General features: G+C 67.1%; 53 protein-coding genes, 1 tRNA gene and 1 pseudogene (1 of these 55 running past the window's edge). 18 read left to right on the top strand and 37 right to left on the bottom strand.

Features of this window, described 5'->3' with window-relative positions:
• Window positions 1-518, top strand: partial view of a tryptophan synthase subunit alpha gene (gene trpA / locus B2J86_RS06120; RefSeq protein WP_173024969.1) — the 3' portion only. 292 nt of this gene lie to the left of the window's left edge; only the last 518 of its 810 coding nucleotides appear in the window; its start codon lies off the left edge, out of view; the stop codon is at window positions 516-518.
• Between the two features lie 54 nt (window positions 519-572).
• Window positions 573-1,445: an acetyl-CoA carboxylase, carboxyltransferase subunit beta gene (gene accD, locus B2J86_RS06115; RefSeq protein ID WP_169633309.1), complete on the top strand. Its 873-nt coding sequence runs from the start codon at window positions 573-575 to the stop codon at window positions 1,443-1,445.
• Between the two features lie 117 nt (window positions 1,446-1,562).
• Here the strand turns inward: accD and B2J86_RS06110 are convergent, their stop codons facing one another.
• A complete protein-coding gene (locus B2J86_RS06110) occupies window positions 1,563-2,114 on the bottom strand; it encodes a YggT family protein (protein ID WP_169169043.1) in 552 nt (183 codons plus the stop codon).
• A 168-nt stretch (window positions 2,115-2,282) separates the two neighbouring features.
• Between B2J86_RS06110 and B2J86_RS06105 the strand changes: the two genes are divergently transcribed.
• The 4 genes from B2J86_RS06105 to B2J86_RS06090 all read left to right on the top strand — a co-directional run bounded on the left by B2J86_RS06105 (window position 2,283) and on the right by B2J86_RS06090 (window position 6,259).
• Window positions 2,283-2,921, top strand: a complete 639-nt coding sequence (locus B2J86_RS06105; RefSeq protein ID WP_169169042.1) for an LON peptidase substrate-binding domain-containing protein — start codon at window positions 2,283-2,285, stop codon at window positions 2,919-2,921.
• Between the two features lie 94 nt (window positions 2,922-3,015).
• Window positions 3,016-4,560 carry a lysine--tRNA ligase gene (gene lysS / locus B2J86_RS06100; RefSeq protein WP_173024968.1) on the top strand — a complete coding sequence of 515 codons (1,545 nt, stop codon included), beginning with the start codon at window positions 3,016-3,018 and terminating at the stop codon, window positions 4,558-4,560.
• Window positions 4,561-4,571: 11 nt separating this feature from the next.
• On the top strand, window positions 4,572-5,603 hold the full coding sequence (locus B2J86_RS06095; RefSeq protein WP_169633306.1) for a diguanylate cyclase domain-containing protein: 1,032 nt from the start codon (window positions 4,572-4,574) through the stop codon (window positions 5,601-5,603).
• A 59-nt stretch (window positions 5,604-5,662) separates the two neighbouring features.
• Window positions 5,663-6,259, top strand: coding sequence for a mechanosensitive ion channel family protein (locus B2J86_RS06090; RefSeq protein ID WP_173024967.1), 597 nt, complete (start codon window positions 5,663-5,665; stop codon window positions 6,257-6,259).
• A gap of 118 nt (window positions 6,260-6,377) precedes the next feature.
• On the opposite strand, the gene B2J86_RS06085 is transcribed toward B2J86_RS06090, so the two are convergent.
• A complete protein-coding gene (locus B2J86_RS06085; protein ID WP_173024966.1) occupies window positions 6,378-8,213 on the bottom strand; it encodes an asparagine synthase-related protein in 1,836 nt (611 codons plus the stop codon).
• A gap of 228 nt (window positions 8,214-8,441) precedes the next feature.
• Between B2J86_RS06085 and B2J86_RS18365 the strand changes: the two are divergent.
• Window positions 8,442-8,970: pseudogene (locus B2J86_RS18365) on the top strand (hypothetical protein).
• A 7-nt stretch (window positions 8,971-8,977) separates the two neighbouring features.
• On the opposite strand, the gene nagZ reads toward B2J86_RS18365, so the two are convergent.
• The 22 genes from nagZ to B2J86_RS05970 form a co-directional block, all read right to left on the bottom strand.
• Window positions 8,978-10,060, bottom strand: coding sequence for a beta-N-acetylhexosaminidase (gene nagZ, locus B2J86_RS06075; protein WP_173024965.1), 1,083 nt, complete (start codon window positions 10,058-10,060; stop codon window positions 8,978-8,980).
• A 55-nt stretch (window positions 10,061-10,115) separates the two neighbouring features.
• Entirely contained in the window at window positions 10,116-10,514 is a 399-nt protein-coding gene (gene acpS, locus B2J86_RS06070; RefSeq protein ID WP_169169036.1) for a holo-ACP synthase, read from the bottom strand.
• Between the two features lie 57 nt (window positions 10,515-10,571).
• Window positions 10,572-11,348 carry a pyridoxine 5'-phosphate synthase gene (locus tag B2J86_RS06065; protein WP_173024964.1) on the bottom strand — a complete coding sequence of 259 codons (777 nt, stop codon included), beginning with the start codon at window positions 11,346-11,348 and terminating at the stop codon, window positions 10,572-10,574.
• Window positions 11,345-12,118, bottom strand: a complete 774-nt coding sequence (gene recO, locus B2J86_RS06060; RefSeq protein WP_169169034.1) for a DNA repair protein RecO — start codon at window positions 12,116-12,118, stop codon at window positions 11,345-11,347. Before recO ends, B2J86_RS06065 begins: the two co-directional genes overlap by 4 nt.
• Window positions 12,119-12,221: 103 nt before the next feature.
• On the bottom strand, window positions 12,222-13,259 hold the full coding sequence (gene era / locus B2J86_RS06055) for a GTPase Era (protein ID WP_169169033.1): 1,038 nt from the start codon (window positions 13,257-13,259) through the stop codon (window positions 12,222-12,224).
• The gene (gene rnc / locus B2J86_RS06050) at window positions 13,256-13,939 is read right to left on the bottom strand and encodes a ribonuclease III (protein ID WP_169633299.1); all 684 of its coding nucleotides are present in this window, start codon (window positions 13,937-13,939) and stop codon (window positions 13,256-13,258) included. The genes era and rnc overlap by 4 nt, the downstream gene beginning before the upstream one ends.
• Window positions 13,940-14,302, bottom strand: a complete 363-nt coding sequence (locus B2J86_RS06045; protein WP_169169031.1) for a DUF4845 domain-containing protein — start codon at window positions 14,300-14,302, stop codon at window positions 13,940-13,942.
• A 40-nt stretch (window positions 14,303-14,342) separates the two neighbouring features.
• On the bottom strand, window positions 14,343-15,317 hold the full coding sequence (gene lepB, locus B2J86_RS06040; RefSeq protein WP_169169030.1) for a signal peptidase I: 975 nt from the start codon (window positions 15,315-15,317) through the stop codon (window positions 14,343-14,345).
• Window positions 15,317-17,125: a translation elongation factor 4 gene (lepA, locus tag B2J86_RS06035; protein WP_169169029.1), complete on the bottom strand. Its 1,809-nt coding sequence runs from the start codon at window positions 17,123-17,125 to the stop codon at window positions 15,317-15,319. The genes lepB and lepA overlap by 1 nt, the downstream gene beginning before the upstream one ends.
• 363 nt (window positions 17,126-17,488) lie before the next feature.
• Window positions 17,489-18,964, bottom strand: coding sequence for a DegQ family serine endoprotease (locus B2J86_RS06030; RefSeq protein WP_169169028.1), 1,476 nt, complete (start codon window positions 18,962-18,964; stop codon window positions 17,489-17,491).
• Window positions 18,965-19,065: 101 nt separating this feature from the next.
• Window positions 19,066-20,049 carry a MucB/RseB C-terminal domain-containing protein gene (locus tag B2J86_RS06025; RefSeq protein WP_371736200.1) on the bottom strand — a complete coding sequence of 328 codons (984 nt, stop codon included), beginning with the start codon at window positions 20,047-20,049 and terminating at the stop codon, window positions 19,066-19,068.
• 125 nt (window positions 20,050-20,174) lie between these two features.
• Complete coding sequence (locus B2J86_RS06020; protein WP_173024963.1) at window positions 20,175-20,789, bottom strand: sigma-E factor negative regulatory protein; 615 nt, start codon at window positions 20,787-20,789, stop codon at window positions 20,175-20,177.
• A 27-nt stretch (window positions 20,790-20,816) separates the two neighbouring features.
• A complete protein-coding gene (rpoE, locus tag B2J86_RS06015; protein WP_169169026.1) occupies window positions 20,817-21,452 on the bottom strand; it encodes an RNA polymerase sigma factor RpoE in 636 nt (211 codons plus the stop codon).
• 13 nt (window positions 21,453-21,465) lie between these two features.
• A complete protein-coding gene (locus B2J86_RS06010; protein WP_169169025.1) occupies window positions 21,466-21,969 on the bottom strand; it encodes a hypothetical protein in 504 nt (167 codons plus the stop codon).
• Between the two features lie 92 nt (window positions 21,970-22,061).
• A complete protein-coding gene (gene fabF / locus B2J86_RS06005; protein WP_169169024.1) occupies window positions 22,062-23,306 on the bottom strand; it encodes a beta-ketoacyl-ACP synthase II in 1,245 nt (414 codons plus the stop codon).
• A gap of 46 nt (window positions 23,307-23,352) precedes the next feature.
• Entirely contained in the window at window positions 23,353-23,592 is a 240-nt protein-coding gene (gene acpP, locus B2J86_RS06000; RefSeq protein WP_027995239.1) for an acyl carrier protein, read from the bottom strand.
• A gap of 103 nt (window positions 23,593-23,695) precedes the next feature.
• On the bottom strand, window positions 23,696-24,442 hold the full coding sequence (gene fabG, locus B2J86_RS05995; protein WP_169633296.1) for a 3-oxoacyl-ACP reductase FabG: 747 nt from the start codon (window positions 24,440-24,442) through the stop codon (window positions 23,696-23,698).
• Window positions 24,439-25,389 carry an ACP S-malonyltransferase gene (gene fabD / locus B2J86_RS05990; RefSeq protein WP_169633294.1) on the bottom strand — a complete coding sequence of 317 codons (951 nt, stop codon included), beginning with the start codon at window positions 25,387-25,389 and terminating at the stop codon, window positions 24,439-24,441. Before fabD ends, fabG begins: the two co-directional genes overlap by 4 nt.
• 60 nt (window positions 25,390-25,449) lie before the next feature.
• Window positions 25,450-26,427, bottom strand: a complete 978-nt coding sequence (locus tag B2J86_RS05985; protein WP_173024962.1) for a beta-ketoacyl-ACP synthase III — start codon at window positions 26,425-26,427, stop codon at window positions 25,450-25,452.
• Entirely contained in the window at window positions 26,427-27,479 is a 1,053-nt protein-coding gene (gene plsX / locus B2J86_RS05980) for a phosphate acyltransferase PlsX (RefSeq protein ID WP_169169020.1), read from the bottom strand. Before plsX ends, B2J86_RS05985 begins: the two co-directional genes overlap by 1 nt.
• Before the next feature lie 116 nt (window positions 27,480-27,595).
• On the bottom strand, window positions 27,596-27,778 hold the full coding sequence (gene rpmF, locus B2J86_RS05975) for a 50S ribosomal protein L32 (protein ID WP_169169019.1): 183 nt from the start codon (window positions 27,776-27,778) through the stop codon (window positions 27,596-27,598).
• A 103-nt stretch (window positions 27,779-27,881) separates the two neighbouring features.
• On the bottom strand, window positions 27,882-28,433 hold the full coding sequence (locus B2J86_RS05970; RefSeq protein ID WP_173024961.1) for a DUF177 domain-containing protein: 552 nt from the start codon (window positions 28,431-28,433) through the stop codon (window positions 27,882-27,884).
• A 25-nt stretch (window positions 28,434-28,458) separates the two neighbouring features.
• Here B2J86_RS05970 and B2J86_RS05965 point away from each other — a divergent pair, with 25 nt between their 5' ends.
• On the top strand, window positions 28,459-29,058 hold the full coding sequence (locus B2J86_RS05965) for a Maf family nucleotide pyrophosphatase (protein WP_173024960.1): 600 nt from the start codon (window positions 28,459-28,461) through the stop codon (window positions 29,056-29,058).
• Complete coding sequence (locus B2J86_RS05960) at window positions 29,055-29,846, top strand: SAM-dependent methyltransferase (RefSeq protein WP_173024959.1); 792 nt, start codon at window positions 29,055-29,057, stop codon at window positions 29,844-29,846. The genes B2J86_RS05965 and B2J86_RS05960 overlap by 4 nt, the downstream gene beginning before the upstream one ends.
• 15 nt (window positions 29,847-29,861) lie before the next feature.
• On the opposite strand, the gene B2J86_RS05955 is transcribed toward B2J86_RS05960, so the two are convergent.
• Entirely contained in the window at window positions 29,862-30,698 is an 837-nt protein-coding gene (locus B2J86_RS05955) for a ZIP family metal transporter (RefSeq protein ID WP_173024958.1), read from the bottom strand.
• Window positions 30,699-30,938: 240 nt separating this feature from the next.
• Window positions 30,939-31,835 carry a dienelactone hydrolase family protein gene (locus B2J86_RS05950; protein ID WP_173024957.1) on the bottom strand — a complete coding sequence of 299 codons (897 nt, stop codon included), beginning with the start codon at window positions 31,833-31,835 and terminating at the stop codon, window positions 30,939-30,941.
• 182 nt (window positions 31,836-32,017) lie between these two features.
• On the opposite strand from B2J86_RS05950, the gene B2J86_RS05945 reads away from it, so the two are divergent.
• The gene (locus tag B2J86_RS05945) at window positions 32,018-32,908 is read left to right on the top strand and encodes an NAD-dependent epimerase/dehydratase family protein (RefSeq protein ID WP_173024956.1); all 891 of its coding nucleotides are present in this window, start codon (window positions 32,018-32,020) and stop codon (window positions 32,906-32,908) included.
• Between the two features lie 143 nt (window positions 32,909-33,051).
• On the opposite strand, the gene B2J86_RS05940 is transcribed toward B2J86_RS05945, so the two are convergent.
• The 7 genes from B2J86_RS05940 to polA form a co-directional block, all read right to left on the bottom strand.
• Window positions 33,052-33,552: a flavodoxin family protein gene (locus B2J86_RS05940; RefSeq protein WP_173024955.1), complete on the bottom strand. Its 501-nt coding sequence runs from the start codon at window positions 33,550-33,552 to the stop codon at window positions 33,052-33,054.
• A 4-nt stretch (window positions 33,553-33,556) separates the two neighbouring features.
• A complete protein-coding gene (locus B2J86_RS05935; RefSeq protein WP_173024954.1) occupies window positions 33,557-34,189 on the bottom strand; it encodes a glutathione S-transferase family protein in 633 nt (210 codons plus the stop codon).
• Between the two features lie 34 nt (window positions 34,190-34,223).
• Entirely contained in the window at window positions 34,224-35,099 is an 876-nt protein-coding gene (yghU, locus tag B2J86_RS05930) for a glutathione-dependent disulfide-bond oxidoreductase (protein WP_173024953.1), read from the bottom strand.
• A 188-nt stretch (window positions 35,100-35,287) separates the two neighbouring features.
• A complete protein-coding gene (locus B2J86_RS05925) occupies window positions 35,288-35,680 on the bottom strand; it encodes a YkvA family protein (RefSeq protein WP_173024952.1) in 393 nt (130 codons plus the stop codon).
• A 73-nt stretch (window positions 35,681-35,753) separates the two neighbouring features.
• Window positions 35,754-36,059, bottom strand: coding sequence for an AzlD domain-containing protein (locus tag B2J86_RS05920; protein WP_173024951.1), 306 nt, complete (start codon window positions 36,057-36,059; stop codon window positions 35,754-35,756).
• Window positions 36,056-36,781 carry an AzlC family ABC transporter permease gene (locus B2J86_RS05915; protein WP_371736196.1) on the bottom strand — a complete coding sequence of 242 codons (726 nt, stop codon included), beginning with the start codon at window positions 36,779-36,781 and terminating at the stop codon, window positions 36,056-36,058. The genes B2J86_RS05920 and B2J86_RS05915 overlap by 4 nt, the downstream gene beginning before the upstream one ends.
• Before the next feature lie 153 nt (window positions 36,782-36,934).
• On the bottom strand, window positions 36,935-39,745 hold the full coding sequence (polA, locus tag B2J86_RS05910; RefSeq protein WP_173024950.1) for a DNA polymerase I: 2,811 nt from the start codon (window positions 39,743-39,745) through the stop codon (window positions 36,935-36,937).
• 137 nt (window positions 39,746-39,882) lie between these two features.
• Between polA and B2J86_RS05905 the strand changes: the two genes are divergently transcribed.
• The 4 genes from B2J86_RS05905 to B2J86_RS05890 all read left to right on the top strand — a co-directional run bounded on the left by B2J86_RS05905 (window position 39,883) and on the right by B2J86_RS05890 (window position 43,412).
• Window positions 39,883-41,217: a serine hydrolase gene (locus B2J86_RS05905; RefSeq protein WP_216842306.1), complete on the top strand. Its 1,335-nt coding sequence runs from the start codon at window positions 39,883-39,885 to the stop codon at window positions 41,215-41,217.
• Window positions 41,135-41,488, top strand: a complete 354-nt coding sequence (locus tag B2J86_RS05900; RefSeq protein ID WP_169170577.1) for a hypothetical protein — start codon at window positions 41,135-41,137, stop codon at window positions 41,486-41,488. Before B2J86_RS05905 ends, B2J86_RS05900 begins: the two co-directional genes overlap by 83 nt.
• Window positions 41,489-41,603: 115 nt before the next feature.
• Window positions 41,604-42,554 carry a homoserine kinase gene (locus B2J86_RS05895; protein WP_169170576.1) on the top strand — a complete coding sequence of 317 codons (951 nt, stop codon included), beginning with the start codon at window positions 41,604-41,606 and terminating at the stop codon, window positions 42,552-42,554.
• Window positions 42,555-42,584: 30 nt separating this feature from the next.
• Window positions 42,585-43,412, top strand: a complete 828-nt coding sequence (locus tag B2J86_RS05890; RefSeq protein WP_169170575.1) for a BPSS1780 family membrane protein — start codon at window positions 42,585-42,587, stop codon at window positions 43,410-43,412.
• A gap of 237 nt (window positions 43,413-43,649) precedes the next feature.
• Here the strand turns inward: B2J86_RS05890 and B2J86_RS05885 are convergent, their stop codons facing one another.
• From B2J86_RS05885 to B2J86_RS05875, 3 genes are all read right to left on the bottom strand, one after another.
• Window positions 43,650-45,866: a PhoX family phosphatase gene (locus tag B2J86_RS05885; protein ID WP_169170574.1), complete on the bottom strand. Its 2,217-nt coding sequence runs from the start codon at window positions 45,864-45,866 to the stop codon at window positions 43,650-43,652.
• Window positions 45,867-46,051: 185 nt separating this feature from the next.
• Window positions 46,052-47,182: an FUSC family protein gene (locus B2J86_RS05880; protein WP_169170573.1), complete on the bottom strand. Its 1,131-nt coding sequence runs from the start codon at window positions 47,180-47,182 to the stop codon at window positions 46,052-46,054.
• 14 nt (window positions 47,183-47,196) lie between these two features.
• A complete protein-coding gene (locus B2J86_RS05875) occupies window positions 47,197-49,653 on the bottom strand; it encodes a UvrD-helicase domain-containing protein (RefSeq protein ID WP_173024948.1) in 2,457 nt (818 codons plus the stop codon).
• Window positions 49,654-49,703: 50 nt separating this feature from the next.
• Between B2J86_RS05875 and B2J86_RS05870 the strand changes: the two genes are divergently transcribed.
• The 4 genes from B2J86_RS05870 (at window position 49,704) to B2J86_RS05855 (ending at window position 52,776) form a co-directional block, all read left to right on the top strand.
• Window positions 49,704-50,417 carry a hypothetical protein gene (locus B2J86_RS05870; protein ID WP_173024947.1) on the top strand — a complete coding sequence of 238 codons (714 nt, stop codon included), beginning with the start codon at window positions 49,704-49,706 and terminating at the stop codon, window positions 50,415-50,417.
• A gap of 178 nt (window positions 50,418-50,595) precedes the next feature.
• A complete protein-coding gene (locus B2J86_RS05865) occupies window positions 50,596-51,570 on the top strand; it encodes a GMP reductase (RefSeq protein ID WP_169167656.1) in 975 nt (324 codons plus the stop codon).
• Between the two features lie 145 nt (window positions 51,571-51,715).
• Window positions 51,716-52,603: an NAD(P)-dependent oxidoreductase gene (locus tag B2J86_RS05860; RefSeq protein ID WP_169167655.1), complete on the top strand. Its 888-nt coding sequence runs from the start codon at window positions 51,716-51,718 to the stop codon at window positions 52,601-52,603.
• Between the two features lie 97 nt (window positions 52,604-52,700).
• Window positions 52,701-52,776, top strand: a tRNA-Lys gene (locus B2J86_RS05855).
• A gap of 247 nt (window positions 52,777-53,023) precedes the next feature.
• Here B2J86_RS05855 and B2J86_RS05850 read toward each other — a convergent pair.
• Entirely contained in the window at window positions 53,024-55,372 is a 2,349-nt protein-coding gene (locus tag B2J86_RS05850; RefSeq protein WP_254067985.1) for a beta-glucosidase, read from the bottom strand.
• Between the last annotated feature and the right edge of the window lie 474 nt (window positions 55,373-55,846).

Genomic DNA, 55,846 nt, shown 5'->3' with positions numbered 1-55,846 from the left:
TGCTGATGGGCTACGCCAACCCGGTCGAGCGCTACGACCAGGTCCATGGCGAGGGCGCATTTGTGCGCGACGCTGCAGCCGCGGGCGTGGACGGCGTGCTCATCGTCGACTACCCGCCCGAGGAATGCGAAGCCTTTGCCGCCGAGCTGCGCGCCCACGGCATGGACCTGATCTTCCTGCTGGCGCCCACCTCCACGCCCGAGCGCATGGCGCAGGTGGCGCGCGTGGCCAGCGGCTACGTCTACTACGTCTCGCTCAAGGGCGTGACCGGCTCGGCCGCGCTCGACACCTCGGCCGTCGAAGAGATGCTGCCGCGCATCCGCGCGCACGTGCACATCCCCGTCGGCGTCGGCTTTGGCATCCGCGACGCTGCCACCGCCCAGGCCGTGGGCCGCGTGGCCGACGCCGTGGTCATCGGCAGCCGCATCATCCAGCTGCTCGACGACCAGCCCCACGAAAAGGTCGTGCCGCTGGCCGTGAGCTTCTTGCGCGGTGTGCGCAAGGCACTCGACGCATAATCCTGCGCTGGCGCCCACCCCTGTGCGCGCCAGCGCCGTTGAAGAGGAAACCCCATGTCCTGGCTTGAAAAACTCCTGCCCTCCAAAATCCAGCCCACCGACCCGACGGTGCGCCGCCAGATGCCCGAAGGCCTCTGGGTCAAATGCCCGAGTTGCGACAGCGTGCTCTACAAGGCCGACCTGGAGCACAACCAGTGCGTCTGCCCCACCTGCAGCCACCACCACCGCATCGGCGCGCGCATGCGGCTCGACGCGTTCCTGGACCCCGAAGGCCGCTACGAACTGGGCCAGGAAGTGCTGCCGGTCGATGCCCTCAAGTTCAAGGACAGCCGCAAGTACCCCGAACGCCTGAAAGAAGCGCTGGAGAACACCGGCGAGACCGACGCCCTCATCGTCTTCGGCGGTGCGGTCAAAAGCATCAACGTGGTCGTCGCCTGCTTCGAGTTCGATTTCATGGGCGGCAGCATGGGCTCGGTGGTCGGCGAGCGCTTTGTGCGCGGCGTCGAAACCGCGATTGAGCAGAAGGTGCCCTTCATCTGCTTCACCGCCACGGGCGGCGCGCGCATGCAGGAGGGCCTGCTCTCGCTCATGCAGATGGCCAAGACCAACGCCGCGCTGACGCGCCTGGCGAAAAAGGGCCTGCCCTACATCAGCGTGCTGACCGACCCGACCATGGGCGGCGTGAGCGCCGGCTTCGCCTTCGTCGGCGACATCGTCATTGCCGAGCCCAAGGCGCTGATCGGCTTTGCCGGCCCGCGCGTGATCGAATCGACCGTGCGCGTGACGCTGCCAGAAGGCTTCCAGCGTGCCGAGTTCCTGCAGACCAAGGGCGCCGTCGACTTCATCTGCGACCGCCGTGAACTGCGCAACACCATCGCGCAAAGCCTGGCCATGCTGCAGCGCCTGCCGGCCGACGCCGTGGCCTGACGCCCGGGCAGCGTGCGCGGCCAGGTACGCTGCACCGCACTATTGAATCGATAGCTGCCAACGCTTGCCTAGTAAGCGCTGAGGCCTTATTTGGCGTAAATCGACGCCCTGCTGCGTTCAGGGCAACAGCAGCGCCACCTGCCACTGCGCCAGCACCATCATGGCGATCTGCAGCAGCACCAGCAGCACCAGCGGCGACAGGTCGATCCCGCCCAGCGTCGGCAGCACCCGGCGCACCGGCCGCAGCAGCGGCTCGCACAAGCGCGCAATGACGTCGGCGATGGGCGAGCGCGCCTGCACCCAGGACATCACGGCATAGACGATCAGCAGCCCGATGGTGCCGGTGATGGCCACGCGCACCAGGCCCAGCAGCGCCAGCCAGGGCAGCCACGCCCACCCGGCGCCCGCGCCGAGGACCAACCACAGCAGCACATACTGCGCCAGCTCCACCAGCCCCGCAGCAACCAGGCTGGCCCAGTCCCAGCGCCCCTTGGCAGGCAGCAGCCGGCGCAGCGGCAGCACCATCCAGTCGCTGAGCGCAAACACCAGCCGGCCGACCGGGTTGCCGAAGCCGATGCGTTGCCACTGCATATAGATGCGCAGCAGGCAGGCGCCGCACAGCAGGCCAGCGGCCACATCGAGCAAAAACGAAACAATTTGGTAGAGCATGGGCAGGTCGGGGTTGGGGTCGGCAATGCGACATGGGATGATAGCCAACCCACTGCCTGGGCCAACGCACCGGAATGCACCGCAGGGCCATTCCGGTGCAACGCAGGGTGCTCCGCGGTGCCGAGCGCGGGCGCGGCAGTGCGGGGAATGCAACCGGGCCACGCCACCATGACGCAACACCTCACGCTGACTTCGCTGCCGCTGTTCCCGCTCAGCGCCGTCCTGTTCCCGGGCGGCGTGCTCGCGCTGCGCGTGTTCGAGGTGCGCTACCTCGACATGGTGCGCAAATGCCAGCAGGCCGGCGCGCCCTTTGGCGTGGTCGCCCTGCACAGCGGCCACGAAGTGCGCCGCGCCGGCGCCCCCCTGGAGCAATTCCACGATGTGGGCACCCTGGCCCGCATCGAGCGCCTCGAGGCGCCCCAGCACGGCCTGCTCACGCTGCAGTGCCACGGCGGCACGCGCTTTCACATCCTGCAGCGCACGCTGCTGCCGCACGGGCTGTGGGTGGCCGACGTGGAACAGATGGCGGACGATCTGTCCGTGCCGATCCCCGAAGACCTGGCGCCGACCGCAAAGGCCCTCGCGCACGTGCTGGCCACCCTGCGCCAACGCGACCCGGGCGCGCCCTCCGCCATCGCGCCGACGCCAGCGCAGCTGGGCGACAGCGGCTGGGTGGCCAACCGCTGGTGCGAACTGCTGCCCGTGCCCCTGGAGCTCAAGCAGCAACTGATGGAGCTGGACAACCCGCTGGTGCGCCTGGAGCTGGTGGGCGATGTGCTCGAACGCACCGGGATTGCGCCGCCATAAACCGGCAGCCCCGCACCCCGGATGCCATACACCATAAAATCAACGGTTCGGCTGCATGCAGCCCCCATCTTTACGTCCCGCATCGACGGCCTCTATGTCTGACCTGAATCCCGCACCCGCCCCCCAAGACGAAAACCAGCTCATCGCCGAACGCCGCGACAAATTGCGCGCGCTGCGCGAGTCCCTCCAGGGCGGCACGGGCGTGGCCTTTCCGAACGACTTCAAGCCCCGGCACCAGGCGGCCGACATCCATGCGCAGCACGGCGACACGGACACCGAGACGCTGGAAGCGCAGCCGGTGCCGATCAGCGTGGCCGGCCGCATGATGCTCAAGCGCGTGATGGGCAAGGCCAGCTTCGCCACCGTGCAGGACGGCTCCTTTGGCGCCACGGGTGGGCGCATCCAGCTCTACATCACGCGCGACGCGGTGGGCGAGGAGCTTTATGCCGCCTTCAAGCACTGGGACCTGGGCGACATCGTCGGCGCCGAAGGCACGGCGTTCAAGACCAAGACCGGCGAGCTCTCGGTCAAGGTGACGCAGTTGCGCCTGCTCACCAAGAGCCTGCGCCCCATGCCCGACAAGTTCCACGGCATCGCCGACCAGGAGGTGAAATACCGCCAGCGCTACATCGACCTGATGACCGACGAGGCCGCGCGCAAGCGCTTCGTGGCGCGCAGCAAGGCCGTGAGCAGCATCCGCGACTTCATGGTGCAGCACGGCTTCCTGGAGGTCGAGACGCCCATGCTGCACCCAATTCCGGGCGGCGCCAACGCCAAGCCCTTCACCACGCACCACAACGCGCTCGACCAGGAGATGTTCCTGCGCATCGCGCCCGAGCTGTACCTCAAGCGCCTGCTGGTGGGCGGCTTCGAACGCGTGTTCGAGATCAACCGCAACTTCCGCAACGAAGGCATCTCGGTGCGCCACAACCCCGAGTTCACGATGATGGAGTTCTATGCAGCCTACTGGAACTACCAGGACCTCATGGGCTTTACCGAGGAATTGGTGCGCGACGCGGCCCTCAAGGCCACGGGCTCGCTGCAGCTCTCCTACCAGGGCCGCGCGGTCGACCTGGGCCAGCCGTTTGCGCGCCTGACGATTCGCGAAGCCATCTTCCAGTACACCGAGGCCGGCGCGCACGTGGACGACGCCGTCTGGCTCATCGGCGCGCTCAAGAAACTGGGCCTGTCGGAGGCCCGGAACAAGCTGTCCGAGCGCAGCCTGGCGAGCCTGCAGGTGCTGTATTTCGAGGAAACCGTCGAAGACCAGCTCTGGCAGCCGACCTTCATCATGGAGCACCCGACCGAGATCAGCCCGCTCGCGCGTGCCAACGATGCCCGCCCCGAAGTCACCGAGCGCTTTGAGCTCTACATCACCGGCCGCGAGTTCGGCAACGGCTTCAGCGAACTGAACGACGCCGAGGACCAGGCGGCCCGCTTTACCGCCCAGGTCACGGCCAAGGACAGCGGCGACGACGAGGCCATGTATTTCGACCACGACTTCGTGCGCGCGCTCGAATATGGCATGCCGCCGGCCGGCGGCTGCGGGATCGGCATCGACCGCCTGATGATGCTGCTGACCGACAGCGCCAGCATCCGTGACGTGATCCTCTTCCCGGCGCTGCGCCGCGAAGCGTGACACCAAGCGCCATGGCCGCACCGCCTGCCCTGCCCGCCGCCCCATCCCCCGCCCAGGCCCCCACGGGCCCGTTCACGGTACTGGTGGTCGAAGACCAGGCCGCGGTGCGTGCCGCGCTGGTCGGCGAGCTGCGCCATGCCGGTGTCTCGGAGGTGCTCGAAGCCGCCAGCGGCGACGCGGCCCTGCAACTGTTCAAGCTGCGCCGCCCCGACCTGGTGCTGCTGGACATCAAGCTGCCCGGCCACGACGGCTACTGGGTGGCGCAGCAGATGCGCATTGCCGAGCCCGGCGACTGGACCCCCATCATCTTTCTCTCGAGCCTGGACGGCGACCTGGACGTGTGGCGCGGCATCGAGGCCGGCGGCGACGACTACCTCGTCAAGCCCGTCACGCCGATCGTGCTCGTGGCCAAGCTGCGCGCCATGCGCCGCTTGCTGGACATGCGCCGGCGCCTGGTGTCGCTGACCGAAGAGTTGCACCAGGCCAACCAGCGCCTCAACGAAATGGTCGAAGCCGACGCCCTCACGGGGCTCGTGAACCGGCGCGGCTTCGACCGCATCCTGCACAGCGAAATCCTCGCGGCGCGGCGCGACGGCACGCCGCTGACGCTGATGCTCTGCGACCTCGACCACTTCAAGCTCTACAACGACGCCAGCGGCCACGTCCAGGGCGACACCTGCCTGCGGGAAGTGGGCCGCCTGCTGCGCGAAGTGTGCGTGCGCCCGCGCGACGTGGCCTCGCGCTATGGCGGCGAGGAATTCGCGCTGATCCTGCCCAACACGCCGCGCTCGGGCGCGATGACGTTTGCGCGCGCGCTCGGCCAGCTGCTGCGCGTGCGCGCCATCGCCCACCCCGACTCGCCGCTGGGCGCCGTGCTGACGCTGTCGGGCGGCATCACCACCTGCCTGCCCGATGACAACACCAGCGCCGAGAGCATGATCATGCGCGCCGACCAGGCGCTGTATGCCGCCAAGGCCCAAGGGCGCGACCGTTTCTTCAGCTTCGAGATGCAGATGGACACGGTCGAGCAGCGGATGGCCTGATGCACGGCGCCTTCTCTTTTGCGGGCGCTGCGGCGCCCGGTTTTCTTTCGGGACCGACCATGCAACGCTCTCTCAAGCTCTACCTGCCCGAATGGGCCCAGGACTGGCTCGACATCATCGTTCCGGGCCTGCAGATCCTGCTGATCCTGCTCACGGCCCTGCTGCTGCAGCACCTGCTGCGCCGCCTCGTGTCGCGCGCGAGCCAGCACTACGCGCTGCCGCACGAGCTGCTCGTGCCCATCAAGGCCCTGCTGCGCTGGACCATCATGGTCAGCGCGCTGCTTTTGGTGCTCGAGCGCCTGGGCATGTCCGCCACCGTGCTGTGGACCGCCTTCACGGGGTTTGCCACCGTGGCGGCGGTCGCCTTCTTTGCCGCCTGGAGCGTGCTGTCCAACCTGTTTTGCGCCTTCCTGATCTTCACCGTCGGGCCGTTTCGCGTAGGCGACACCATCGAGCTGCTCGACACCGCCGACAAGCCCGGCGCGCGCGGGCGCGTGGTGGACATCAACCTGCTCTACACCACGCTCGAAGACAGCCTGGGCGAGGGCACGGGCACCTTGCTGCAGATCCCCAACGCGCTGATCTTCCAGCGCGTGGTGCGGCGCTGGAAGGTGGGCACGCAAGTGCCTGCCGCACCACCGCCGCCCGCTCTGTAGGCGTGCGTTCCCGCTGCCCGTGCCAAGCCAGACATGGCCAGCCCCGCGCGCCATGCTCCTTCCGAGCCTTCGGCAGCCATCTCACAGCAGCGCGCAGAGCGTTGAGCCGGAGCGGAACTCACACTGCTGTCCTGCGCAGCGCAGGGCCGGCCCTGCGCGCCTCGCCATGGCTGCGCAGCCAGTACCGGTGCAACACTGCAGGGGCATGCAGCAGGTAGTCGTATTCATTGCGCCCCAGACGCAGCAGAGCCATGCACATGTGCATGTAACCGTAACGCAGGAATTCATCTGCAAATCCGGCCTCGCCGGCGAGCTGGCGGGCTTCGGCCAACAGCGCGCCAGACGTCTTTCTCTTTGCCTTTGCCGTGGCCTCGTCCCACTGATAACCCAGCCCTGGCGGCAGCGGGAGGGGGCAAGGCACATGGTCCGGATAGGCCTGCCACGCAATCTCGAGCACGCCTGGCGGAAAGCACCGCAGCCAGTCCAGATAAAAGGAGTGGCGCAAGAACGGATCAATTTTTTCACGCACGATGGCGCTGAGAAACTCGCTGTCGAAAAATGGCACCTCCAACTCGGTGCGCGTCATGTCCAGGTTTTCAAAATGGCTGGTCAGGTGCCGATGCTGCTGGTTCAGCACGAGAAACAGATGAAAAACCCGGCCCTTGTCGGCGGGGTGCACCGATCGGAGTTCAGACAGCATGCCGCTGCGCGACAGGTCCGCCAAGGTTTTGGCAATGCGCGGCTTGAGGAGCTTGGCCGACAGGCCCCAGCGGTTGTACGCCATAAACTTGTCAACGGCGCCGTCCAGATCATCCGCGCGGGTGGCCGCAACGATGTCTGCATTCAGGTGAACGTGGCCCAAGCACTCACCCCCGCCATCGCCAGACCAGATGACGCGCGGCCGCTCGGGTTGGTGCGCCAGATACGCCGCGGAGTTCAGCCAGTCGCGCACCGTGGCATTGCTGTGGCGGTCGCCATCGAGCAACGCTTGCACCGGCCTGGACGTGTGGTGCGTGCCCAGGCGCTCGGCCGCAAGTTGGCCCAGCACCTGGTCCTGGCTGTCCGGCAGGCTGAAATTCACTGTGCACACCTCGGCGCCGCCCGCCTGCAGTGCGGCCACGACGGCACGCGAATCCAGGCCACCGCTCAGGTGCGCAGCCACTGCTTTTTGGTCGCCCAGGCGAATCTGGACTGCCTCCTGGAAGTGCCGGTAAATGCGCTGGGCCACAGGAGCCTCAGATGGCTGCGCCACAGGGAGTTCATCCCAGCGCCAATATTGCACTCGCTGCAGTGCTCCAGCCCCATCGGCGCTCACCACTTCGCCGGCAAGCAGGCAAAAGATACCCTGATAAGGCGTGCGATCTGCCAGCGCAGCGCCGTAGCAGGCGATCTCCGCGGCGCCTTGCAGGTGCAGGGATCTGCGAAAAAAAGACACCGCTTCCAGGATGCGAAGCGCGGTGGCAAACAAGATGAAATCTGGCAGCACCCAGCAATAAATTGGCCGCACGCCCAGCTTGTCGGTGACCAGGTGCAGTTTATGGGTGGATTTTTCGTAGGCAACGGCGCAGAAGGTTCCCCGGCACGAACGCAAGCTGTGGTGCCGATTGAGCACCAGGTCATGGGCGACTGCTGCCAGACCTTCGGAGCGTAACGCTGGCAATGCGCCAGCGTGACTTTGCAGCAAAGGGTCTCCCGCCACGAAAGCCGCCATTTCGGGGCTGCCATACTCGCCTGCAGCGTTCAAGGCGCCTATATCCACCTTGACCATGAAGACCTTGTCATCTTTGAATTCTCGCAACCGTCCCAAATCGTCGGGGTGGCGCGATACCGATGCACGCAGCTCCTCCATGAGCTGCGCTGGAATGCTCCCATCGGACTGGCGTGCGAGAACTCCGGCAAAAATTGACATGGCATTTATGAAGTGGTTTTCACGAAATAATGGCAACTGCTTCAAAAGCAGCACTTCTGTCGGGCTGCGCTTGGTGTTATTGATAACAATTAAACACCAAATGACATTTGAGGGGGCGGCTGCAAATCACGTTGAGGCGGATGTCTGACAAATACCTCATGCAGAGTAGTTGCCGCGCAAGAGCGTGCTCACGAGCTTGGATATTGAACCAACAGTCGCTGGGTGAAACAGTAAAAATACCCCTGCGACAGCAAACGCGCGAAGTTCAAAGAGATCGGGACGCTGCTGCAGGGTGCGCGCAACAGAACCAAAGCCAGGACGGTAGGGCTGTATGAGGTTTGGGGTTTGGTGCGCTGTGCGGTATCTGCTCAAGAGCAACTGCCAGCGGCGGATGCTGCCCGGGGAGTTCCCAAAGTGGCGGACAGTGCTCTTGCACTTTGCCACATGGAGTGCGCCCGTCACGTACTGGAGCAGGCCAAAATCAGGCTGGCGTGGCTCGGACCAGACAGGGCCGCAACGCCTGCACGACGCACATGCAAACTGCGCATCGCGGTGCAAGGCCGCATGCCATTGCGGTGACGACGGTCAACGTGGCGGACCGCAAAGGAGTGCCGCAGGCGATGAATAGGAGCAAAGCCAAACTAAACCGGGTGCAAAAATGGCCAGGCGCAGCGAACTGCATACCTTTGCCTGGCTGGAGAAGTGCAGGCGTCTGTGGAAGAGCTGCGAACGCAAGCTCAACACCAGCCTGCAGCCTATCCCCCTTGCGCTCCTGGCGGCCCTGCTCCTTCGAAGATCGTGAACAGCTTCTAAGGCAGCATCTCCAGCGCCTGCTGGTAGGCCGGCTGGAACATCAGGTCGTCCCAGGCCTGCGGCAGGGTTTGCGGCAGCAGCGCCACGCGGCGCGCCTCGCTGTCGGCGCTGGGCTGCCACAGGCCTTGGCGGTGCTGCTGCGCCAGCCCGTCGAGCAATTCATCGACGGCGGCGCCGTCGCCCAGGCACTGGTTGCACAACAGCACCAGGTCGCAGCCGGCCTGCAGGGCGACCACGGCGGCCTCGGTGTAGCCCACCAGTTTTCCGTCGATGCGGCGCGCGCCCTCCATGCTGAGGTCGTCGCTGAAGATGGCGCCGTCAAAACCCAGCTGCGTGCGCAGGATGTCTTGCAGCCATTTGCGCGAAAAACCCGCCGGGCGGCGGTCCACCTTGGGGTAGATCACGTGCGCGGGCATGACGCTGGTGAGCGTACTGCGCAGCCACGGATACGGCGCGGCGTCATCCTGCAGGATGGCCTTGAGGCTGCGCGGGTCGACCGGCACCTCGGTGTGCGAATCGGCCTGGACGAAGCCATGGCCGGGAAAGTGCTTGCCACAGTTAGCCATGCCGGCCTGCAGCAGGCCGTGCATCAGGCCTTTGGCCAGCAAGGTGACCACGCGCGGGTCGCGGTGGAAGGCGCGGTCGCCGATGACCGCGCTCTCGCCCCAGTCGAGGTCGAGCACGGGCGTGAAGCTGAAATCCACGCCGCAGGCGCGCAGCTCGCTGCCCAGCACATAGCCTGCCGCCGTGGCGGCGTTGGTGGCGCGCATCGCGCCGCTGCCCGGGCCACCCTTGCCGTCCTTCATCCACATCTTGCCGAGCGCGCGCATGGGCGGCAGGTGGGTGAAGCCGTCCGAGCGAAAGCGCTGCACGCGCCCGCCCTCGTGGTCGACGCAGACCAGCAGGTCGGCGCGCACGGCCTTGATGGCGCTGGTCAGTTCGAGCAGCTGGGCACGGGTTTCCCAGTTGCGCGCGAACAGGATCACGCCGCCGGTCAGCGGGTGGGCGAGGCGTCGGCGGTCGGCGGCGCTGAGCGCGGTGCCGGCAATGTCGAGAACGATGGGAGCGTGTTCGGTCATGGTGTTCACGGTTTTACTATTGATTCGATAGCTGCCTGCGCTTTCCCAGCAAGCGTTACAGGCCTATTTTCTCTACAACACAGAAACTGGCGGCGTAGTCGGACTCGTCGGTCACGCTGAGGTGCACGCTGAGCCCGCGCGCCTCAAACCATGGCTTGAGCGCGCCGTGCAGCACGATGGTGGGTTGGCCGCTGGCGAGGTTGGCGACTTCGCAGCTGCGCCAGGTCATGGGCATGCGCATGCCCAGTCCGATGGCCTTGCTGAACGCCTCCTTGGCCGAAAAGCGCGTGGCCAGGTAGCGCACGCCGCGCTCGGGCCAGCGCGCGCTGCGGCTGCGCCAGGTGACCAGCTCGGCCTCGCTCAGCACCCTGGCGGCAAAGCGATCGCCGTGGCGATCGAGGCTGGCGCGGATGCGGCGCACATCGCAGATGTCGGTGCCAATGCCGTAGATCATGAATTTGAATGAAATCGGGCTCTAACGCTTATGGGTCAAGCGCGAGCAGCTATGAATTCAGGATTTTTCTGCTGCAAAGCCGGCGGCTATGCAGGCCTGGTAGGCATGCACCGTGGCGCCGTAGCCCAGCTCGAGCGCGTCGGCGATCAGCGCATGGCCGATCGAGACCTCCTGCACGCCAGGCACGCCGCGCACGAAGGCCGCCAGGTTGTCGCGGTTCAGATCGTGGCCCGCATTCACGCCCAGGCCCGCGTCGAGCGCGGCCTGCGCGGCGGCGCGGTAGCGCTCCAGTTCCACCGCCTGGCGATCCGTGCCCCAGGCGGCGGCATAGGGCTCGGTGTAGAGCTCGACGCGGTCGGCGCCCACGGCCTTGGCCTGCGCCATCTGTTCGGGCACCGGGTCCATGAACAGGCTCACGCGAACACCGAGCTGCCGGCACTCGGCAATCAGCGGCGCCAGGCGCTCGGCGTCCTGCGGAAAGCTCCAGCCGTGGTCGCTGGTGAACTGGTCCTCGCTGTCGGGCACGAAGGTGGCCTGCTGCGGGCGCACCTGGCGGATGAACTCCATCAGGTTGTGCGAGGGGTTGCCCTCGATGTTGTATTCGCGCCCCGGCCAGGCCTCAAGCAGCGCGGCCAGCTCGAACACGTCGTGCGCGCGGATATGGCGCTCGTCGGGGCGCGGGTGCACGGTGATGCCCTGGGCGCCGGCCTGCAGGCACAGCTGGGCAGCGCGCACCACGCTCGGGATGCCCAGGTGGCGCGTGTTGCGCACCAGCGCAACCTTGTTGACATTGACCGACAGGGCGGTGCGGTGTTCAGGGGTAGGAGTGGTCATAGGTTTTGCAGATCGAGCATCAGCTGGCGCGTGCGCAGCAAGGGGCTGCCACAATGGTATTGCAGCAGCGCGCGCAGCTGCGGCTTGAGCTCGAAGGCCACGGGCGCGCAGGCGCGCAGCAGCGCGGCAAAGCGCACGCCGCCGTCGAGCGCATGCTGCAGTGCCTGCCACTGCACGCCACTGAGGCTGGCGCGCTCGCCGGGCGCGGCGGCGCGCAGGCCGCCTTCGGCCACCAGGGTGTAGCGCGCCTGGCCCTGCAGCGCGCCCAGGGTCAGGGTTTGCGCATCGAGCACGGGGAGCAGGCCGATTTCGCGCAGCAGCAGCAGCTCGAAGGTGCGCAGCACGGGTTCGAGCGCATCGCCATGCTCGCTGGCGAGCACGCGCACCACGCCGGCGTAGGCGTCGAACAGCGCGGGGTGCGGGTCGTCGCGCGCCAGCAGGCGCAGCAGCAGTTCATTGAGGTACAGGCCCGAGAGCAGCGCATCGCCCGTGGGCATGGTGTGGCCGCCGACCCATTCGGCGCCCTTCAAGGTATGGATGTCGTTGCTGCCTGCGGCGGCGGCGCTGCTGTGCGTCCAGGTCAGGCTCAGGGGCTGCAGCGGCAGCAGCACCGGGCGGAAGTTGGAGGTGGGCTTCTTGGCGCCCTTGGCGACCAGCGCCACGCGCCCGTGCTGGCGCGTGAACACCTCCAGGATCAGGCTGGACTCGCTCCAGTCGTAGCGGTGCAGCACAAAGGCAGGTTCGTGGGTGAAGCGGCGCGCGGTGGCCACGGCATTCCTTCAGGCGCTGGCACGGCGGCGCTGCGTGCGCAAGACACGGCCCCGGGAGGCCGGGGCCGGGAGGGTCGCGCGGCCAGCACTGCGGTCGCTCACGTCACTCGTAGCCGAACGAGCGCACGCGCGCCTCGTCATCGGCCCAGCCCGAGCGCACCTTGACCCACAGCTCCAGGAACACCTTGCAGTCCATGAGCTTCTCGAGCTCCTGGCGCGTCTCCATGCCGATGCGCTTGAGGCGCTCGCCCTTGTCGCCGATAACCATGGCCTTGTGGCTGTCGCGCTCGACGACGATGGTGGCGGCGATGCGCACCAGGCGCTTGTGGTTCTTGCTCTTTTCTTCGCCGAACTGGTCGATGATCACCGTCGAGGTGTAGGGCAGCTCGTCGCCGGTGAAGCGGAACAGTTTTTCGCGCACCGTTTCGGAAGCCAAGAATTTCTCGCTGCGGTCGGTCAGCTCGTCCGCGTCGTACCACCAGGGCGCTTCGGGCAGGTACTTCTCGCAGATGCCGTACAGGCGCTGGATGTCGTTCTTGTTCTTGGCCGACATCGGCACGAACTCGGCGAACGGGTGGCGCTCCTGCATGCCCTTGAGCCAGGGCGCGATCTCGGCGCGGCGGTGGATGTTGTCAAACTTGTTGGCGATCAGGAGCGTGGGGATGCCGGGCTTGAACAGCGACAGCACCTTGGCGTCGGCCAGCGTGAAGCTGCCGGCCTCGACCACGAACAGGATCAGGTCCACGTCGCTGATGACGCCCATCACGGTCTTGTTGAGCGACTTGTTCAGTGCCGTGGCGTGGCGCGTCTGGAAGCCCGGCGTGTCGACGAACACGAACTGCGTCTGCCCCAGCGTGCGGATGCCGGTGATGCGGTGGCGCGTGGTCTGCGCCTTGCGCGAGGTGATGCTGATCTTCTGGCCCACCAGCGCGTTGAGCAGCGTGGACTTGCCGACGTTGGGCTTGCCGACGATGGCGATCACGCCGCAGCGCTGCGGACCGCCCGCCCCCTCCCCGGCCGCAGCCTCGACCGCTTCGGGCATTTCAGCGGTCTGCGACGCCTCGGGGTTTTCAAGGTGTTTTTGGGCTTCAGCGCTGACGGGGTCTGCGTTGGTAGCTACTTTTTTGGTAGCATCGTTCATGGTTTCTTTGCTTTCAGGGTGGCCAGCATGGCGGCGGCGGCGGCCTGCTCGCCGGCCCGGCGCGAGCCACCAATGCCGCGCTCGGTGAGCGCCAGTTCGGGGATGTGGCATTCCACATCGAAGGTTTGCCGGTGGGCCGCACCCACGGTGGCCACCACGCGGTATTCGGGCAGCTTCATTTTGCGGCCCTGCAGCCACTCCTGCAACGCGGTCTTGGCGTCCTTGGCAGCGGCTTGCATTTGCGGGTTGATCTCGACGGCGGCAAACAGCCGGTGCACCAAGGCTTCGGCCGGGCCGTAGCCGGCGTCCAGGTACACGGCGCCGATCAGGGCCTCGACGGCATCGGCCAGGATGGATGGGCGCTTGTGCCCGCCCGAGCGCGATTCGCCCTCGCCCAGGCGCAGCACATCGGCCACCTGCAGTCCCAGCGCCAGCTGGTGCAGCGTCTCCTGCTTGACCATGTTGGCGCGCACGCGCGAGAGGTCGCCCTCGGGCTGCGCGCTCAGGCGCGCATAGAGCAGGCTGGCCACGGCCAGGTTGAGCACCGAGTCGCCGAGGAATTCCAGGCGCTCGTTGTGGTCGGCACTGAAGCTGCGGTGCGTCACGGCACGCTGCAGCAGCGCGAGATCGGAGAATTCGTGCTGCAGGCGCGCCTGCAGCGAAACAAGACCGGGCTGCACTTAGTCGGTCTGCGCTTGGAAGCGGTAGACGAGGTAGGCCGGACCCGCGAGCGGGATCTCGCGCGCGTAGTTGAACGACACCACCACCTTCTCGCCGCGCTTGGTGACGTCGAGGTCGGAGCCCTTGACCGAGTGGATGTCGTCGATCGCGGCGGCACGGTCGAACGCGGCGCGCACGGCCGGCACCGTGGTTTCATGCTTGGCCTTCTCGATGGCCTTGCGGGCCGCCTGGTACTCCAGGAAGATCGGCAGCGACTGCCCGCCAATGGCAAAGACCGACACGGCCAACACCCCGGCGACGATCAGGCCGATGAACGACATGCCGCGCTGGCGCGACCGGATGGCTGTGCGATGAATCCCCATGCCCCACTCCCTCTTGCTTGTGTACCGCGGCAGCGGCGGCTCAGTTGAACGACCCAATGCGCTTGAGATTGCCAAAATTCATCCAGACAAAAAAGGCCTTGCCGACGATGTTCTTGTCGGGCACGAAGCCCCAGTAGCGTGAATCGAGCGAATTGTCGCGGTTATCGCCCATCATGAAGTAGTGGCCCTCGGGCACCTTGCAGACCACGCCCTCGACGCTGTAGCGGCAGTTTTCGCGGTAGGCGAAGCTGCTGGCCCCCTGCACGAAGGCCGGCACCTCGGGGTTGTTGAGCAGGCGGTGGCTGTGCGTGCCCAGTTGCTCCTGGTACTGCTTGAAGTAGCGCATGGCGTCTTCATCGAAGAAGTCGGGCGCGGCCGCGGTGGGCACGGCCTGGCCGTTGATCGTCAGGCGCTTGTTCAGGTAGGCGACCTCGTCGCCGGGCACGCCGACCACGCGCTTGATGTAGTCCAGGCTGGGCTGCGGCGGGTAGCGGAACACCATGACATCGCCGCGCGCGGGCGCGTTGCCCTCGGTGATCTTGGTGTTGATCACCGGCAGGCGCACGCCATAGGTGAACTTGTTCACCAGGATCAGGTCGCCCACCAGCAGCGTCGGGATCATCGAGCCCGAGGGAATCTTGAACGGCTCGAACAGGAACGAGCGCAGCAGGAACACGGCCGCGATGACCGGAAACAGCCCCGCCGTCCAGTCCAGCCACCAGGGCTGCATGAGGACACGGCCCTTGGCCTCTTGCACGTCCACGTCGACCTTGGCGATGCCCATGCGGTCGAGCTCGGCACGGCGCTGCACGGCGGCGTCCTCGATCGCCTGGGCGGCGCGGCGGCGCTGCGGCAGGAAATAAAACCGCTCGGCCAGCCAGTAGCAGCCGGTGACCACGGTGGCCAGGAACAGCAGCAGCGCGAAGTTGCCTTCGATCGCACCGAAATACCATGCCCCGACGTAGGCCACGAACGCCGCGAGCACCAGCGAGGTGAGCACCTGCACGGCCCGCATCAGTCTTCCACCTGCAAAATAGCCAGGAAGGCTTCCTGGGGCACCTCGACCGAACCGATTTGTTTCATGCGTTTCTTGCCTGCTTTTTGTTTTTCGAGGAGCTTGCGCTTGCGGCTGACGTCGCCGCCGTAGCATTTTGCCAGCACGTTCTTGCGCAGCGCCTTGATGGTTTCGCGGGCGATGATGTTGGCGCCGATCGCCGCCTGGATGGCCACGTCGTACATCTGGCGGCTGATGATTTCGCGCATCTTGGCGACCACGGCGCGGCCGCGGTACTGCGATTGGCTGCGGTGCACGATGATGGACAGCGCATCGACCTTCTCGCCGTTGAGCAGGATGTCGACCTTCACCACATCGGAGGCACGGTACTCCTTGAACTCGTAGTCCATCGACGCATAGCCGCGTGACACCGACTTGAGCTTGTCGAAGAAGTCGAGCACGATCTCGCCCAGCGGCATCTCATAGGTCAGCATGACCTGGCGGCCGTGGTAGGCCATGTTCATCTGCACGCCGCGCTTCTGGTTGGCCAGCGTCATCACCGGGCCGACATAGTCTTGCGGCATGTACAGGTGCACGGTGACGATGGGCTCGCGAATTTCTTCCAGGCGCCCCTGGTCGGGCATCTTGGAGGGGTTCTCGACCATGAGCACTTCGCCGTCGGCCTTGACCACCTGGTAGACCACGCTGGGCGCGGTGGTGATCAGATCCTGGTCGAACTCGCGCTCCAGCCGCTCCTGCACGATCTCCATGTGCAGCAGCCCCAGAAAACCGCAGCGGAAGCCAAAGCCCAGCGCCTGCGAGACTTCGGGTTCGTACTGCAGCGAGGCATCGTTGAGCTTGAGCTTTTCAAGCGCATCGCGCAGCTGGTCGTATTCGCTGGCCTCGGTCGGGTAGAGGCCGGCAAACACCTGGGGCTGGATTTCCTTGAAACCGGGCAAGGCCTCGGCGGCCGGGCCGGCGTTGTTGGGCAGCTTCTTTTCGAGCGTGATGGTGTCACCCACCTTGGCGGCCTGTAATTCCTTGATGCCGGCGATGATGTAGCCCACCTGGCCGGCATCGAGCGACGTGCGCGGCTCGTTGGCCGGTGTGAACACCCCCAGGTTGTCGGCGTTGTACACCGCACCGGACGCCATCATCTTGAAGCGCTCACCCTTGAGCAACCGGCCGTCGACCACGCGCACCAGCATCACGACGCCCACATAGGGGTCAAACCAGCTGTCGATGATCATCGCGCGCAGCGGGCCCGCGAGATTGCCCTTGGGCGCCGGCACCTTGGCGACGATGGCTTCGAGGATTTCGTCAATGCCCATGCCGCTCTTGGCCGAACACGGAATGGCGTCGGTGGCGTCGATGCCGATCACGTCCTCGATCTCGGCCCGGGCATTGTCGGGGTCGGCATTGGGCAGGTCCATCTTGTTGAGCACGGGCAGCACTTCCACGCCCAGCTCCAGCGCGGTGTAGCAGTTCGCCACGGTCTGCGCCTCCACGCCCTGCGAGGCATCGACCACCAGCAGCGCGCCTTCACACGCCGACAGCGAACGGCTCACTTCGTACGAGAAGTCGACGTGGCCGGGGGTGTCGATCAGGTTGAGGTTGTAGACCTGCCCGTCCTGGGCCTTGTACTGCAGCGCCGCCGTCTGCGCCTTGATGGTGATTCCGCGCTCCTTCTCGATGTCCATCGAGTCCAGCACCTGGGCCTGCATATCGCGTTCGGCCAGGCCGCCGCAGCGCTGGATCAGGCGATCGGCCAGCGTCGACTTGCCGTGGTCAATGTGCGCAATGATGGAAAAATTTCGGATGTGATTCATCAACGGAAAACGTCAAGTGATTGGATGGCAAAGCTGCGCGCAAGAAAAAAGGGCGCGTCGACTGGTGACGCGCCCTGAACCAACATCTTTGGCAACTGCGATGGTTGGAGCTTCATTGTAGGCAAAAAGACCGCCGGTTCATGCCGGCACCGCACCGCCTGGGGGATTTGCTGCAGCCGGACGCAAGCCCGTATCGCGGTTTCACAAACCTTTATATGCCCATAATTGCGCATTAAAAGCAGTCATTCTACCAATTTCGATCATTGACACGGCAAGCGACAGCACGGGCCTCTTCATGGAAGATCTGGGCCTTTCTTATATGAAGCCTGAGTCCCCTGCCGCTAGGGCCTGGGCCGGCACCTGTCACCGAGTCGGTCGCATCAGCGCGTACTGCGCCCATTCACCGCGCCGGAACAGCACATTCACGGGCTTGTTCTTGTCGGCCTTCGCCAGCGCGGCCTCCAGTTCCTTGAGGCTGGAGACCTCGGTGTTGGCAATCCCCAGGATCACATCGCCCTCGCGCAGACCGGCGCGCGCGGCCGCGTCGGTGGCGGCCTCCACACGCACCCCACCCTTGAGCTTGAGGTCCTTCTTCTGCGCGTCGCTCAGTTCGGAGACCGACAGACCCCATTGCTGCGCCAGCGCCGAGGCCTTGGGCTTGGGCTTGGCTTCGCGCTCTGCGGCCTTGCGCACCGGCGCTTCGGGTTCGATTTCGGCGATGATGATGGCAAGATCGCGCGCCTTGCCACGCCGGAAGACGGTGACGGTGCTCTTGGTCCCCGGCTTGGTGTTGCCCACCATGCGCGGCAGGTCGCTGACCTTGTCAATCGGCTTGCCCTCGAAGCGCGTGATGACATCCCCGGCCTCGACGCCGGCCTTTTCCGCGGGCGAGCCCGACTCAACCCCGGTCACCAGCGCTCCCTGTTGCTTGCCCAGCCCCAGCGACTCGGCCACATCCTTGCCCACAGGGCCAATTTGCACGCCGATGCGCCCGCGCGTGACGCGCCCACTCACGCGCAGTTGCTCACTCACGCGCATGGCTTCGTCAATCGGAATCGCAAACGAGATGCCCATGAAGCCGCCCGAGCGCGAATAGATCTGGCTGTTGATGCCGACCACTTCGCCGCGCATGTTGATCAGTGGACCGCCCGAATTGCCGGGATTGATTGCCACGTCGGTCTGGATGAAAGGCAGGTAGTCGCCCGTATCGCGCTGCTTGGCACTCACAATGCCCGCTGTCACGGTGTTTTCGAGCCCAAACGGCGAGCCGATGGCCATGACCCATTCACCGACCTTCAGGCGCGACAGTTCGCCGATCTTCACGGCAGGCAGGCCGGTGGCCTCGATCTTGACCACGGCCACGTCGGTGCGCTTGTCGGCACCGACGATCTTGGCCTTGAATTCGCGCTTGTCCGTCAAAGTGACCAAAACCTCTTCCGCACCCTCCACGACATGGGCGTTGGTCATGACATAGCCATCGGCGCTCAGGATAAAGCCCGAGCCCACGCCGCGCGGCTGCGGCTCCTCTTCCGGCTGCGAGCGATCGGGGCGCTGCTGCCGCGGCATGTTGGGAATGGGCACGCCGAAACGCCGGAAGAACTCCAGCATGTCCTCGTCCATGCCATTGGCACTGCCGCGCGCCGCCGCCTTCTCCACCGTGCGGATGTTCACCACCGACGGCCCTACCTGCTCCACCAGATCGGTGAAGTCCGGCAAGCCACGCACTGAAGCGGGCTGGGCATAGGCCGAGCCCACAGGCACGGCGGCCATGCCAGCCACCACAGCGAACACGCCGGCCAATGCAAACGAGTGCACCGTCTTCCAATCGATCTTCTTCATCAACGACCTTTCAAAAATCCAGGGAACCATGCGCGCCTCGGGCGCCTGGCATTGTGAAACCCAGCTTCGCAATTGGTTCCGCATCGCGGCGGACCCGGTTCTCAGCGCTTGCGCTCCAGCCGGGACGCAAACAGCTGCAGGGTTTCGAGCGGCACCTCGCCCACGGCCGTGACCCAGAGGTCCGCGCCCAGGCGCTGCGCCAGCGTGTGCGTGGCCCCCATGCTCCACTGCCCGCCGACGTGGCGATGGGGGTCGTAGACGTCGAGGAACAGCGACACCGTCGCCAGCCCGTCCGAGTAAATGCACTGCAAGGCGCTCCCGCCCTCGCCCTCTTGCCCGGCGCGTGCCCCGTGGTGGTAGCAGTTCAGCGGCACGAACCCATCGACAGGCTGGCGCAGCACCCAGCCATGCTCGGCCGCAGACGTCTTGCGCCGAGGCACGCTGACCACTTGGTAGCCGGTCGTGTCGTCCATCATGCGGCGCAGCGGCTGCAGGCGCACGCGCGCATTCAGGTCAATCTCTGAAAAGGCCACCTGCTCCAGCACCTGGCCACCGGGCTCGAGGGTCTGGATTTTGAGCACCAGACCGGATTCGCGCTCACTCCAGATGCGGTAGCCGAAACGCAAGGCGTCCCTCGGCTTCAGCCACAGCACATCGGCAGCCATGCCCGCCACACGCTCGCCCGCAAGGCGCTGCGCGCTGTAGAAGCTGGCCACATCGGCGCCCCCGGCTCCAGGCAATTGCGGAAAGGCGCCGGCGTGCTCCCGCTGCTCCGAACGCGCGGCGCGCGCCTGGGGCCAGAAGGTGCGCACTTCGTCGTTGTGGCGGTAGGTGATGCGGGGCGTCCCCGTCAGGGCCTCGACGCGCTCCATCTGCTGCGTGCCCATGCAGGCATGCACGATGCGCGAACTGGCCATGGCACCCGAAGCGGAAGACACCACAAAGGTGCCGATATAGCTGCGCGTGCGCGACGCGGTGTGCCAGCGCTCAATCCATTGCGCGATGTCTTCCTGAGCGGAACCGGGCAGTGCTGCTGCAGCCGCGGTTGCAGGCGCAGACGCAGGTGCGGCCCCCAGTGGGAGCACAGCACCGCCGGCTGCGATCCCAACGGCGGCCCAGCGCCAGAACTCCCATGAACTGTGTCTCGCCTGCCTGCGCGCGCCGCGCAGCGGATCGGGGTGCGCTCTCACGTCTTCACGTGGGCCAGCGGTCAACGGGCCGGCGCCTCGAAGGTGGCATTGCGCAAGAATCCTGCCGGCATTTGCAACGCGGAGGTGCCACCAAACTGCTTGTGCGCAGCCAAGAGTTCATCCAGGCGCGGGTCACGGAGCATGACCTGGGGTGCCTGGTTCTCTGCCACAGCCACAGCGGCCTGCTCGGGCGCCGGTGGCGCAGCAGCGAGTCGCGCGCCCGACGGGCCGCCGTTCTGCAAGGTGTCCCAGGAGTTCCAGCCGACCGCCAGCACCACCGCCATGGAAGCCAAGCCCGCCGCCATCTTCCAGCGAAACACCGAGGCGTTCGCGGCCTCTGGCATGGCAGCGGAGGGCTCGGCAATCTGCTGCAAACCCGCATGCACCAACAAGGGGCGCAGGGGCTGGGGCTCGCGCGCCAACTGCTGCTGCAGCCGGTTGAGAAAATCAGCGTTGCCAGCATGGCGGGCCAGTTCGGGCGAGCGCAGCACATCCCCTACCACATGGTAGAGCTCCCATGTCGCCAGCCCATCGGCCGAATGCGCGAACTGCAGGGCATGCGCCATCTCCTCGCCCTGAAGCTGCCCGTCTGCCAAGGCAGAGAGCTGTTCTCGTTGGTCCAAAATTTCATTCATGGTGTCACCTGTCAACCCATTTGGCACTTACCACCGCTTGCCCGTCTGGTTCTCCAGAAGCGGCCGCACACGCACCGAAATCGCCTCGCGCGCTCGAAAGATGCGCGAGCGAACCGTGCCGATCGGGCAGGCCATCGCGGTGGCGATTTCTTCATAGCTGAGACCCTCAATCTCGCGCAGGGTCACCGCCTGGCGCAAGTCTTCGGGCAAAGCGTCCATGGCCGCATTCACCGCTGCCGCAATTTCTTGCGCGGCCAGCACGGTTTCTGGGGTTTCGTCGGTGGTTAGTTCGTGGCCGAGGCGCGAAGTTTCATCTTCATCGTCGCCACCGCGCAAGGCGCCTTCGTAGACCACCGGGTTGCGCTTGAGGTCCATCAGCGCTTTCTTGGCGGTGTTGACGGCGATGCGGTACAGCCAGGTATAGAACTGGGCCTCGCCACGGAACTGGTGCAGGGCCCGGTAGGCGCGGATAAAAGTTTCCTGCGCAATGTCCTGTATCAAATCGGTGTCGCGGACCATGCGGCCAATGAGCCGCTCTATGCGCCGCTGGTACTTGATGACCAGCAACTCGTACGCCCGCTGGTCGCCCGCAACCGTGCGCTCGACGAGCTGAAGGTCGCTGTGGTCGGCAGCGGGAGGATCGGCGGGAGGCAAAACGGTCATGGATAAGAGAGTGTCATGCCTGGGGGCCGCTGCGCGGGCCGTGGCTGGAAATATCTCCAGCGCCCTGCCTGGCGCGCGAATATACCGCACGGCGCAGCTCTCCCCAATGCTCGGGCGCGCTGCGCTGCTCCAACCACAACCAGTGCGCGCGGACGGGATGTGGCAGCACCGGTTGCAACCGCACCCACAGGCAACGCTGCAGATCGAGATGGACTTGTATCGTCGCTGGGGATGCAATGGCCCCTGCAGGGGCTTCCAGGCTCCAGTGGCTGCCGTTCCATGCCAGCGTGGCCGGTCGCCAGCTGCACCAGAAATGCAGGGCCAGGGCACAGCACCCCAGCCACAGCACGCCGGCCGCTCCCACCATGGCATTGCGCGTCCCGGCACCCCAGAGCGCCCAGGCGAGCAGCGCCAGAAAGCCTGCAGTTGCATATGCCACCAGCGCCCAGCCGAGCCAGACACCGCGCGCCACGGGGTAGCGCACGGCGGGTGCATGGTGGCGGAGAAAAGAAGACATTACGCCGTCAGTCGGCCCACGTCGCGATTCGCATGCAGCGAGCGGCACAAGACCTGAGGCAGCGCCACCCGCAGCGGGTGCGCCCCCGCGCGTCAAACGCGCTTGAAGACCAGCGTGCCGTTGGTGCCGCCAAAACCGAAGTTGTTCTTGACGGCCACATCCACCTTCATGTCCCGCGCGGTATTGGCGCAAAAGTCCAGGTCGCACTCTGGATCCTGGTTGTCCAGATTGATGGTGGGTGGCACCTTCTGGTGGTACAGCGCCAGCACCGTGAAGATGCTCTCGATACCGCCGGCGCCGCCCAGCAGGTGGCCGGTCATGGATTTGGTGGAGCTGACGACGGTGCGCTTGGCGTGGTCGCCCAGTGCGGCCTTGATGGCATTGGTTTCGTTGATGTCGCCCAGCGGAGTGGAGGTGCCATGCGCGTTGAGGTAGTCCACCTGGTCGGCGTTGATGCCGGCGTTGCGCAGCGCGTTCAGCATGGCACGGCGCGGGCCATCCATGTTGGGAGCCGTCATGTGCCCGGCATCGGCACTCATGCCGAAGCCGCTCAGTTCCGCGTAAATCTTGGCACCGCGAGCTTTGGCGTGCTCATACTCTTCGAGCACCATCACGCCCGCACCTTCACCCAGCACAAAACCGTCGCGGTCCTTGTCCCAGGGCCGCGATGCCGCCTTCGGGTCGTCGTTGCGCGTCGAAAGGGCGCGCATGGCCGCAAAGCCGCCGATGCCCAGCGGCGAGACGGTCGACTCCGTCCCACCGGCCACGACCACGTCGGCATCGCCGTATTCGATCATGCGACCGGCTTCGCCGATGCAATGCAGCCCTGTGGTGCAGGCCGTGACAACCGCCAGATTCGGCCCCTTGAAGCCAAAGCGCATCGACACATGCCCAGCCACCATGTTGATGATGGAAGCGGGCACGAAAAAGGGCGTGATGCGGCGCGGTCCCCGGTTCGCATACTCGGCGTGGGTGTTCTCGATCAGCGGCAAACCGCCAATGCCCGAGCCGATCACGCAGGCAATGCGCGTGGCCAGCTCTTCATCCAGCGCCTCGCCCGTGGGCAGGCCGGCATCCGCTACAGCCTGCGCTGCTGCGGCAACGCCGAAATGAATGAAGGAATCCATGGTGCGCGCCTCTTTGGCGCTCATGTAGGACTCCAGATCAAAACCCTTGACCTCGCCGGCAATCTTGCAGGAGAAATCCGACGCATCGAACTTCGTGATGAGGTCAATGCCGGACTGGCCAGCGAGGATGTTGGCCCAGGCCTCGGCCACCGTGTTACCCACGGGGCTGACGCAACCCAGGCCGGTCACGACGACGCGACGACGGCTCATGCAAAAAAACCTTGTGCTAAACGCGAGGACGGGCGCGGGGCGCCGCTCAAGCCTTGGGGTGGGTGGTGGCGTAATCGATGGCGTTTTGCACCGTCGTGATCTTCTCGGCGTCTTCGTCCGGGATCTCGATGCCGAACTCGTCTTCCAAGGCCATCACCAGTTCGACCGTGTCGAGCGAGTCGGCACCCAGGTCGGCCACGAAGGCTTTTTCATTGGTGACTTGAGACTCTTCCACGCCGAGTTGTTCGGCGATGATTTTTTTGACACGTGCTTCGATATCGCTCATGGTTTCCCTCTGGGGGTTGTGAATAGATCCGCGATTCTAGCCGGTTCAGGGAGTGCCCCTTGAACGGCCCGCCGTACGGATGGCGCGGCGTGGGTTCTGCCAATTACATGTACATGCCGCCATTGACATGCAATTCCTGCCCTGTCACATAGCCCGCTTCGGGGGATGCGAGGTAGGCAACGGCATGCGCAATGTCGGCGGGCTGGCCCAGATGGCCCAGCGGAATCTGGTCCTGCAGGGCCTTTTGCTGCGCTTCGGGCAACTTGGCGGTCATGTCGGTGTCGATGAAGCCGGGCGCCACGCAGTTGACGGTGATGCCCCGGCTGCCCAGCTCGCGCGCCAGGGCGCGGGCCATGCCGGCGACGCCGGCCTTCGCGGCCGCGTAGTTGGCCTGCCCGGGGTTGCCCGAGGCACCTACCACGCTGGTGATGCTGATGATGCGGCCAAAGCGCTGCTTCATCATGGGCTTGATGGCGGCGCGGCTGACGCGGAACACGGCCTTGAGGTTGGTGTCGAGCACCGCATCCCAGTCGCCGTCCTTCATGCGCATGGCCAGGGTGTCGCGCGTGATGCCGGCGTTGTTCACCAGCACCTGCAGGCCGCCCTGCTCCTTGACGATGCCGTCGATCAGCGCATCCACGGCCGGACCGTCGTTGACATCGAGGGCTGCGCCGCGGCAGCCGGGGTGGCCGGCCAGCGCTGCAGTGATGCGCTCCGCGCCTTCGGGTGTGGTGGCGGTGCCAATGACCTGGTAGCCGCGCACGGCCAGTTCCAGGGCGATGGCCGCGCCAATGCCGCGCGATGCGCCGGTGACCAGCGCCACGGGCGCCTTTGCAGTGGATTCGCTCATGCCAGCAGTTCCTTGACTTCGGTGAGGGTGGCGGGGTCGTACAGCGCCGCGCCCACCAGTTCGGCGTCGATGCGACGCACCAGGCCCGCCAGCACCCTGCCGGGGCCGCATTCGACCAGATGGGTGATGCCGCGGCCCTTCAGTGCCTGCACACACTCGACCCAGCGCACGGGCCCGAAAGCCTGGCGGACCAGCGCATCGCGGATGGCGTCGGCGTCCTGCTGCACGGCCACGTCGATGTTGTTGAGCACCGGGATCTGCGGCGCGGCCAGCGCCGTGGCGGCCAGCGCCACGCGCAGCTTTTCAGCGGCGGGTTTCATCAGGCTGGAATGGAACGGCGCGGAGACCGGCAGCGGCAGCGCGCGCTTAGCGCCGGCGGCCTTGAGCACTTCGCAGGCCTTCTCGACGGCGGCCTTGCTGCCGGCGATCACGGTTTGCGAGGGGTCGTTGAAATTGACCGCCTCGACGACTTCAATGCCGCTTTGGCCCATGGCGCTCGTCACCTCTGCGCAACCAGCCATCACTTTTGCAGCATCGAGGCCCAGGATGGCGGCCATGGCCCCCGTGCCCACGGGCACGGCTTCCTGCATGGCGGCGGCGCGCAGGCGCACCAGCGGGGCGGCCTGCGCCAGCGTCAGCACGCCCGACGCCACCAGCGCCGAATACTCGCCCAGCGAGTGCCCGGCCACAGCGGCGGGCAAGGCGCCGCCCTCGGCGCGCCAGACGCGCCAGGCGGCCACACCGGCCACCAGCATTACGGGCTGGGTGTTGGTGGTCAGCGCGAGCTGCTCCTTGGGGCCTTCGTGGATCAGGCGGCCCACGTCTTCGCCCAGGGCGTCGGACGCTTCCTGCAGCGTCTGCACGACGGCCGGATGATCGCCCCAGCCATCGAGCATGCCCACGGCCTGCGATCCCTGGCCCGGGAAGACAAATGCAAAAGACTTCATGGTCGTTCTGGAAATAATGACAAAAACAGGCCCTAGCGCTTGCCAGGCAAGCGCTAGAAGCTACAACTTCAGGAGCACGGCACCCCAGGTAAAACCGCCGCCCACCCCTTCGAGCAGCAGCGTCTCACCCTTGCACACCTGGCCCGAGCGCACGCCGTGGTCCAGCGCCAGCGGAATCGACGCGGCCGAGGTGTTGCCGTGCTGGTCTACCGTGACCACGACCTTGTCCATGGACAGCTTGAGCTTGCGCGCCGTGCTTTGCATGATGCGGATATTGGCCTGGTGCGGCACCAACCAGTCGATGTCGGCCTCGGCCAGGCCGGCCTTGTCGAGCGCGGCGCGGGCCGCGCTCTCGAGCAGACCCACGGCCAGCTTGAACACCGCCTGGCCGTCCATCTTGAGCAGCGGATCGCCCGTGATCTTGCCGCCCGAGACATGGCCGGGCACGCACAGGATGCCCACGTGCTTGCCGTCGGCATGGATGTCGCTGGCAAGGATGCCGGGCTCGTCCGAGGCTTCCAGCACCACGGCACCGGCGCCGTCGCCAAACAGCACGCAGGTGGTGCGGTCGTCAAAGTCCAGCAGGCGGCTGAAGATTTCGGAGCCCACCACCAGGGCCCTGCTGGCCGTGCCGGCGCGGATCATGGCGTCGGCCACCGTCAGCGCATAGACAAAGCCGCTGCACACGGCCTGCACGTCGAACGCCGGGCAGCCATTGGCGCCCAGTTTGTGCTGCAGGATAGCGGCGGTGGACGGAAACACCATGTCAGGCGTGGACGTGGCGACGATGATCAGGTCGATGTCCTGCGCCTCCAGCCCGGCCGCCTTCAGCGCGTGGCGCGAAGCGTCCAGGGCCATGTCGCTGCACGCCACATCGGGCGCGGCGAAATGGCGCGCACGGATGCCCGTGCGCTCGACTATCCATTCATCGGAGGTTTCGACGCCCCGCGCAGCCATCTCGGCCACGAGGTCGGCATTGGTCACCCGGCGTGCCGGCAGGTGGCTGCCGGTGCCGGTAATACGTGAGTAGCGTTTCATCAATGTGGCGCCGGCGCCGCGCCGCTGTCTGCAAACGCATGTTCGGGCAGCAAGAAAGGCGCTGCACTGGCAATGCGGTGGCGGACACGGTCCAGCAGGTTGTTGCGGGCTGCATCATACGCGCGGTTCAAAGCGGTCCCAAAAGCCACTTCGTCGGCAGACCCATGGCTTTTGAAGACCAGGCCGCGCAATCCCAGCAAGGCTGCACCGTTGTAACGGCGGTGGTCTACCTTGTCTTTGAACGCAGATAGCACCGGATAGGCAACGATCGCGGCCATTTTGGTGAACACATTGCGTGAGAACTCCTGCTTGAGGAATCCGCCCACCATGCTCGCCAAGCCCTCGCTGGCCTTGAGCGCCACATTGCCAACAAAGCCGTCACAGACCACGATGTCGGTCGTTCCCTTGAAAATGTCGTTGCCTTCGACATTGCCATAAAAATTCAACAGGCCGGAGTTGCCAGCCGTACGCAGCAAATCGCCCGCTTTTTTGATTATTTCGCTGCCTTTGATCGCTTCTTCACCGATATTGAGCAAACCGACGGTCGGCTGCTCCTTGCCTTTGAGGACCGAATCCAGCGCCGACCCCATGACGGCGAACTGCAGCAGGTGCTGCGCGCTGCAGTCGACATTGGCCCCCAGGTCGAGCACCGTGGTGGCGCCGCCCTGGGCGTTGGGCAGCTGGCTCGCGATGGCCGGCCGGTCGATGCCGTCGAGCGTCTTGAGCACGTAGCGCGCAATCGCCATCAAGGCGCCGGTGTTGCCCGCAGACACGGCGGCGCTGGCAGCGCCGCTCTTGACCTGCTCAATGGCCACGCGCATGGACGAATTCTTCTTGCGGCGCAGGGCCACCTCGACAGGGTCGTCCATCGCCACGACTTCGCTGGCGGGCACCAGCGTGGCGCGCTCGTGCACAAAGCCTTGCAGCGCCTCGGGCAGTCCCACCAGCAGCAGCCGCGCATCGGCATGGCGCTCCAGAAAATGGCGGCACGCCGCCAGCGTGACGCGGGGGCCGTGGTCGCCCCCCATGCAATCCACAGCCAGGGTAATCATCGAAGGTGTGTCTGGCCGCTCGCGCGGCCCAAGTTGAAAGTGCAGCGCACAAAACAAAGGCCCGTGCTACATATACAGTAGCAACGGGCCCCGGCGATCGAAGCTCGTGAAACGAATCAGGCTTCGGCCTTGTTCTTCAGCACCTGGCGGCCACGGTAGAAACCGTTGGGGCTGATGTGGTGGCGCAGGTGGGTTTCGCCCGTGGTGGGTTCCACCGCGATGCCGGGCACATTCAGTGCATTGTGCGAGCGGTGCATGCCGCGCTTGGAGGGAGATTTTTTGTTTTGCTGAACGGCCATGGTCGGCTCCTGGTCTGAAAAAGGGGTGGGTAAAAACGCGATCAGCCCATTCAAAAGACACAAGGGGATTCGCGCGAAGCCTTCAATTATATCCGAAGCTGATTTAGCGTCCGGGCTTGTCGACGCGCAGTGACGCCAGGGCCGCGAACGGATTGGGTTTTTCGGCGCTTGCGGCCTCGAAATCGTCCTCGCTGGAGGCCATGGGCACGGCGGTGGGGCACACGTCGTGGCGCGGCACCACCGGCAAGGCCATCAGCAGCTCGTCCTCGATGAGCTCGTGCAGATCGAATTCGCGGCTGAGCGCCAGCAGGTCTTCCTCGACGTCGTCGTCCAGCGCTTCGGCGGTGGCCTCGTCGGCGACGAAGCGAAACGAGCGATCGACCTCCAGGGGCACGTCCACCGGCGTCAGGCAGCGTTGGCACACCATCGGGAACGACGCCTGCACCTTCAAGTGCAGCCACAACTCGCTGCTGTCGCCGGCCAGCGCCCGCAGTTCGCCGCGCGCCTGCCAGTCCACGCGCAAATCGGGGTGAAGGCCCTGCGCCTCTTGCGCCAGGCGCTCGTATTGGAGCAGGGAATCGTGTCCAGCCAGCTGTGCGCCCGCCTGCGCAAAGGCCTTGACATCCAGCCGGGCGGGTGAGTAGTCCTTGGTCATGCGCGCAGTGTAAGAGAATCAAGGCATGCACGATTTCGTCTCCCCACAGCGCCCCCTGGTTTTGGGCTCGACCTCCCCCTACCGGCGCGAACTGCTGCAGCGCCTGCGCCTTCCGTTCAGCGTTTTGGCTCCCGATGTCGATGAAACCCCGCAACCAGGCGAGGCACCCCGCGCGCTGGCACTGCGCCTGGCGCTGGCCAAGGCGCGTGCCGTGGCGGCGTTGCATCCCGGCGCTGTCGTGATCGGTTCCGACCAGGTGGCCGACCTGGCGGGCCATGCGCTGGGCAAGCCGCACACGCACGAGCGCGCGCTCGCCCAGCTGCGCCTCATGAGTGGCCACAGCGTGGTCTTCCAAACCGCCGTGGCCGTGGTGTGCCTGGCCACAGGCTTTGAACAGGTCGACCTCGCGGCGGTTACCGTGCGCTTTCGCGCCCTGTCGGACGCTGAAATGGAACGCTACCTGCGCGCCGAGCAGCCCTACGACTGCGCCGGCAGCGCCAAGAGCGAAGGCCTGGGCATCAGTCTGCTCGACGCCATCGACAGCGACGACCCCACCGCGCTGGTCGGCCTGCCGCTGATCCGCACCTGCCGCATGCTGCGCGCCGCCGGGCTGGTGCTGCCATGAGCGTGACCGCTCCTACCGCCGCACACGGCACGCTGTACCTGGTGCCCGCGCCGCTCGATTTCGGCTGCGACACGCAGATGCCGCTGCAGCACAGCCTGCCCGACGCCACACTGGCGACCGCGGCGCGGCTGACCCACTGGGTCTGCGAGAACGCCAAGAGCGCGCGCGCCTACCTCAAGCGCGTGGACGCCGTGCACCCGCTGGCCCTGCCGCTGCAGGAGCAAACCATCACCGAGCTGCCACGCGAAGTGCACAAGAAAGGCGACCACGGCGGCAAAGGCGCGGCCGTGTTCGATGCCCGCCCGCTGCTGGCCGCAGCCCTGGCCGGGCACGACATGGGGCTGGTCAGCGAGGCCGGCATGCCGGCCGTGGCCGACCCCGGCAGCTCGGTGGTGCGCGCGGCGCACGACCTGGGCATGGCCGTCATGCCGCTGGTCGGGCCGGTGTCGCTGCTGCTGGCGCTGGCCGCGAGCGGCCTGGGCGGGCAGAACTTTGCCTTTGTCGGCTATTTGCCGCAGGACAGCGACGAACGCGCCCAGCGCATCCGCGCCCTCGAATCGCTGGCCCTCAAGAGCGGCCAGACGCAGCTGTTCATTGAAACGCCCTACCGCAACGCCGCCCTGCTGCAGGCGCTGCTGCACACGCTGCAGCCCGCGACGCGCCTGTCGGTCAGCAGCGGCCTGACGCTGGCCAGCGGCCACACGCGCAGCCAAAGCGTGCAGCAGTGGCGCCAGCAACCCGGCGGCCCCGACAAGCACACGCCGGCGGTGTTTGCCATCGGGCGCTGATGCGGCTGCGGCCGCTCAGTGGCCGTGCCCCAGGTGGCTGACCAGCGTCACCACGCCCATGCCCGCCACGAGCATCGCCACCTGCAGGGCGGTTTCGCGCACCGACAGGCGCTTTTGCAGCTGCGGGATCAAATCGGCCAGCGCGACATAGATAAAACTGCTCGACGCCACCACCAGAAAGTACGGCAGCCAGTCGTGCAGCCGCTCCAGCAAGAAGTAGCCGGACAGGCCGCCCAGTGCGGTCACCGCACCGGCCAGCGACACCTTGACCAGTGCCACGCGGCGGTTGGCGCTGCTTTGCAGCAGCACCACGAGGTCGCCCATGTGGTGCGGCACCTCGTGCGCCAGCACCGACGCGGCGGCAATCAGCCCGAGCCGGATGTCGGCCACAAAGGCCGAGGCAATCAGCACGCCATCGCCAAAGCAGTGCACGCTGTCGCCGGTCAGCACCGTCCAGCCGCCCAGGCGCACGGCGCCGCCGCCCTCATGGCGGTGGCCGTGCGCATGGCCATACCCATGGCCGTGATCGTGGCCCGGCTGCGCATCGCCGTGCCCATGCCCGTGCTCATGCCCGTGGTGCCACAGCTCGGCCTTTTCGAGCAGAAAAAAGAACACCACGCCGACCAGCAAGGTGGCAAACAGGTCTTGCGCCCCGGCCTGGCTTTCAAACGCCTCGGGCAGCAGGTGCATGAAGGCCGTGGCCAGCAACGCACCCGCCGCCAGGCTCAGCAGATGCTGCGGCCCGACGTTGCTGGAGCCGCCCGCCAGCCCGGCCCGCAAAAGCCATGCGGCCAGCCACACACTGCCAATGCCCGCGGCCAGAGTGGCCAAAATGATTGCTATTAATGTCATAGCTTTACGCGCTTACCCTGTATGGCCTAGAGGCCTTTTTTATTGAAAATCAATACCCTGCCGCCATCTGCCGCGCCGATCCCATCGGCACCAAAAAAGCCGCCCTGCCTTGGCGGGGCGGCTGTGTCGTTGCAGCCTGTGCCTGCACCGCGCTTGCGCGGCGCATGTCAATGCGGCGGCATCATCCCACGCGCCAGGCGCGGCCGCCGCGCAGCGCGGTGCAGAAAGAGCGCCGGCCCGTCATGCGACGCCATGCGTTTTGAACCAGGCCAGCGCCCGCTTCCACCCATCCTCGGCCGGTCCCGGGCGGTAGCTGGGGCGGTAGTCCGCGTGAAAGGCATGCGAGGCCTCGGGGTAGACCACGAACTCGGACGCCTTGGCGGCGGCAGAGCCCTGGACCAAATCGGCTTTCATCTTATCAACCGTGTCAAGGGGGATGCCGCCATCCTGCCCGCCATAGAGCCCCAGCACCGGCGCCTTGAGAATGGGTGCGATCTCCACCGGGTGCTTGGGCGTGACCGCGCTCGGGCTGCCCACCAGGCGCCCGTACCATGCCACGGCCGCCTTGACGGGGCCGTGCGCCGCATACAGCCAGGCGATGCGCCCGCCCCAGCAAAAGCCCGTAATGCCGACGCGCGCCGCGTCGCCGCCATGCGCCGTGGCCCACTGCACGGCACCGTCCAGGTCGGCCATGACCTGGGCGTCCGGCACCTTGGACACCACCTCGGCCATCAGCTTGGCGATGTCGCTGTATTGGGCCGGATCGCCTTGGCGCGCATAAAGCTCGGGCGCAATCGCCAGGTAGCCGGCCCGCGCCAGGCGGCGGCAGACATCGGCGATGTAGGTGTGCACGCCAAAGATTTCCTGCACCACCAGCACCACCGGCAGGCCGGTCTTGCCGGCCGGCGCCGCGCGGTAGGCAGGCACCTTGAAACCGTTGACCTCGTAGTGCACGGTGCCCGCGTCCAGCCCGTCCGCGGGCGTGACGATCGCCGTTTGCGCCATCAGCGGCGCGGCGGCGGCGGCATAACCCAGGCCCAGCGCGGCCTGCAGCGCGGTGCGCCGGGTGGCGCCGGCTTCGGTGATGCGGCCCGGCAGCAGGGAATGGACATCGGCGCGGAGGTCGTCAAACGGCATAGCTGGGTCTCCTGAAAAAAAGCGCGTGGGCGCGGAACATGGACGCGCCAGTCTAGGGGTCGAGCGCAATTGCGCCAACACGGATCGCGCCGCACGCCAACGCGCGGCGGTCTCCCTTGCGCCCCCACTGCCGCCCAAACCGCGATATCGTGCGGGTTCACGCCTCCTGTCTGGGGAACACCATGCGCATCCTGCTCACCGGCTCGACCGGCTTCATCGGCCACACCCTGCAAGCGGCGCTGGAGCGCGCGGGGCACAGCGTGCACGGCGGCGTCTCGCCGCGCCGCAGCACGCTCCAACCCGGCCAGGTGCCGACGGACTTTGTGCACGACACCACGGCCGCCGCCTGGCTGCCGCGCCTGGCGGGCATGGACGCCGTGGTCAACGCCGTCGGCGTGCTGCGCGACACACGCGAGCGCCCTATCGACGCGGTGCACCGCGACGCCCCGATCGCGCTGTTCGACGCCTGCGCCGAGGCGGGCGTGCAGCGCATCGTGCAAATATCCGCACTGGGCATTGAAGGCAGCAGCACACGCTACGCCCAGACCAAGCTGGCCGCCGAGGCGCATTTGAAAGGCCTGGCAGCGCAGAACCGCCTGCGCCCGGCCATCCTGCGGCCCAGCGTGGTGTTCGGCAAAGGCGGCGACAGCAGCGCGCTGTTCATGAACCTGGCGCGCCTGCCGGTGGCGCTGTTTCCCGGTGCGGTGCTGGACGCGCGCGTGCAGCCGGTGTCGGTGCACGACCTGGCCGCCGCCGTGGTCGCCCTGCTCGGCCCCGCCATGGAACAGGTCGGCACCATTGAATGCACCGGCCCCGAGCCGCTGACCATGGGCGCCTTCATTGCCAGCCTGCGCCAGCAACTGGGCCACCCGCCGGCCATGGTGCTGCGCCTGTCCCAGCCCCTGACGGAACTGAGCGCGCGTTTGGGCGACGCGGTGCCGCAGTCCCCCTGGTGCAGCGAGACCCTGGCGATGCTGGGCAGCGACAACGTGGGCCATCCGGCGGTGTTCGAGCGGCTGCTGGGGCGCCCGGGCGTGCATTACAGCCAGCTGGTGGCGACCGCCTGGCGCTGAGCCCGCACCGCGGGAGTGGCCCCTGGGCTGGCGGCACCCGCGGCGCGCGGCGCGCGGCGCACAGCGCACCCCGGAGATTTTGAATCAAACAAGCCCCAAACGCTTGCCACGCCAGCGCAAGAAGCTATCTAATCGATAGCACACTAGAACACCCCGAGCACCAGCCCTGCCGCCAGCGCCGCCCCCAGCGCCCGGCAGCGTTCCAGGTCTTCGGCACCGATCTGCTTGGGCGCCAGGATCGCCTCGGGTGTCTGGGCGTGGGTGCACACGATCAGCGGCTCGGCCACGCTCCGGAGGCGCCAGCCGGTGGCGATGCGCTCGATCTGCCGCGCCGCGTTGCTGCCGTCGCTGCCCGCACACACCAGGCTGGCATACGGGCGGCCGTTGACCTGGTCAAGCACGGCGTAGTAGCTCCGGTCGAAAAAGTCCTTGAGCTGCCCGCTCATCGCCGCCAGATTCTCGGGCGTGGCGAAGACCATGCCGTCCGCCGCCAGCACGTCCTGCGGCCCCGCCTGCGCGGCATGCAGCAGCCGCACCACGCAGCCCGCTTCCGCTGCGGCGCCGGCGCGCGCCGCTTCGGCCATCTGCCTCGTGCCGCCGGTCATCGAGTGGTAGACGATCAGCAGCGCCTTGAGCGCGCCCATGGGGCTACAGCGCCATCGACGGGCGGGCAGCCATGGCCGCGCGCCAGCGTAGCAGGTGCGGGTGCTGTTCGCCGGGCTTGAGCTTGACCACGCGCGCAAAGTCCACCGCCACCACGGCCGTGATGTCGGCCACGCTGAAGCGGCCCGCGGCAACGAAGTCGCGGCCCGCCAGGCGCTCGTTCAGCATGGCGAAGAACTGCGCGGCCCGGGCCAGGCCGCGCTCGGCGAGCTGCGGAATCTGCGCGTAGTCCACCGTGCCCGTCAGCGCGCGGTTGGCCATGGCGGGCGCGCTGTTGCGCAGCGCCTCGGCAATCGCCAGCAGGCCCTCGAATTCCATGCGCCAGTTCCAGCTCGCGATGTCGGCCTTTTCCTCGGGCGTCTCGCCCAGCAGCGGCGGTTCGGGAAAGCGCGCTTCGAGGTACGCGGCAATCGCCGCGTTGTCGGTCAACAGCGAGCCTTCCTCGGTGCGCAAAGCGGGCACCGTGCACTGCGGGTTGATGCGCCGGTAGGCCTCGCCCAGCTGCTCGCCACTGCGCAGGTCCACCGGCACGGTGTCGTAGGCCACGCCCTTCTCGGCCAGAAAAATGCGCGCCCGGCGTGGGCTGGGCGCCGTGGCGCAGTCGTACAGGGTGATCATGGGCAGGCCTTTGCAACGGGGGAAGGACAAACGGTCAAGAAGACGCTGCGAGCTTGTCCTGCGTCTGGGTGTCGAAGTCGCTCGCGTGGTGGCGCTCGTGCAGCTGGCTGGCGGGCTCGCCCCAGGTGCGGTTGACCTTGCGGCCACGCTGCACGGCCGGGCGCTGGGCGATCTGGTCGGCCCAGCGCACGACGTGGGTGTACTCGTGCACCTGCAAAAATTCGCCTGCTTCGTAGAGTTGGCCCTTGGCCAGGGCGCCGTACCACGGCCAGATCGCCATGTCGGCCACCGTGTAGGCGTCGCCCGCCACAAACTCGTGCGCGGCCAGGCGCTGGTTGAGCACGTCCATCTGGCGCTTGACCTCCATCGCATAGCGGTCGATCGCGTACTCGATCTTGGTCGGCGCGTACGCATAGAAATGCCCGAAGCCTCCGCCGAGAAACGGCCCGCTGCCCATCTGCCAGAACAGCCACGAGAGGCACTCGGCCCGCTCGGCGCCACTCGCCGGCACAAACGCGCCGAACTTCTCGGCCAGGTACAGCAGGATCGCGCCCGACTCGAACACCCGCACCGGCTCGGGCCCGCTGCGGTCCATCAGGGCCGGAATCTTCGAGTTCGGGTTGACCGCGACGAAACCGCTGCCGAACTGCGCGCCCTCGCCGATCGGAATCAGCCAGGCGTCGTACTCGGCACCGCTGTGGCCGAGCGCCAGCAGTTCTTCGAGCATCACCGTGACCTTGACGCCGTTGGGTGTGGCGAGCGAATACAGCTGCAGCGGGTGGCGGCCCACGGGCAGCTCCTTGTCGTGCGTGGCGCCGGCGACGGGGCGGTTGATGCTGGCGAACTTGCCGCCGTTGTCTTTGTTCCAGTGCCAGATGGCGGGTGGGGTGTAGTCGGACGGATCGGTCATGCAGGGACTCCTCAGGGCACAGCGGGTGGAGGCGGTGGCCGTGCGGCCACATGCGGAATGAGTGTACCGACGCCGCTTCTTATCTGCGTCTGCGGCAGCGAAACGCCTCCTGTGCGGTCTGGCCAAGCCCTGGAGCAGGGGACACCTTGCGATGCAAGGCGGCCGGCGGGGCGCCCAACGTGAGCGGCCTAGGGACGCGGTCTCAGCCAATACCACGCCGCAGCGCCTGCGGCCAGCCACAGCGCCACGATGAGGACCGCGCCGACCCGGCTGCGGGGCTTGGCGCCTTTCGCCTGCATCCACGCGTCTGCTTGGGCGCGGCATTCCGCGAGGACTTCCAGCGGCAAGAGCCGGATGGTCAGCCAGATGAGGCCCGGGAGCAGCAGAACATCGTCGACATAGCCGAGCACGGGGATGAAGTCGGGAATCAGATCGATCGGGCTGAGCGCATACGCCACCACGAACACCCCCAGGGCCTTGGCATACCAGGGCGTTTGGGGATGCCTGCCGGCAAACCACAGCGTGACGCCGTCGCGTTTGACCCGCCTGGCCCAAGCTTTCAAATGGTCGCGGGTGCGCATGGGAACTGCGTTGGACGCCGGATACCGTCTTGGTGGATTGCGGAGGTGGCCGCATCCGGTCCCGCCGGCCGCCTCATCCCCACCACCGCACCAGTCCCGCCGCCGCCGCGCCCAGCACCACCACCAGCAGAAACGGCAGCTGCAGCCACAAGGCCAGCGCCGCTGCAGCCAACGCCGCCAGCCGCGCATCGAGCACCAGGGCCGTCCCCGAGGCAAAGGTGTTCATCACCGTCAGCGCCGACAGCAGCGCCACCGTGATGGCGCCGGCCACGCGGGCCATGCGCGGGTTCTGCAGCCAGCGGGCGGGGACGGCGTAGCCGGCCCACTTGGTCAGGTAGGTGGCGGCGCAGGCCAGCAGGATCGCGCTCCACAGCGTCATGGCGCGCCCTCCCCGTCTGCCGAGGCGGCAGAAGCCGCCTGGGCGGGCGCTTGCGCGGGGGCATCCGGGCTGCGCACCCACCAGCCCCAGGCGGCGCCGACCCCGGCGGCCAGCAGGATGGGCAGGCCGGGCGGCACCAGCGGCACGGCCAGGGCGGTGGCCACACCGCAGACGACGGCCAGCGCCACGGGCTCGCGCTGCGCGAGGCGCGGCCAGAGCAGGCCGAGGAACGCGGCCACGGCGGCGCCGTCGAGCCCCCAGCGGCGCGGGTCGCCCAGCGCGTCGCCCAGCATGGCGCCGAGCAACGTGAACAGGTTCCAGAGCAGGAAGACGCCCACGCCGGCCGTCCAGAAGCCGCGCAGCTGTTCGTCCGGCGCGGTCTGGCCCGAAGCGGTGGCGGCGGATTCGTCGATGGTCAGTTGCGCGGCCACGGCCTTGCGCCAGCCGGTGGGCGCGAGCATGCGGTTCATCTGCATGCCGTAGACCGCGTTGCGCACGCCCAGCAGCGCGGCGGCACCGAGCGCGGCCGAGCCCGCACCGCCGCCGGCGATCACGCCGATGAAGGCGAACTGCGAGCCCCCGGTGAACATCAGCAAACTCAGCGCCATGGCCTGCCCCACCGTGAGGCCGGCTGCCACCGCGAGCGCGCCGAACGAGATGCCGTAGAGCCCGGTGGCGACGGAAATCGACAGGCCCATGCGCACGGCGGGGGTCAAGGCCACGGCGCGCAGCGGCCTACGCGGGCGTGGGCGGGAATGCGGAGAAGTCATTTTTTGATAGCTGGCAACGCTTGCAGGCCCTGCATTTCATGGCAAAAAAGCACTAAAAACCAGGTGTGACGAGCGCCATTCGCTCTCGATTCAGGAGCACCGCCTTCAGTGCGCCTGGTCCCAGTTCGGCCCCACGCCGACCTCGGCCAGCAGCGGCACCTTGAGCTGCGCCACGCCGGCCATCAGGCGCGGGATGTGGCTGCGCAGCCAGTCGACGTCGCCCTCGGGCAGCTCGAACACCAGTTCGTCGTGCACCTGCAGCACCATCAGCACCTCGGGCTTGTGCGCATCGAGTTCTTCCTGCACCGCCACCATGGCCAACTTGATGAGGTCGGCGGCCGTGCCCTGCATGGGCGCGTTGATGGCCGCGCGCTCGGCGCCGCTGCGGCGCGGGCCGTTGGGCGAGTTGATCTCGGGCAGGTACAGGCGCCGGCCCAGCACCGTCTCGACATAGCCCTGCGCCTTGGCCTGGGCCTTGGTCTCGTCCATGTAGCGCTTGACGCCGGGGTAGCGCTGGAAGTAGCGGTCGATGTAGGCGGCCGCGGCCTTGGTCTCGATGCCGAGGTTCTTGGCCAGGCCAAAGCTGCTCATGCCGTAGATCAGGCCGAAGTTGATGACCTTGGCATAGCGGCGCTGCTCGCTCGACACCTCGTCGAGCGCGACGCCGAACACCTCGGCGGCGGTCGCGCGGTGCACGTCCAGGCCTTCGCGGAAGGCGTGCAGCAGCGCCTCGTCGCCGCTCAGGTGCGCCATGATGCGCAGCTCGACCTGCGAGTAGTCGGCGCTGGCGATCACGCGGCCCGGCGGCGCCACGAACGCGGCGCGGATGCGCCGGCCCTCGGGCGTGCGGATGGGGATGTTCTGCAGGTTCGGCTCGTTGCTCGACAGACGCCCGGTCACGGCCACGGCCTGGGCGTAGTGCGTGTGCACGCGGCCGGTGCGCGGGTGGGCGAGCTGCGCCAGCTTGTCGGTGTAGGTGCCCTTGAGCTTGCACAGGCTGCGGTGCTCGAGCAGCTTGGCCGGCAGCGGAAAGTCGAGCGCGAGCTTTTCGAGCACTTCCTCGTCGGTGCTGCGCGCGCCGGTGGCGGTCTTCTTGACCACCGGCATGCCCAGCTTGTCGAAAAAGATCTCGCCCAGTTGCTTGGGGCTCGACAGGTTGAACGGCTGGCCGGCAATCTCGTAGGCCTCGGCTTCGAGCTGCACGATGCGCTGGCCCAGCTCGTGGCTTTGCGCGGCCAGCGTGGCCGCGTCGATCAGCACGCCGTTGCGCTCGATGCGGAACAGCGCCTCGCTGCTGGCCATTTCCAGCTCGTAGATGCCGCGCAGCTTCGCGTCGGCCTGCAGCTGCGGCCACAGCACGCGGTGCACGTCGAGCGTCTGGTCCGAGTCCTCGCACGAATAGGCGGCGGCCTTGTCCACCGCCACCTGCGCAAACGGGATCTGGTGCGCGCCCTTGCCGCACAGGTCCTCGTAGCTCAGCCCGCTGCGCCCGGTGTGGCGCTGGGCCAGGCTGGCCAGGCCGTGCGGCTTGTGCACTTCGAGCACGTAGCTTTGCAGCATGGTGTCGTGTGCGTAGCCGCGCACGTCGATGCCGTGGTTGGCGAACACATGGCGGTCGTACTTGACGTGCTGGCCCAGCTTGGCGCGGCTGGCGTCTTCAAGCCAGGGCTGGAGCTTGGCCAGCACGTCGGCGAGCGGCAGCTGCTCGGGCACGTCGGGGCCGGCGTGGGCGAGCGGAATGTAGGCGGCCTCGTTCGGCTGCACGCTCAGCGAGATGCCGACGATCTGGGCGCGCATCTCGTCGAGCGAGGTGGTCTCGGTGTCGATGGCCACCAAGTCGGCCGCCTGGGCGCCGGCCAGCCAGCGGTCGAAAGCCTCCCAGGTCAGCACCGTGTCGTAGGCCACGTCGCGGTGCTGCGCGGCCTCGGCAATCGCCGTGGCGGCCGGGTCGGCGAACAGGTCGACGGTGCCGCCATCGTCTTTTTTCTTGCCCACCGGAGGCGCGGCGGCGGCGCTGCCATTGGCGGCATCGGCCGCGCCGAGCGCGCGCGCCAGGCCCTTGAAGCCGTACTGTTCATAAAAGCCGCGCAAAGCGTCCTTCTGCTCTGCGCCGACAGCGATGGCGTCGATCGCCGGCAGGCCGGGCACATGGCCGTCGAGGTCGCAGTCGGTCTTGATGGTGACGAGCTGGCGCGCCGTGGGCAGCCAGCCCAACGCGCCGCGCAGGTTCTCGCCGGCCACGCCCTTGATCTCATGGGCGCGCGCCAGCAGCGCATCGAGCGAGCCGTATTCATTGAGCCACTTGGCCGCCGTCTTAGGCCCCACCTTGGGCACGCCGGGCACGTTGTCCACGGCATCGCCCACCAGCATCTGGAACTCGACCATCTGCGACGGCGGCACGCCGAATTCGGCCGTCACGCCGGCCACGTCGCGCTTCTTGCCGTTCATGGTGTCGATAACGGTGATGTGCGCGTCCACCAGCTGGCTCAGGTCCTTGTCGCCGCTGGAGATGACCACCTGGATGCCCTGGCGCGCGGCCGTGACGGCCAGCGTGCCGATCACGTCGTCGGCCTCCACGCCAGGGATGGCCAGCACCGTCCAGCCAAGCATGCGCACCACGTCGTGGATGGGCGCGATCTGCGCGCGCAGGTCGTCGGGCATGGGCGCGCGCTGGGCCTTGTAGTCGGGGTAGAGGTCGTCGCGGAACGTGGGGCCGGAGGCGTCGAAAATGCAGGCGGCATAGTCGGCGTGCACCTCCTTGCGCAGCGCCCCCATCATGTTGATCATGCCGCGGATGGCGCCCGTGGCGGCGCTGTGCGGGTCGCCGGGCACGGCGCGCAGATCGGGCATGGCGTGGTAGGCACGGTAGAGGTAGCTGGAGCCGTCGACCAGCACCAGGGTTTTTTTGTCGGTCATGCGGCGATTGTGCACACGAACGGGCGCGCAAGCCTTCCCTGAAAGCCCCGGTGTGCCAGGCCCGGAGCCCATCCAATTGCTATGGTTCGGCCCACAATGGCGGCTCCGTGTTCCACCGCCACCTGAGGAGTCCCGCCTTGAAGCCCATCCAGAAGATTGCCCTCGGGGCGCTGCTGGCCCTGGCCGCCATCGGCACGGCCGGCTGGCTCGGCCTCGACCCGGAGACGCGCGGCCTGCTCAAGGCCCTGCCGACGAACCGCGACCTGCTGTTCTGGAGCCAGCCGCAGCGCGACGCCGCCTTCCGCGCGCTCGACCGGCTGCCCGTCCTGGCCCGATCGCATGCCATCGCGGCCAGCGGCACGCCCCGGCCGCTGCCGCCGGGTCCGCCGCTGCCGTTGGCGCTGGACATCGATGCCTACCTGGCCGGCCAGCGCAGCGCGGCGTTGCTGGTGCTGCACGACGGCAAGCTGCGCCTGGAGCGCTACGGTCTGGACTTCGGCAGTGGCGGGCGCTGGACGAGCTTTTCGGTGGCCAAGTCCATGACGTCCACGCTGGTGGGCGCCGCCCTGCGCGACGGCCACATCCGGAGCATGGACGACAAGGTCAGCGACTACATCCCGCAGATGCGGGGCTCGGCCTACGACGCCGTGAGCATCCGCCAGCTGCTGACCATGACGTCTGGCGTCCGCTGGAACGAGGACTACAGCGACGCCAACTCCGACGTGGCGCGGTTCAACAACCACCAGCCCGAGCCGGGCGTGGATGCGCTCGTGAGCTATATGCGCCGTCTGCCACGCGACGTGCCCGCGGGCACGCGCTGGCTCTACAGCACGGGAGAGACCAACCTCGTGGGCATCCTCGTGGGCCAGGCCACTGGCAAGCCCCTGTCGCAGTACCTGCAGGAAAAGGTCTGGGGCCCCGCCGGCATGGAGCAGCAGGCCACCTGGCTGCTCAGCAAGACCGGGCAGGAGATCAGCGGCTGCTGCATCCAGGCCGCGGCGCGGGACTTCGCGCGCTTTGGGCAGTTCATCCTGGAAGGCGCCCTCGCCAACGGCCACAGCGTCGTGCCCGAAAGCTGGCTGCGCGAGGCCACCACGGCGCGCACCGCCATCGGCCAGAGCGGGCGCGGCTATGGCTACCAGTGGTGGACCTATGACGACGGCAGCTTCGCGGCGCGCGGCATTTTCGGCCAGGGCATCTTCATCGATCCCCGGCGCAGGATCGTCATCGCCTCCAACGCCAACTGGGCAGGCGGCGCGCGGGACCCCGTGGCCAGCGCAGCGCGCGAGGCGTTCTACCGGGCGGTGCAGCAGGCGGTGGACGGCGAGGCGGTGGCCGCGCCCGCCGCCGCCCCTGTTCCCGCCGCCGCGCGCGACCTACAATCGCGCCATGCGCGCTCTACCACTCCTTTTGCTGCTGGCCCTGGCCAGCGGCCCTGTCCTGGCCCAGAATACCAGCCAAAAACCTGCTGAGCCCAATGCCAGCGAGCGTGAACAGCTATCAAACAAAGAGCAAAAATCCGACCGCCTGAACCAGCGCACCGAGCGCATCCATGTCGAAGACGGGGGCAGCCGCGTCGATGAGCTGCGCATTGGCGGCCAGACCCAGAGCATCAAGGTGCAGCCCAAGGTGGGCAATATGCCCGAGTACGAGGTCCAACCGTCGGATGGCGTGCGCAACCGCCCCCGCAATGGCGCAGAAACCGACACCGGTTCGCGCGTGTGGAACCTCAAGAAGTTCTGACGCGCGTCCCCCATTTGGCGCATCCCGCCGCCGCGTGCAGCGGCGCCCGCACCGCTTCGCGGCCACCCTGGTATGCGTCCTCTCTTCCAGCCCTATTTCCGTTTTGTCCTGAGCGATGGCCGTATTCACCAAAGTCTCCCTGAAAGAGGCGCGCGAGTTGCTGCGCCGTTTGCAACTGGGCGAGCTGCACAAGCTGCGCGGCATCGAAGGCGGCATAGAGAACACCAACTATTTCGTCACCTGCGAGCAGGGCGAGTTCGTGCTCACGCTGTTCGAGCGCCTCACGGCCGAGCAGCTGCCGTTCTACCTGCACCTGATGCGGCATCTGGCGCACGCCGGCATTCCCGTGCCCGACCCGCAGCCCGACAAGCACGGCAGCATCCTGCACAGCGTGTGCGGCAAGCCCGCCGCCGTGGTCAACCGGCTGCGCGGCCACAGCCAGCTCGCGCCCGGCGCGGTGCACTGCACCGCCGTGGGCGACATGCTGGCACGCATGCACTTGGCGGGGCGCAGCTTCGAGCGCCAGCAGCCGAACCTGCGCGGCCTGCCGTGGTGGAACGAGACCGTGCCCGTGGTGCTGCCGCACGCCAGCCCTGAGCAAGCGGCGCTGCTGCGCGCCGAACTGGCCTACCAGAACCACATCGCGGCCTCGTCGGCCTATGCCGCGCTGCCGCGCGGGCCGGTGCACGCCGACCTGTTCCGCGACAACGTGATGTTCGAGGGCGAGACGCTCACTGGCTTCTTCGACTTCTACTTTGCCGGCGTCGACACCTTCCTGTTCGACCTGGCCGTGTGCCTGAACGACTGGTGCATCGACCTGGAAGACGGCGCGCACGACGCCGCGCGCTTTGACGCCATGCTGCACGCCTACCAGGCCGTGCGCCCCCTCACGGCGGCCGAGCGCAGCCTGCTGCCGGCGCTGCTGCGCGCCGGGGCACTGCGCTTCTGGATCTCGCGCCTGTGGGACTACCACCTGCCGCGCGAGGCATCCATGCTCACGCCGCACGACCCCGGCCACTTCGAGCGCGTTCTGCGCCAGCGCGTTGCGCACCCGCCCCAGGCCTGAGCCGCCGGCGCCCCTCTCCTGCAGGAAACCATGAAACTCCACATCGTCCCCGCCCGCACCGGCATCGCCTGGGTCAAGAGCGGCATCCGCGTGTTCTGGCGCCAGCCCATGGCCATGGCCGCCCTCTTCTTCATGACCATGGCCGCCATGTCGCTGGCCACGCTGGTGCCGCTGATCGGGCCGGCGCTGGCGCTGGCCCTGCTGCCGTCGGCCACGCTGGCCATGATGGTGGCCTCGGCCGAGGCCGTGCAGGGGCGCTTTCCGACGCCCGCCGTGCTGCTGGTGGCGTTTCGCACCGGGCGCCAGCGCCTGCGCCACATGCTGGTGCTCGGCGCGCTGTACGCGATCGGCTTCCTGGCGGTGATGGGGTTCTCGGCGCTGTTCGACGGCGGCCTGTTTGCACAGGTCTACCTGGGCGGCGAGCCCATGACGCGCGAGATCGCAGAGAACCCCGAATTCCAGACCGCGATGTGGGTGTCGATGGCGCTGTACCTGCCGCTGTCGCTGCTGTTCTGGCATGCGCCGGGCCTCGTGCACTGGCACGGCGTGCCGCCCGTCAAGAGCCTGTTTTTCAGCATCGTGGCCTGCCTGCGCAACATGGGCGCGTTCACGGTCTATGGCCTGGGCTGGCTGGGGGTGTTCGCGCTCGGCGGCGTGCTCATCAGCCTGGTGTCGGGCCTGCTGGCCATGCTGGGCGTGTTCAGCGCCGAGTCGGCGCCCGGCGCCATTGGCGGCCTGATGGTGGGCCTGGCAATGGTCATGGCGGCGATGTTCTTCAGCTCCATCGTCTTCACGTTCCGCGACTGCTTCGCAGCGCCCGACGCGCCCCCCTCCGACGCCCCCGAAACCACCGCCTGAAGCGGCGCCCTGAGGCCCCGCCCCCGTGCGCGGTTGGCGGTGCCTGCGCGGCTGGTGTTGCTGCGCCATGGCTTTCTGCGGGCGCTCCAGCATCAAAAAACATAGCTGCCTGCGCAATACGAGCAAGGGCCAGATGCCAATAACACCCCAAAACAAACAGGCCCGCAGGGTGCGCTTGGAGCGCAGCCTGCGGGCCTGGGGATCGGCCGGAAACACCGCCGCTGGCGGTGCGTTGCCTCAGGTGCCGACCTTGCCGCCGTCGTTCTTGGTGATGACGATGGTGGCCGAGCGCGGGCGCTTGCCGGAGCCGTAGCCGGCGTTGGCAGGCCACTGGCTCTGGTACTTGGCGGGGTCACTGATGTTGGCCATCGCCGTGCCTTCGCCGGGGTGCTGGATGTTCACGAAGATCGCCTTGCCGTCGGGCGTTTCGGCCAGGCCGGTGATTTCGCTGCCCTTGGGGCCGACCAAGAAGCGCTTGAGCGTGCTGGGCGTGGCGGCCTTGCCGACGTAGGTGTCCACGGCCAGAATGCTGCCATCGGCCTTGGTGTGGTTCAGCGTCTTCTTGCCGCCGTCGCCCACACTGCCGGGCACGGCGGCCAGCATCATGCAGTTTGTGACATCGGTGTAGGCGCCGTCGTCGGTCTGGATCCAGCAGATGCCGGTGGCCTTACTGAACACCAGGCCGTCGGGGCTGGAGAAGTCCTGGTCGTCGGTCAGCGCGGACAGGTTCACCAGGCCCTTGTCGGCCCCGGCTTCGGCGCCGAACAGGTACACGTCCCACTGGAAGCCCGCGCCCGTGTCCTTCAGGCGCACGAGGTGGCCGTTGGGGTTGCCGTTTTGCTTGGACGCGCCCTTCATGTCGGTGTAGGCACGCGGGTTGGCGGCGTCGGGCAGGTACTGGCCGCTGGCCGGGTCGATGCTGCGGTTGCTGTTGTTCGTGAGCGTGAAGTAGATCTCGCCGTTGGCGGGGTTCACGGCGTTCCACTCAGGGCGGTCCATCTTGGTCGCACCGACGGCGTCTGCGGCCAGGCGAGTGTGGATGGCGATGTCGGCGGCGCTGGTAAACGCAAAGCCCGCGTAGCCGGCAATGGCCGGGTTGCTGACGGACAGCTCGACCCACTTGCCCGAGCCGTCGGCGCTGAACTGGGCCACGTACAGCGTGCCGCTGTCGAGGTACTTGTCACCCACGGCCAAGCGGTCGGCGGCATTCGCGTCGGCCGCGCTCCAGACGGCGCTGGAGACGAACTTGTAGATGTACTCGCCGCGCGAGTCGTCGCCCATGTACACGGTGAGCGGCTGGCCGGCCACCACCTTACCGAAGGCTGCGCTCTCGTGCGCGAAACGGCCCAGGCCGGTGCGCTTTTTGGCCAGGCGGGTCTTGTCGTAGGCATCGATCTCGACGATGTAGCCCATGCCGTTCATTTCGTTGCGGTAGTCGTCGCTGCCATCGACCGAGGCGCCGGTCTTGCTGATGTTCCAGCGCTGGTACTGGTCTTCCAGACCGCCGGTTTCCCAGCCGTGGCGCGATGCTGCGCCCTGGTTGCGGCCGTAGCGCTTGAGGGACACAACGCTCTTGTCGCCGCGGGCCGCATCGTCGGCCGCGCCGCGGGTGAAGTAGCCGAACCAGTTTTCCTCGCCGGTCAGGAAGGTGCCCCAGGGCGTCTTGCCGGTACCGCAGTTGTTCAGCGTGCCGCGGGTGGTGGTACCGGTGGGTGCGTATTTCGTCACCAACTGGGCGTTGCCGCGCGCCGGGCCCGACAGCTCCATGGGCGAGAGCGGCGTGAGGCGGAAGTTGCGCGCCGAGTTGGGCGCGTAGCCCCAGCCGCCAGCCGTCTTGGTGACTTCAATCACGGCGATGCCGTGCAGCGCCACTTCCTTGTCCACTTCCACAGCCGGGCGCGGCAGTGTCGAGGCGCCGCCGTTGGCGTGTATGAAGAACGACGAAAGTTTTTCGTCGGTGGTGGCTTCGTGGTTAATCGCCAGCAGGCCGCGCTCGGTGGCGTTGTCATTGCGCTGGCCGTCGGCGCCCAGACCGAACCACTCCATGCCGTCGTGGTGGTCGCCGGCACGCTTGTCGAAGTCGGTGTCGGTGCCGTCGTTGCGGTAGGCGCTGGTGCCGGGCAGCACTGGGTCACCCAGCGCATACAGCACGCTGGCCGTATAACCGGCGGGCACGATGACCGAATCGGCCAGGCTCTTGCCCACGGCGGTAAAGCCCAGCAACTGGGGGACAATCGGGGTTTCGACCTCTGGGCCATCGCTGCCACCACCGCAGGCGCTCACGCCAAAGCCGGCCAACATGGCCGTGCCCACGGTGCCCACGCTGCCGCGCAGCAGGCCCCGGCGCGACAGGCGCGCGCCCAGCACCGATTCAAAAGTGGGGTTGGCCGAGTTGTTGGCGTTCTCGTTATTGAAATCAATGGCCTGCTCGGGCGCAATCTCGCGGTGGGTCATCGTGGTTCCTTGGATAGGGGTTGCAAACTCCACGAAGCGTACGAAGCGGTTGCGACATGGCCGTGACGGGTGCATGACAGCGGCGTGACAACGCGCCTGTGAATCAAAGCCAAATCGGTCGCTAACGCTGTCCTGTCCAGCGCTGGCAGCTATCCATTTAGAACCCTTTGAAGCACTGCCCTGGCTCAGCGTGCCTTGCTGCGGTGCTCATGCAGGTAGACGCGGTCGTCCACGCTCGAGAAGACCACGGCAAACACGATGCCGAGCGCCGCGCCCAGGATGGTGTCGAGCACGCGCTCGACCGGCATGCTCTGGGCCACCGCCGGCGATGCCAGGTAGGTCATGAGCAGCGCCATGGGCGTGATGGTGATCTGGCCGAGCGCGTAGTTGTAGCCAATGATCACCTCGGTCAGGAACTGGAACGCCACGATCGCCGCCACCACGGTCCAGAACCCAGGCTGCTGCGCCAGCATGGCCCAGACGAGGAAGGAACCCACGATGGTGCCTGCCATGCGCTGCAGTGCGCGGTTCATGGTGATGTGCAGGTGCCCGCCCTGCATCACCGACACCGCGCCAATCGCCGCCCAGGCCGGGTGGTGCCAGCCGGCCATGAAGGCAATCCAGGCCGCCAACGCGGCACACGCGGTGATGCGCCCAGCGGCAATGCACTGGTGCGACCAGGGTGCCACATGCGCAGGCGGCAAGCGCAGCGCCTTGAGTTCCGGGGCGCGCCAGCGGTCCGTCACCAGGCAGGTCAACACCGCCACCACACCGCCGGCCAGGGTCGCCAGCGCCCGGGCCAGCACCTCGGCGCCGCTGCCGACCGGGTTGTATGCAGCGCCGGCCGCAAACACGATGATCACCGCCCCGGGCCCGCCCAGGCTCCACCACGACACCGCGACGGTGGACGCGCCGGCCACAAGGGCCAGCACCAACACCATCATCCACGGCAGCGCGCCGCCCCACGAGGCCAGCGACGGCACCAGCACGCCCAGCGCCAGCAGCAGCGCACAGACCACGACGATGCGCATGCGCCGCTCCACCGTGGCAAAGCGCCCGAACAGGGCCGCCAATCCGCCGAGCGAAGCGAACCCCACCATCTGCGGCCAGGGCGAGAAATGCACTGCCACGATCGCCAGCAGCACGGCCAGCGCGGCCTGCACCCCCGCAATGGTGAAGATGCGCAGCGAGGGCGGCGCGCCGAGCGCCACGCTCTCGGCCCACTGCGCCGGGCTGACGAGATGGCGCGCAGAGGCGCCGCGCGACGCGCCGCGCAGGCGCCGGGATGTCGTTGCGGGATCGTCTTGTTTGGGCATAAAGGATGCCTAGGTCACTCGACCACCGCCAGCTTGGCCACCGACAGCGCCAGCCACTTCGTGCCATGGCGCGGAAAGCTGACCTGCGCGCGTGCGTCGTCGCCCGTGCCCTCGAGCGCCAGCACCTTGCCTTCGCCGAACTTGGTGTGGAACACCGCCAGCCCCACGCGCAGGCCGTGCGATGGCGCGGCCTTCTGCGCCGGGACGGGCGGGCTGGCAAAGGTCTCTGACTTGAAGCCATATCGGCCTCCAGCGCCCGATGGGTAAGCGCCTCCAGCTATGGAATCAGGAGTAAACGTGCCAAAGCCCGCCTGCTTGGGCGTGATCCACTTGAGCGCGCTCTCGGGCAGCTCGTCAAAAAAGCGGCTCTTGAGGTTGTAGCGCGTCTGCCCGTGCAGCAGCCGCGTTTGCGAGTGGCTCAGGTACAGGCGCTTTCGGGCGCGGGTGATCGCCACGTACATCAGGCGGCGCTCTTCTTCGAGGCCCGCCCGGTCGCTCATGGCGTTCTCGTGCGGGAACAGGCCGTCCTCCATGCCGCCGATGAACACGGCGTCGAATTCGAGCCCCTTGCTCGCGTGCACCGTCATCAGCTGCACGGCGTCCTGGCCGGCCTGGGCCTGGTTGTCGCCGGCCTCGAGCGCGGCGTGCGTCAGGAACGCCGCCAGCGGCGACAGCGTTTCGCCGGTGTCGATGTCGACGATGCCGGGCAGGGCCGGCGTCAACGGCGCATCGAGCAGCGGCGCATCCGGGTCCAGCCCCTGGCTGGCCGGGCTTTGCGTCAGCGGTGCACCATGCTCGTCGAGCGGCAGCGCCACGGCGTCGCGGCCAAAGCCCTCCTGCGTGACAAAGCTCTCGGCGGCGTTGACCAGTTCCTCCAGGTTCTCGATACGGTCAGCGCCTTCCTTTTCGGCGCGGTAGTGCGCGAGCAGGCCCGACGACTCGAGCATCTGCTCGATGATGGCGCGCAGCGTCAGGCCCTGCGTCTGCTCGCGCAGCACATCGACCAGCGCGACGAAGGCGCCCAGGTTGGCGCCGGCCTTGCCGGGCACGGCGCTCACGGCGTCGTGCAGCGAGCAGCCGGCCGAGCGCGCGGCGTCTTGCAGCACCTCGACGCTGCGCGCGCCAATGCCGCGCGGCGGAAAATTGACCACGCGCATGAAGCTGGTGTCGTCCTGGGGGTTCTCCAGCAGGCGCAGGTACGACAGCGCGTGCTTGATTTCGGCGCGCTCGAAAAAGCGCAGGCCGCCATAGACGCGGTAGGGCACGGCGGCGTTGAACAGGGTCGACTCGATGATGCGGCTTTGCGCGTTGCTGCGGTAGAGCACGGCGATTTCCTGGCGCGCAAAGCCGTCGCTTCGGACCAGCTGGCGGATCTCGTCGACCATCCAGCGCGCCTCCATCAGGTCGCTGGGCGCCTCGTAGACGCGCACCGGCTCGCCCGGGCCTTGGTCGGTGCGCAGGTTCTTGCCCAGGCGCGCGCTGTTGTGGCTGATGAGCTGGTTGGCGGCGTCGAGGATGTTGCTGTAGCTGCGGTAGTTCTGCTCGAGCTTGATCTGGCGCTGCACATCGAATTCGCGCACGAAGTCCGCCATGTTGCCCACGCGCGCACCGCGGAAGGCATAGATGCTCTGGTCGTCGTCGCCCACGGCGATCACGCTGCCGCGCGGCGCAAAGCGGCCGTCCACCTCGTCGCCCGCGAGCTGCTTGAGCCACGCGTACTGCAGCTTGTTGGTGTCCTGGAACTCGTCGACCAGGATGTGCTGGAAGCGCCGCTGGTAGTGCGCGCGAACCGGGTCGTTGTCGCGCAGCAGCTCGTAGCTGCGCAGCATCAGCTCGCCGAAGTCGACCACGCCTTCGCGCTGGCACTGCTCTTCGTAGAGCTGGTAGAGCTCCACTTTCCTGCGCCCGTCCACGTCGTGCGTGGCCACCGGCACATCGCCCGGGCGCATGCCCTCTTCCTTGCAGCCCGCGATGAAGTACTGCACCTGCTTGGGCGGAAAGCGCTCGTCGTCCACGTTGTGCTGCTTGCACAGGCGCTTGACGGCCGAGAGCTGGTCCTGCGTGTCAAGGATCTGGAACGCCTGCGGCAGACCCGCCGCTTGGTGGTGTGCGCGCAGCAAGCGGTTGCACAGGCCGTGGAAGGTGCCGATCCACATGCCGCGCACGCTGACGGGCAGCATGGCCGAGAGCCGCGCCACCATCTCCTTGGCGGCCTTGTTGGTGAACGTGACGGCCAGGATGCTGCCGGGGGTGGCCAGGCCGTTTTGCAGCAGCCAGGCGATGCGCGTGGTGAGCACGCGCGTCTTGCCCGAGCCGGCGCCCGCCAGGATCAGCGCGTGCCCGGCGGGCAGCGTGACGGCGGCGAGCTGCTCGGGGTTGAGGTGGTGCAGCAGCGGCGATGCGGCGGCGGGCGCGGGTGCATCGGCGCCCAAAGGCGCGGGCGCGCCAGAAAACAGGTCTTGTGGGAACATGCGCCATTGTAGAAAGCGCAACCCCGCAACGCTGGCAAGGACACCGGACCATGAGACACCCGCTCGCCCCCCTGCTTGCCGCCTGGCTCTGTGGGCACGGCCTGACCAGCGCCGCACAGGCCGTCTGCACCAGCGACGCTGCGCCGCAGCCGGCCGCGCTGTTTGAGCGCTTCACCGGCGCCAGCTGCGAGGACTGCTGGCGCGACCCGACCACGCCTGCGCCGGGCCCGCGTGCCCTGCTGCTCGACTGGATTGTTCCCGGCCCCCAGGGCGACGCGGCGCCACTGTCGGCCGCCGCCCTGCCCGAAGCCGCCGAGCGCCTGCAGGCCCTGGGCCGCGCACGGCCCGAAGGCAGCGACATCCACACCGCGCCGGTCGAGCCTGTGGGCCCCGGACGGCTACGCGTGGCGCAGGGCCCGCCTTTGAGCGACTACCTGGGCACGGTGGCGTCGCTGGCACGTTCGCCAGCGGCGCGTGCACAGCAACAGGGTCCCTGGACGCTGGTGCTGGTGCTGGTGCAGGCCGTGCCCGCCGGCACCGAGGGCACGCCGGTGGCGCGGAACCTGGTCAGGAATGTGCTGCAGCTCAGCTGGGACCAGCGCAACGAGCGGCCTCCCAAAGAGCCCAACCGCTGGGCTGAACTGCGCCCCATGCGCATGCCCGATGGCGCTGCCCCCGCGTCTTTGTCCGTGGCCGGCTGGCTGCAGGATGCCCAGGGCCGCGTGGTGGCCGCCGCGCAATCGCACTGCCGGGCAGGGGATTGAAGGCATGGGTAGAATCAGTCACCGGGCCCAAGTTTCTTGACGCCCGGTTTTTTTGTGCCTGCGCAGAGCAGGGTTCGGTGGGCCTTTTCGGCAGCCACCCGCAAATTCCGGTCCCAAGCCAAGCGCCCACCGCGGCAAAAATTGTTTTGCCACGTCCCTTGATGGAGCTTGGAATTTCATGGAAATCTTCGATTACGACAACATCCTGCTGCTGCCGCGCAAATGCCGCGTGAACAGCCGCTCGGAGTGCGACGCCAGCGTGGAGCTGGGCGGGCGCACCTTCCGCATCCCCGTGGTGCCGGCCAACATGAAGACCGTGGTCAGCGAGGCAATCTGCGTCTGGATGGCGCAGAACGGCTACTTCTACGTCATGCACCGCTTTGACTTCGACAACGTGCAGTTTGTCCGCGACATGAAGGCCAAGGGCCTGTTCGCCTCGATTTCGCTGGGCGTCAAGCAGCCCGACTACGACACCGTGGACCGGCTCGCGGCCGCCGGCTTGGTGCCCGAATACGTCACCATCGACATCGCGCACGGCCATGCCGACAGCGTGCGGGACATGATCGGCTACATCAAGAAGAAGATGCCCGCCGCCTTCGTCATCGCGGGCAACGTGGCCACGCCCGAGGCCGTGATCGACCTGGAAAACTGGGGCGCCGACGCCACCAAGGTCGGCATCGGCCCTGGCAAGGTCTGCATCACCAAGCTCAAGACCGGCTTTGGCACGGGCGGCTGGCAGCTCTCGGCCCTCAAGTGGTGCGCGCGCGTGGCCACCAAGCCCATCATTGCCGACGGCGGCATCCGCGAGCACGGCGACATCGCCAAGAGCATCCGCTTTGGCGCCACCATGGTCATGGTCGGCTCGCTGCTGGCGGGCCACGAGGAGTCGCCGGGCCAGACCGTCGAGGTCGATGGCAAGCTCTACAAGGAGTACTACGGCAGCGCGTCCGACTTCAACAAGGGCGAGTACCGCCACGTCGAGGGCAAGCGCATCCTCGAGCCGGTCAAGGGCACGCTGGCCGAAACGCTGGTCGAGATGGAGCAGGACGTGCAAAGCTCCATCAGCTACTCGGGCGGCAAGAAGCTCATGGACATCCGCAAGGTCAACTACGTGGTCCTGGGCGGCGACAACGCCAGCGAACATCTGATGTGAGACGTGGCCGCAGCGCGCGCCGCTGCCTGGTGCGCGCTCTGTGGCCGCAGGGCCCGCGCAGCTGCAAGCTGCCTGACAGGCTGGCGCGCGAAAAACGCCCATCATGCGGCCACGGATATCCACCCACCGCCGAGGACGCCTTTCCATGACCGCCACCCCCCCTCTTCGCATCGCCGTGCTGGGCACCGGCATGATGGGCCTGCGCATGGCCCGCCGCCTGTGCGAGGCCGGCCACCAGGTGCAGGCCTGGAACCGCACCCGCGCCAAGGCCGAGCCCCTGGCCCAGGCCGGCGCCACCGTGCACGACCACGCCGCCGATGCGGTGCGCCAGGCCGATATCGCCATCAGCCTGCTCGAAAGCGGGCCCGTGGTGGCCCAGGTGCTGTTCGAACAGGGCGTGGCACAGGCCTTCCGCCCGGGCAGCCTGTTCATCGACATGGCATCGATCCAGCCCCATGAAGCACGCGACCACGCGGCACGCCTGGGCGAGATGGGCCTGGCCCACCTGGACGCGCCGGTCTCGGGCGGCACCGTCGGTGCCGAGGCGGGCACCCTGGCCATCATGGTCGGCGGCAAGGCCGCCGACTACCAGCGGGCCCTGCCGGTGTTTGCCACGCTGGGCCGGCCCACGCATGTCGGGCCGCACGGCGCGGGCCAGCTCGCCAAGCTGGCCAACCAGATGATCGTCGGCATCACCATCGGCGCCGTGGCCGAGGCTCTGCTGCTGGCCGCCAAGGGCGGTGCCGATATGGCCAAGGTGCGCGAAGCCATCAGCGGCGGCTTTGCCGACAGCCGCATCCTGCAGCTGCACGGCCAGCGCATGGTCGAGCGCGACTTCGCACCGCGCGCGCGCATGCACGTGCAGCTCAAGGACATGCGCAACGCCCTCGCCACGGCCCACGAAATCGGATTTGACGCGCCCGTGACCACGCTGTTCGAAAGCTTGTACGCCCAAGGCGTCGAACACGGCCTGGGCGAACTGGACCAGAGCGGCCTGTTCGTGGAACTGGCCAGCCGCAACGCCATGCAGTGAATTTTTTGCGCCGATTTTTTCGCTCTACCTTGCAAACGGCGAAAAAACTGGTGCATAATTCGAGGCTCTGCAGCAACGCAGAAACAATTTAAGCGTGGGGTTCTTAGCTCAGTTGGTAGAGCAGCGGACTCTTAATCCGTAGGTCGACAGTTCGAATCTGTCAGGACCCACCACCAAAACTAGCGCGTCAGCGCTACAAAGCCCGCTATTTAAAAGATAGCGGGCTTTTTGTTTTCAACCAAATTGACGTTCATGTCGCGATTCGACTGGCTTGGGTGACGCTGAAGTACGTTTCGGGGGCATCACGGTGCGATGCCCCGGCAGGCAGGCGCATTGGATGGGTGTTCACGACCCCAGCCCCCGGGAGCCGAGCGTCCATCAAACCCGAGGCGATTGCCAGTCCACGGTCCTGCAATTCCGCTAACGCTCGAATGTTCCCGCGCTAACGAGGCGGTCAGAGGCGCTGCCGACCCATACCGTATAGGCACCGGGCGGGACCACGAATGCCTTGCGCGACGCATCCCACACGCTCAACGGATGGTGGCTGGCGGCCGGATCCACAGCGATGCTCACGCGCTCGCTGGCGCCGGCAGCGAGCGCCACCTTGCGAAAGCCGACCAGCCGCTTCGGTGGCTGCGGCAGGCCGGAGCCCGAAGGCACGGACAGGTAGACCTGCAGCACTTCCGCGCCCGCGCGGGCCCCTGTGTTGCGCACGGTCGCCTCCACGCGGTAGGTGGCAGCGCCACTGGCGGGCAGCTGCAGCCGCTGTGCCTCGACGGCAAAGCTGGTGTACGACAGGCCGTGGCCGAAGGCGAACGCGGGCTGTTTATTGTGGGCGTCGTACCAGCGGTAACCGATCTGCAGCTGTTCGCTGTAGTCGACTTGCGGAATGCCTTTGGCGTCCATCACACCCGGGTACTGCCTGGCCGAGACCGTTTCCATGAACCCCTGGCCTTCGACGGGAAAGGTCACGGGCAATTTGCCGGAGGGGTTGTGGACGCCCAGCAGCAGATCGGCCACGATGTGGCCATCCTCCTGGCCTGGGAACCAGGCTTCGAGCATGGACGGGCCGCGCGCACCCAGCCAGCGTGCAGGGAGCGGTACGCCGGCGTTGTCCTTGAGCACCAGCGCGGTCTTGGCATGGGTGGGCCGCGCGGTGTTGGATTGCACGCCCAACAGGCGGTCGATCATCGCGATGGTGCGGCTGTTGCGGCCTGCGTTGTCGCCGCCATCAAAGGAAATCGCCTTGGGTAGGGGCGCATACCAGTCCAGCGAATCGCCGCGCGCCGTGAGCAGACCACCCTCCGCATTGTTGAAGCTGGCCCGGTCCGCGCCCTCCTCGGCCACCGTGCCTGCCATCACCACCACCGCATCCGCGCCTGCCACTGCTGCCAGCACGTCGCCGAAGACGACGGGCCTGCCGTCGAGTGTGGCGCCGGCGTTGGCGTCGTCCACCAGTGCCAGTTGGACTTCAACCGATGCATTGCCGGACTGGGCGAAGACATTGCGCAGGCCCGCGGCGGGCGTGACGGTGTAGAAGGGCACGACATCGGAGCTGCCGCCGCCGGCGCCCATGACCGTGCCGACCATCGATCCTCCGGCCACCGCCTGCTGCGCGTAGATCTGGCTCGACTTGCCGACCAGCAGCACCCGCCGCGCGTCGCGCGGCAGAGGCAGTGCGCCATTGTTCTGCAATAGCACCGCGGTCTGGACGCCCATGGCACGCGCCTTCCGGCCACCGTCCTCGACGTCCAGCGGCCGCTGCACGATCGGGCGATCAAAGACACCGAACTTGAACATCTGCACATACCGGCGCCGCAGCGCCGTATCGATGTCGGACATCGTGAGCTCACCGGCATTCAGCGCGGCGCGCAGCTTGTCGGGCGCGAAGAACTGGGGCAACGGCATCTCGTGGTCGAGTCCGGCGCGCATCGCCTTGGCGGTGCTCTTGGCGGCGAAGAAGTCCGACTGCACGTAGCCTTGGAAACCCCACTGGCGGCGCAGGACGTCGGACAGCATCTCTTCGTTCTCGCAGGCGAACGCGCCGTTGAGCGCGTTGTACGAGCACATCACCGCGCCAGCTTCGCCATCCTTCACGGCCATCTCGAAGGGCAGCAGGTACAGCTCATGCAGTACCTGTGGGTCGATGCGCTCGGACACCGACATCCGGTTCACCTCCTGCTCGTTGCCGACGTAATGCTTGGCGACGGCGATCAGGCCCTTGCCTTGCACCGCGCGCGTCTCGGCCACGGACATAACACCGGCAAGGTACGGATCCTCGCCCTTGTATTCGAAGTTGCGACCGGCCAGCGGCAGGCGCGCCAGGTTCATGCCGGGCGCTTCGAACACGTGCAGCGCCAGACGGCTGCCCTCTTCCCCGATCAGTTCGCCAAACGCGGTGGCCACGGCGGGGTCGAACGAGGCGGCAACGGCGATCGAGGAAGGGACAGCGGTTGCCTTGGCGGAGGATGCATCAAAGTAGACCGCCTCATCGACATGGAGGCCATTCACGTAAACCATCCGGGGTGGGGTATCGAGTGCAACGCAATCGTTCTGGCCGATCCCCACCGGGCCGTTGGTGACGCGCAATGTGGGGATGCGCAGGGCAGGAATGCCCGTGACATGCCGGGCGCCCTTGCAGTGGGGCAATTCGGGGACGATTTCGGGCACTGCACCGGTCAGCTGCTGGGCCTTCTGCTCCAAACTCATGCCGGCAAGCAGCAAGCCCGCGCGTTGCTCGGGCGACAAGGTTTTGATCATCCACGGCATTGCGTCAGCAGCTGCAGGCCCGCCGCGGGGCACTGGGCCGCTCGCGCACCCGGCCAAAGCGATGGCAACAACAAACAGCGCGCTCGGACCTGTGCGCCTGCGGCATAGCGGGAAGGATTGCATGAGAGTCTCCGATCCAGGGCTGCACGTTGCTGGTGGCACCCTGGGCCACTCTGCGCCGAACGACGGAGGTAAGTCAACACATTCCCTGGTGTGCCGCATACCGGATGCCCAGGACCGATGAATGCCTGGAAACACAACGACTGATGCCAGCGTGCCAAGGTCCCGTGTCGCTTGCCAATGACGGGCACGGCTTCCGGTGTTGGCGGCAACCGGGCTGGCTAAGGCACGATCGGCAGGGTGGTCAAACTTTCGTCGGCGTCCAGAGACGGGATCTTCGCAAACCACTCTCGCAAGAAATCCGCCAGTGCCCGCGTCTTGGCAGACAGGTCACTCTTGGTCGGGTACACCAGT

The sequence above is a fragment of the Acidovorax sp. SRB_14 genome (assembly GCF_012932145.1).
Taxonomy (GTDB): domain Bacteria; phylum Pseudomonadota; class Gammaproteobacteria; order Burkholderiales; family Burkholderiaceae_C; genus Simplicispira.
The sequence above is the reverse complement of the archived record's forward strand: the minus strand, read 5'-3'. Positions and strand labels throughout refer to the sequence as shown.

What these genes read in the sequence shown, in the direction of transcription:
- accD (WP_169633309.1), top strand. Translation starts at nt 573, where the DNA reads ATGTCCTGGCTTGAAAAACTCCTGCCCTCCAAAATCCAGCCCACCGAC.
- B2J86_RS06110 (WP_169169043.1), bottom strand. Translation starts at nt 2,114, where the DNA reads ATGCTCTACCAAATTGTTTCGTTTTTGCTCGATGTGGCCGCTGGCCTG.
- B2J86_RS06105 (WP_169169042.1), top strand. Translation starts at nt 2,283, where the DNA reads ATGACGCAACACCTCACGCTGACTTCGCTGCCGCTGTTCCCGCTCAGC.
- lysS (WP_173024968.1), top strand. Translation starts at nt 3,016, where the DNA reads ATGTCTGACCTGAATCCCGCACCCGCCCCCCAAGACGAAAACCAGCTC.
- B2J86_RS06095 (WP_169633306.1), top strand. Translation starts at nt 4,572, where the DNA reads ATGGCCGCACCGCCTGCCCTGCCCGCCGCCCCATCCCCCGCCCAGGCC.
- B2J86_RS06090 (WP_173024967.1), top strand. Translation starts at nt 5,663, where the DNA reads ATGCAACGCTCTCTCAAGCTCTACCTGCCCGAATGGGCCCAGGACTGG.
- nagZ (WP_173024965.1), bottom strand. Translation starts at nt 10,060, where the DNA reads ATGACCGAACACGCTCCCATCGTTCTCGACATTGCCGGCACCGCGCTC.
- acpS (WP_169169036.1), bottom strand. Translation starts at nt 10,514, where the DNA reads ATGATCTACGGCATTGGCACCGACATCTGCGATGTGCGCCGCATCCGC.
- B2J86_RS06065 (WP_173024964.1), bottom strand. Translation starts at nt 11,348, where the DNA reads ATGACCACTCCTACCCCTGAACACCGCACCGCCCTGTCGGTCAATGTC.
- era (WP_169169033.1), bottom strand. Translation starts at nt 13,259, where the DNA reads ATGAACGATGCTACCAAAAAAGTAGCTACCAACGCAGACCCCGTCAGC.
- B2J86_RS06045 (WP_169169031.1), bottom strand. Translation starts at nt 14,302, where the DNA reads ATGGGGATTCATCGCACAGCCATCCGGTCGCGCCAGCGCGGCATGTCG.
- lepB (WP_169169030.1), bottom strand. Translation starts at nt 15,317, where the DNA reads ATGCGGGCCGTGCAGGTGCTCACCTCGCTGGTGCTCGCGGCGTTCGTG.
- lepA (WP_169169029.1), bottom strand. Translation starts at nt 17,125, where the DNA reads ATGAATCACATCCGAAATTTTTCCATCATTGCGCACATTGACCACGGC.
- B2J86_RS06030 (WP_169169028.1), bottom strand. Translation starts at nt 18,964, where the DNA reads ATGAAGAAGATCGATTGGAAGACGGTGCACTCGTTTGCATTGGCCGGC.
- B2J86_RS06020 (WP_173024963.1), bottom strand. Translation starts at nt 20,789, where the DNA reads ATGAATGAAATTTTGGACCAACGAGAACAGCTCTCTGCCTTGGCAGAC.
- rpoE (WP_169169026.1), bottom strand. Translation starts at nt 21,452, where the DNA reads ATGACCGTTTTGCCTCCCGCCGATCCTCCCGCTGCCGACCACAGCGAC.
- B2J86_RS06010 (WP_169169025.1), bottom strand. Translation starts at nt 21,969, where the DNA reads ATGTCTTCTTTTCTCCGCCACCATGCACCCGCCGTGCGCTACCCCGTG.
- fabF (WP_169169024.1), bottom strand. Translation starts at nt 23,306, where the DNA reads ATGAGCCGTCGTCGCGTCGTCGTGACCGGCCTGGGTTGCGTCAGCCCC.
- acpP (WP_027995239.1), bottom strand. Translation starts at nt 23,592, where the DNA reads ATGAGCGATATCGAAGCACGTGTCAAAAAAATCATCGCCGAACAACTC.
- fabG (WP_169633296.1), bottom strand. Translation starts at nt 24,442, where the DNA reads ATGAGCGAATCCACTGCAAAGGCGCCCGTGGCGCTGGTCACCGGCGCA.
- fabD (WP_169633294.1), bottom strand. Translation starts at nt 25,389, where the DNA reads ATGAAGTCTTTTGCATTTGTCTTCCCGGGCCAGGGATCGCAGGCCGTG.
- B2J86_RS05985 (WP_173024962.1), bottom strand. Translation starts at nt 26,427, where the DNA reads ATGAAACGCTACTCACGTATTACCGGCACCGGCAGCCACCTGCCGGCA.
- plsX (WP_169169020.1), bottom strand. Translation starts at nt 27,479, where the DNA reads ATGATTACCCTGGCTGTGGATTGCATGGGGGGCGACCACGGCCCCCGC.
- rpmF (WP_169169019.1), bottom strand. Translation starts at nt 27,778, where the DNA reads ATGGCCGTTCAGCAAAACAAAAAATCTCCCTCCAAGCGCGGCATGCAC.
- B2J86_RS05970 (WP_173024961.1), bottom strand. Translation starts at nt 28,433, where the DNA reads ATGACCAAGGACTACTCACCCGCCCGGCTGGATGTCAAGGCCTTTGCG.
- B2J86_RS05965 (WP_173024960.1), top strand. Translation starts at nt 28,459, where the DNA reads ATGCACGATTTCGTCTCCCCACAGCGCCCCCTGGTTTTGGGCTCGACC.
- B2J86_RS05960 (WP_173024959.1), top strand. Translation starts at nt 29,055, where the DNA reads ATGAGCGTGACCGCTCCTACCGCCGCACACGGCACGCTGTACCTGGTG.
- B2J86_RS05955 (WP_173024958.1), bottom strand. Translation starts at nt 30,698, where the DNA reads ATGACATTAATAGCAATCATTTTGGCCACTCTGGCCGCGGGCATTGGC.
- B2J86_RS05950 (WP_173024957.1), bottom strand. Translation starts at nt 31,835, where the DNA reads ATGCCGTTTGACGACCTCCGCGCCGATGTCCATTCCCTGCTGCCGGGC.
- B2J86_RS05945 (WP_173024956.1), top strand. Translation starts at nt 32,018, where the DNA reads ATGCGCATCCTGCTCACCGGCTCGACCGGCTTCATCGGCCACACCCTG.
- B2J86_RS05940 (WP_173024955.1), bottom strand. Translation starts at nt 33,552, where the DNA reads ATGGGCGCGCTCAAGGCGCTGCTGATCGTCTACCACTCGATGACCGGC.
- B2J86_RS05935 (WP_173024954.1), bottom strand. Translation starts at nt 34,189, where the DNA reads ATGATCACCCTGTACGACTGCGCCACGGCGCCCAGCCCACGCCGGGCG.
- yghU (WP_173024953.1), bottom strand. Translation starts at nt 35,099, where the DNA reads ATGACCGATCCGTCCGACTACACCCCACCCGCCATCTGGCACTGGAAC.
- B2J86_RS05925 (WP_173024952.1), bottom strand. Translation starts at nt 35,680, where the DNA reads ATGCGCACCCGCGACCATTTGAAAGCTTGGGCCAGGCGGGTCAAACGC.
- B2J86_RS05920 (WP_173024951.1), bottom strand. Translation starts at nt 36,059, where the DNA reads ATGACGCTGTGGAGCGCGATCCTGCTGGCCTGCGCCGCCACCTACCTG.
- polA (WP_173024950.1), bottom strand. Translation starts at nt 39,745, where the DNA reads ATGACCGACAAAAAAACCCTGGTGCTGGTCGACGGCTCCAGCTACCTC.
- B2J86_RS05900 (WP_169170577.1), top strand. Translation starts at nt 41,135, where the DNA reads ATGCGCGCTCTACCACTCCTTTTGCTGCTGGCCCTGGCCAGCGGCCCT.
- B2J86_RS05895 (WP_169170576.1), top strand. Translation starts at nt 41,604, where the DNA reads ATGGCCGTATTCACCAAAGTCTCCCTGAAAGAGGCGCGCGAGTTGCTG.
- B2J86_RS05890 (WP_169170575.1), top strand. Translation starts at nt 42,585, where the DNA reads ATGAAACTCCACATCGTCCCCGCCCGCACCGGCATCGCCTGGGTCAAG.
- B2J86_RS05885 (WP_169170574.1), bottom strand. Translation starts at nt 45,866, where the DNA reads ATGACCCACCGCGAGATTGCGCCCGAGCAGGCCATTGATTTCAATAAC.
- B2J86_RS05880 (WP_169170573.1), bottom strand. Translation starts at nt 47,182, where the DNA reads ATGCCCAAACAAGACGATCCCGCAACGACATCCCGGCGCCTGCGCGGC.
- B2J86_RS05875 (WP_173024948.1), bottom strand. Translation starts at nt 49,653, where the DNA reads ATGTTCCCACAAGACCTGTTTTCTGGCGCGCCCGCGCCTTTGGGCGCC.
- B2J86_RS05870 (WP_173024947.1), top strand. Translation starts at nt 49,704, where the DNA reads ATGAGACACCCGCTCGCCCCCCTGCTTGCCGCCTGGCTCTGTGGGCAC.
- B2J86_RS05865 (WP_169167656.1), top strand. Translation starts at nt 50,596, where the DNA reads ATGGAAATCTTCGATTACGACAACATCCTGCTGCTGCCGCGCAAATGC.
- B2J86_RS05860 (WP_169167655.1), top strand. Translation starts at nt 51,716, where the DNA reads ATGACCGCCACCCCCCCTCTTCGCATCGCCGTGCTGGGCACCGGCATG.
- B2J86_RS05850 (WP_254067985.1), bottom strand. Translation starts at nt 55,372, where the DNA reads ATGCCGTGGATGATCAAAACCTTGTCGCCCGAGCAACGCGCGGGCTTG.